Source organism: Chryseobacterium artocarpi (genome assembly GCF_001684975.1).
Lineage (GTDB): Bacteria > Bacteroidota > Bacteroidia > Flavobacteriales > Weeksellaceae > Chryseobacterium > Chryseobacterium artocarpi.
Genome location: NZ_MAYH01000001.1, coordinates 230,686 through 288,356, shown reverse-complemented (window position 1 = coordinate 288,356; position 57,671 = coordinate 230,686). Strand labels below are relative to the sequence as shown.

The following is a 57,671-nucleotide window of genomic DNA, read 5'->3' as shown; positions in this document are numbered from 1 at the left end:
ATTGCGAATATAAGTCACCCTTATCATCAGAATTTCTCTTTAAAAATTCTTTTTTAAAGTCTCTGATTACACTATCACCCCACTCACAAAAAGAATTAGATTTCTGTTCCAGATCATCATATTTATCATAAAATGACTTTACATAATAGAATCTGGCACGGTGCAAAAGATTTTTATTATAAGGATAAAACCCTCCTAAACTGAATTCCAACAAATAACTTCTAAGAATATCAAAATATTTTTTTCCATTATCTGTTGAAAGAACTTCAATTTTATCTAAGAATTGAGGTGCTGATAAATATACTTGAAATATTTCATCTTCTATAGTAGGTAGAGTTTTTGAAATAATAACTTCCCCTTTATCAGAAATATTTTGTTTGAGAATTACGATAATATTCTTTGTTAAAATCATCTCGTTAATTCTATTATGCTCGTCGGGAGTGATAAAAAAGTTCAATTGTTTTGATCCCATGTCTTTAATTCATAATTGTTTATTATAGCTACTTATGGCACACTTTGTATATTTTACACTGCTATAAAAAAAGACCAAATAAATTTACTTTATTTGGTCAATAATCAATTATAATGGTTTCTTCCAACCAAATCCGCCTCCACTTTTGACTGCATTATTGTTTTCTATCCATTCTATAGCAGATTGTGAATATAAGTCCTCCTTATCATTAGAATATTTCTTTAAAAACTCCTTTTTAAATCTTCTAATTATATTGTCACACCACTCGATATAGGAGTTAGATTTCTTTTCTAGGTCATCAAATTTATTATAAAATGATTTTACATAATAGAACCTTCCTCTATGAATAGTGTTTTGGTCATCAGTATCAAATCCTCCAGAGCTAAATTCCATTATTGAACTGCTCAGAATATCAAAATACTTTACACCATTTTTTGTTGACTTTATTTCGATTTCATTTAAGAACTTACTATCACATAAATATACAAGTGATTGCATATCTTTATCAGGTAATTGATTAAGTGCCTGGATCTCATAATTATCTGATATATTACTTTCTAAAAGTATTTTCACACTTTTACCTTTAAAAAAATCACTAATCAATTCAAGATCCCTATCGGTAATAAAGAAATTTAATTGTTTTGACGTCATACCTTTTATTCATAATGGTTTATTCTAGCTACTTATAGTACACTTTGTATATTTTATACTAGATAAAAAAGACCAAACATATTTACTATATTTATTTGGTCTATAGTCTATTATTACGGTTTCTTCCATCCTAATCCACCTGGCTTTTCAATTGCATTATTTTCTTCAATCCAATTAATAGCAGATTCTGAATAAAAAAAGTACTTTTCTTTAGAATACTTTCGAAGGATTTCATTTTTAAAATTCTTTATTATACCATCTGCCCAATCACAAAATAAATCTGATTTCTTTTCTAAATTACTTTCAGCATTGTAAAATGATTTCACATAATAAAATCTTGAACGTTGTAATATCGTCCTATCATATGGATAAAATCCTCCAAGATCAAATTCCAATAAATAACTTTCATCGATATCAAAATATCTAATTCCATTATTAGTTGATAAGATTTTAATTCGTTCTAAAAATCTTGAATCTGTAAAATAAACTTGAAAAATTTCTTCATCAATATTCGGCAGTTTATTTGTATATACTATATTATTATCAGCAAAAATTTTACTCTTACAAAGTACGATGATATCATTTTCTGAAATCATCGTATTTATTCTTTCATAATCGTTAGGTGTAATATAAAAATTTAATTGTTTTGAGGCCATAAATAATGTTTAATAATAATTCAATACTCTAATTCATCTTTCCTAATTTTAATCTTTGGCTGAACCTTATTATAGGGTACGAATTCGGGTCGTGTTCCTGTAGCTTGTTCTATATCATCTAGAGCTTTTCTTTCCCTGGATACTGGAGTTCCGTTTTTATTTTGCTTGCCTACTTGGACCTGCCTAACTTCTCCTGTTTTCGGATTTGTACCTTGGACATCTATAAATCTTTTACTCTTACTTCCATCTGGTGTAGGAACCTTGACCTCTTTCTCAATTTTAGTAAATCCTTCTGCTGTCAATTCAGTTTCAACATCTTTAATTTTTTGCTGGTGTAGCGGTCCCCCATTTTTACCATATGGATTCGGGACTTTACCTGCAGTCGTTTCCGCGATTCCTGCACTAGCTTCAGCACCGGTAAAAATCCCTTTAATAGCATTCCAGGCTCTTCCAAAAAAACCTACTCCTTGAGTTGCCCTAACCGTCAAAATAACTTCTTCAATTTCAAAGATGGGTGCAGAAATTATCAGTGTATTTATTTCCTGTATAAGATCCGCTTTTTGTCTTAAGACAGCCGCCTCTCCAACTCTACCTTGTTCCTCTAAAATATCAGCACTTTTTTGTCGGTGCTCATAAACCTTGCTAGCATTCATAGGTAAAGACTCAAGTCCTTCTATTTCTCTAGCATCAACAACTCTATTCTCTGAAAAGTTATAATGAGATTGATAAGCATATTTTTCGCTTAATGGATCTACATTAAAAAATCGCCCTATTGTAGGATCATAATTACGCCATTTGAAAGAGCTCCAGCCCGTATCTTCCTGCTTTTCCTGCTTCTGTGTCGTATACCTATAATTAGGAGATATAGAATTGTAAGGTACAATATTTTCATTAAACTCGAGTCCAAATGGATAATAATTTGTCACCCTATCAATGATAGGACTACCAGATGGTCCTTTATAGTAGGAAACCCTTACATTACCTACCTGATCGGCATATTGATAAACATATTTTTTTTGTACAAAATCATAATAGCCTTCTGCCGTAGGTACAAAACTCAGTACATTATCGGTATACTGAAATCCATCAATATAATCTGATACCTTAGTAGTTTCTAAATTTGATGGTCCAGAACCATAGGTATAAATTTTTCTTAATTTCTTGCCATCAGCTCCATATACATATTTGGTTACAGCCGGTTCAAGACCATTGGGATCGTTATGCGGCTGGTATAACTTATTAAATTTAACAGTATTTGGAAGATTAAGATAATTATATCCGATTTCCTTAATGCCTTTATCTTCATGAGATATCATATTCCCATTCTTATCATAAAGAATTTCAGTGCCTGCACTTTCAGGATATCCCATATAGTTATAGTTATTATCAACTATATTTGTAACCTGATTACCATTGTAAGTATAACTTAAAAAATCAATTTCCTGGACTCCAACATTTTGTACATAAGCATTCCTCTTTAAGGTTGTAATATTTCCGTTTAGATCATAAAATAATTCTTCATTGAAAGCTTTATTTGCTGGCATTGTTGAATTCGGTTCAGAATAATCACCAAGATGCAACCTATCAAGATTATCATAATGATAACTATAACGTCGTAATATTCCATCATCTGCGGTTTTCCAATCAATCTGAGAAATGTTACCATTATATTTTGGCTGAGCATCATAAGGCTTCTCATATTTTATCTTATATCCGAATAATTTTCCATTCAGATTTTCTGGATCATTGATCTGTGTTTGCCATCCCCTAATATTATAACCATAGTCAATAGTCTGCAGACCATTTCCTACAATTTTCCTTACTACCTGAGAGATTTCATTGTATTTATTCTCGGTAAGCAATTCAACAGGTTCTGAATTCACTTGGTGCCAGTGTTTACTTAACCTGTTCTGCTGATCATACTCAAAAGTCTCTGTAATAATATCAGGTGCTATATTCTTAGCCTTAGTATGTGAGGTAACAATCTTAACAGGTAAACCCGCAAAATTCAGTTTTTGTTCTTTTTTTGTAAGTCCTCTAAGAGAGCTTCCTGAGTAAGTAGCTATTTCCTTACCTCTGGTATCATAGATAATATTTGTCTCTGACCAGTCATCATTCTCTATATTTTTTACGAAAGTTGTCAATAACAAACCATTGGCCTTTTCCTGCTGATTAGTCACTAAAACTTTTTGGTCCATTATAAACGATGGAAAATCATTAAAACTATCATAATAAGGACGGCTATCGTAGTAATTTACTATTAGCAAATCAGCTATGTTAGTAGGAAATGCATCATTGGTATATTGAACACCGCGATTGGAAGCTTGGAAGTTACCGCCCCGCGTTTCACTTGTAGGACCTGAATAACCGTCAATAAAAGCCTGCATATCAATCCGGGATAATGTACTACTAGTTATCCCTGTATAAACAATCCTATCCCAAGTGTCGTATTTTGTAAACAACCACTGACCTTTTATTCTCAAATTAATATCTTGTTTTAGGATAAGACGGTCGTGCTTATCATACACCATATACTCTACGTCTTTACCCGGGAGTTTTTTCTCAACCTGTCTGCCCCTACCATCATATCGATATTCGTAAGCGAATTTATTCAGTTCCTCATCAGTGAATACCTGTCGTTCTGCAATTATAGGAGGAATTATCCATGCCAACTGTCCATAATCATTATAGAGATAATAAGTATCACTCTCAGTACTAGAAAAAGAGCCTTTTCTCGACAGAACCAACTGCCCCTTCCCATTTGTAAACTCTGTTGTACATGCCCCATCTTCATTACAGGTTTTCTTTTTATAAAGTTCACCTGCACTGTATTTAGTTTTGTCAGTAATTTTTGTTCTTATCGAATTATTGACAATACTGGTGTTCGTAAGAAAATTTTGTACATTATCTGCCAAGTCGTTTTGGCTTTCAAAATAATTAACACTTCTTCCCTGCCATTCCCAGCCTTCAGGAGCCTCCTTAAGAACCCTATTTAAAGGAGAATTTTCAAAAATTGTCTCACGATATACTTTTTCATTGTTATAAAAATTGGTCCCTACTGAAAGCGGATTAGAATATATGGAACCGTTCTGAGTTCCCTGTTGAGGAAGTGGAAGATATTTTTTTACCTCGCGTCCAAATTTATCATAATCCTGTAAACTAACTAAATCTTTCCCACTAGGAGTGGACCTAACATTCACAGTCTGCTTTGAACGCCCTAATCCATCAATATATTCAACAGTTTGGGCTACTTTAGGAGTTCCTAAAGTTGGATAATCCAGATAAGTCTTTTTTGAAATATAATTCTCAGTATTGGTAAGCTGTGCTTTAATATTGTTTATTGCAAATATCAGCCCCATGATATAGAATAATTGCTTCATGGTTTATTAGTTTTTAAAATGATAATTGTATTCGTTAATTACCCTCATAATTTTACCTTGGGATGTTTCTTCTTCCTGTTTTATATATTGGAGCTTGTGATCTGAATTATATTCATAATATACTCTTACACCTGATGGTTGCGTAATACTTCTAACTCCGACCAATGGATCATAAGTAAAGGTTGTCACTTGGACGTTTTCTAATGCACTATCTGCTCTCAAGTTATTTTGTAAGTCTATGAGATAATCTTCATTATTCCATGCTCCCTCTATTAGATCATTATCAGATGCTTTTTGTAAATCTTCGATTATAGATTGGTTTATGTCCTCAAACTTTATCCCTTGGAGTTTAGCAATCGGAAATGATCTGTTATAGCCCCAGATAATACTTATAGGCGTTCCATCCTTAATCGTATACTGTAAAAGATTTCCCTTTTCATCGTATTTATCGTAGCTGATCATTTTCTCCATCTGCTCGCTGACTACATTTAAACTAGATAGCTGGACAGGAAAAATTCCTCCGGGATTATCTGAATATTCGGTTTCTGTTTTACTCACGACTTTACCTATAGGAAGGATGCTACTTTTTTCAATCTGTTCAACCTTTAAAGGTATTCCAACCATATTGGCATTCAGGAGTATAGAATTATTTGTTTCGGTTGCATATTGATAGTTCAGAATGGTTGCTGTTTTATCCGCGTGGATCTCGGTCACCTGAGTCAGTAAATCATTTGAATTGTAAACACTCTCTGTGGAACTTTGACTTGCAATGGTATTGCCCCCCTCATGCGAATATTCAATTTCTTCTTTTTTAGTCGGCAAAACTATTCCATAAGTGGTATAATACTTAATTGGGGTAGCTAAGGAAAGATTGGGAAAATCGTGCGCAAAACCTTCATAATATTGATGCTTATAAAACTTTGGGAAAATATTATTAAAATAATTATCCTTTATTTTAATTCCTTCCAATTTTTGGGAAGCCAATGTTTTATAATCATTCCTGATTTCAGATACAATATTTCCTTCCCTATCATATTTTTTTTCAAAAAGTAGCTGACCTCTTAAATAATCGTGATTGTTAATAGGCATGATCGGCATGGTCAGAGAGATAACATCAGGATTCGGAAAATCCTGAGGAGACCTAAATTTATAAACAGTCCTTCCATTATCTATAATAGTATTGTTTGGCCCGTTAGCAATCTGTTTTACTGTCACATACTTATAGCCAACATCTGCACCTTGTGTTTTCTCGCTAGGGATAATATTAGTGTTAGTGGTTGTCGCAGTTTGACAACTATAGTTGACGAACCCCGGAGAGTATTCCTTCTGGTAAAAATAAGTTATACTTTCAGCATAGTTAAATACTGGCTCCGGAAATACCAAAGCACCGCTGCTCTTGCCTGCGCTGTCCAAATCATTATATTCGTACACATAGCTTTTCGCGGGTTCCGTTGCTATTGGTGTGTCAAAGTAGTTAATAGCATTGATTCTCAACCCACCTCCACTTTTCACCTGAAAATTACTAAAATAGTGTTCTTTGATTTTTATTGAAAGTTCATAAGAAATAGGTTTAACAGTAGGTCCATAGTTTCCGCGTAAAGTCACGAAATAGGTTCCCGGTTGCAAATCAAAAGGTTCACTGAATATTTCTGTTATTGGTTTTCCATCTGGTCCAAGACCACGTTCCTGACAATGAAAACTACCGGTACTTTCGCACGATTGCCAATCCAATCCAAAATTGAGTAAAACCGGAATATAGCTATTATCAGCATTTTTCTTATAAATCTCAAACCTGCCGTTTGAGTAAACAAGATTCATAAGTTTTAAATGAAATTTAACCTGCTGCTGAGAGCTATGTATTGTAAAAAATTCTCTTTTAACATTAGGATCAAATGCTTGAAGCTCATTGAAATTTGGTTCGTAATCAAGATCTACCCATTCACCTGTTATTGGTTCCATAGGTTGTGTAAATCCTGCCTTATGGCTGAAATCGTTCTGTCCAAAATCAAACATAACCTTACCTTTTGTTGGATATGTAATAGATTTAATAACGTCTTGCGTAATAAGACCGGAATAATAGCCCCATGGATCCTTTTTGAAAACTCCACTGCTAGAAAAATAGTCTATACTATGTGTCTCAGGTCCGCCAATCGTACTTTCTTTAGTAACTTTATACAGTAATAATTTTTTTAAGTTTTCGTCCGGATACGGTTCAGCAGAAATTTTAGAACTTGAATAGCCATAATCAAATGTATATTTTTCAACTATAAGATCTTGAAGCGGATGGGGAGACTGTAGTTGTATTGATTTCAATTTATAGAGATCTGCGGAATTCTGATAATTGGAATCTAGTCTACCTTTTTCATAGATCAATTTTACTGATCCCCTGTCAGTAATATTAATCCCAGTAAGCAGCTTGGTATTTGCTGTATTATATACATTCTGAACTTCCAGTGCTCCCGGCATCTGTGGGTCAGGATTAATGGGAGCACCATCATGGTGATATGAATAATTTACATTTCCAGCCAATCTGGAAATTCTCGATTCCGGATCTTTATACTCGACATTGGACGCTTGCTCATATGTAAAAGTAGCTAGAGACTTATCATTTTGATCCTTGATTTCTTCTAGGTGGTAGGCAGTAAAATAAAAACCATTGTTAGCGTTGGTTAGAATATCGCTGGTATTATTCAATAACCCAATCTTTACAGTATTTATATTCTTTGAGGAGGTTTCCATGCCTCTAAATTGATATTTTATACCCTTATCATCAGTGATGGTGGTCGCTTGTACTTCTCCGGTAGCATTTTGTGTTACTGTTATTTTCAGGTTATTGCGATCCAGCTTTTCAACAAAATAAGTTCCGTCAGATCTCTTTTTTACAATAAATCTGCCCACATATCCCATAAAATTGTATTGATATAAGTCATATTCTGTATCAAATTTCCCTGTTGCCACATAAAATGCATATTCATCCGGATTAAAATTGTTCAGCTGGTCCGAAACTATTTTATATGTTGTATTTGTATCATGCCAGTAAATTCCATACTTAGCTTTCGGAGGTGAAGACATGTAAGTGCTTTCAATTTTTCCGTCAGCAACACCCCCTCTCACAGTTCTGGTTATCGTTCCTCCTGCGTGTAAATTCCATCCCAGACCAACTTCAGATGCTCTATCATCTGGTTTTGCACTCAATGGATGATATTTAAGGCTTATATTAAGGTTCACCTCATCACTATTGGTAGCAACCTGCATTAAAGGAATACTTATATCGGGAATTCCAGTATAATAACTGACTGGAACTTCTTCAAATTTCATTAGATTATTAACAGTGGGCGCCGCTGGAAACAATTTATTGATATTGTCGACGCTTTTATTGAATTCATTTCCAACTTGGCCCGATAATGAATTAAAGACCGTGAAAAATAAATATATAGCTATTGATTCTTTTCTCATTGTTTATGTTTTATCAGTTTAGCGCTTGCTGCTTTGTTAGTATCTGTCTTTATATTCACGATATAAGCCCCTTGTATCAATGATTGTGTATTGATTTTGGTTACTCTATTTTTGGTTTTTAGGTTCTGAATAACTCTCCCACCCATATCATAAATTATAATATCCGCTTCCTTGAAATCAAAACCAATTTCTACATAGCAATAATCAGTTACAGGATTAGGATAGACTTTTATATCTTGTTTTTCAATTAGCTGATTGATCTGCTTATCACCTAATTTCACAATCTTCCAGTTTTCTTTCCCTATTTTATCAGTGCTTGTTCCAGCCAATAAAATTGAACCATCACGGTTTAATCTTACGTCGGCAAGCCGCTCTTCTTTCTTCTTAGATTCGCCAGCTACGTGCTTTCTCCATTTTTCGTTACCTTGAATATCCAGATAAAGAATCCAGAAAGTCTCATCATTTGATTCTTTCCTGCCCTCTGCTTGGGTAAAACCGCCTAGCAAAATTCCTTTAGAATCTTTGTCGTCCGCCGAATGAAGAATACTCATTCCTTTTAGGATATCACGATTACCAAAATTATAGGACTTTTGCCACAACTCATTCCCCTGATGATCAAGAGAGATAAGCCACAAATCCGTACCTTCTTCGATGCCAACTGTTTTATTTCCCGATCGGTCAGATCTGGATTCACCTCCAATAATATAACCAGTTGAAGTTAATGTCAATGTTCTTAGGTGGTCATCCCCTTTCCCTCCGTAACTTTTTTCCCATTCAATTTGTCCTAGCTTATCAAGCTTAACAATCCAGTAATCCCCCTCCCCATAGTTCTCTCCCGACTTAGAGTTGGACCTACCACTTCTCGAATAAACTCCCAGCAAAGCACCTCCGTCTTTTGTTGGAAGCATTTTTTCAACTTCATCATTACCTCGTCCACCAAAAATTAACTTAGAAACTTCCTTTCCATTTTGATCCAGTCTGATAATAATAATATTACCCTTACCATCTCCATCTCTACTGTTTTGTAAATTTCCGGCGACAAAAAAACCTTGATCAGTGGACTGTATAACGGCTTTAGCAACTTCATCAGATTTTCCACCAAGTGTTTTCTGCCATAATTCATCGCCATTTTCATTGATCCGAACCAGCCAGATATCTGAACCTCCCTTAGAATCATCTTTCTTATCAAATCCCTTTCCTGAAAATGATGTTCCCCCCAATAAAAATCCTCCGTCCTGCGTTGCGACAGTAGCGGATAAATAATCATGGTTACGCCCTCCAAAATATTTGTCCCAAACTTCTTCACCATGCTGATTGAGTTTAATACAATGAAAATCGTAGCCTCGATTTTGCTTCAGAGAAGGGCTATTCTCCTTGTTTAGTTTAATCGCACTCCCACTTATTAAGTACTGTTGATCTACGGTTGTTACAATTTGGCTAAGGAAATCTTGTGTGGGCGATTTGATATCCCTCTGCCACAATACATCTTGTGCAGATAATTCGGTCAAAATGGTCAATATGAATGCCGCGAGATAAATTTTTTTCATTATCACGATATTTAAATGTTATAGGTATAAAAGAATCTGAGTTTAGACTGGAAAATTCAGTCCTACTATTAATATGAATTTTTCATAAGAAACTAAAAGTATGTTGGTTATTGTTTTCAGTTCATAAAATTAAAGCTAAAAATGAATCTATCCCCCCGTAAAATCCCCATATTTAGATTAGGGTTTTTCCCATTTAAAAACAAAAAAGAATGACAACAAAATAGACTATTGGCTAGATTTATAACAATAAGACACCTTGATTCTTGGGAAAATCATCGATTAAATAAAATATACTTACTTTTGTGTAAATATCTCCTCTCAAAAACAAATCAATGCCATTCTTTTCTGGAAATAAAAGTCGTTCAGCGGAAGATATGTATAAAATTATCTACAATACATATCGGCATCGTGTATTCAGCTATATTTCTGTAAAAATTCAGGATAAAAATGATATTCGGGATATAATGCAGAATGTTTTTGTTCACTTATGGCAATACAGAAATTCCTTAGGTGGTTCCAATACTGAAAAAATTATCTTCAAAACCTGCAATCAGGAAACTGCCAATTTTTTCCAAAAACAAAAAAATCGCTTAAAACCACAGGAATATATTGATGATACCACAGATAATTCGGATACTCAAATTCAGTTATTGCAGGAAAAGGAGCAACAATTAGAAAGTGTAAAACAGTTAATTGAATTGCTACCGAACCGAACTAAAGAGATTTTTACCATGAATAAACTTGAAGGAATCAGTCAAAAACAGATTGCTTCTCAACTCAATATTTCTACTAAAGCTGTTGAAAAGCAAATTTCAAAAGCAATGCTGTTCCTAAAAAAAAATGTACAGAATTCTTAAAAAAACTAATAAAGTTAAAAAAAGTTAAAATATCATTTTTTTGGTAGGGATTTTCTTCAATCTCAGGTAATTGTAATAAAGGACTTTAGATTATGGAGAAAAAAAATCAAATTGAACCATTTACGGATCAGGAGTCCGAAGAAATGTGGGCAACGATTGTTTCCCGGATCAGAATTCAGGAACAACATAAAAGAAAAAGCAAAGTTCGCATACTTACCACTTGCCTATCCACTGCTGCAATACTTATTATTGCAGGTATAATTACATATAGAAACTATGTCATGCCGCAAACGTATTATGCAAATAGTACCGAAAAAATAATATTCTTAAAGGACAGTAGTCAGGTTACACTTTTACCGGGTGCAAAATTAACTGTAGAACGAAACTTTCCGTCTGAAACACGTGATGTTTATTTATATGGTAATGCAATTTTTAGAGTTTCGAAATCAAAAAAACATCCCTTTATTGTACATAGCTCCAACTACGAAACAAAAGTATTGGGAACAGTATTCAAAATTACTCAGAAAGGACAGGATTTTAATGTTGATCTATTTGAAGGTAAAGTAAAGATCAATAAAATTGGAAAACCAAAAGACTATTTCATCCTAAATCCAAAAGAAACGTTCGCCAATATGGGATCTGAAAAAGTCGGCACTGTAGTCTCCACTAGTAAAATGATAGCATCTAAAGTTACCCTGGCAACAATCGCATTCAATGACGTTTCTCTAAAAGATATAGCTGCAATATTGGAACGGACCTACGGGATAAAACTCATAATACCGAAAGATCACGAATATTCCAGAATCACTGCAGTTAAAGAAAAAGCTTCAGCAGAAGACTTTATAAAGCAGATTGCAATACAACTTAACCTAAATACAAAAAAAATTGATGATCGTACATTTCAACTGGAAGACTAGACTCTGGTCTCTCCATTGTAGGGCATTACTCCCCTATTCCTAATAAATCCTAAGTAAATCTTGAATATAAAAAAGACCAGCGGGTGCAACCGCCGGTCATGTATTCAATGAGCGAAAAAATCAGAAGTTATCAACTATTAAATACAATATGCAAAAATATGAAAAATCTTTGCACGGCCGCCCTTTTCTTTATACTCAGCGGTCATGGGATCAATGCCCAACAGAACCTTTCGACCATGAAGGTATCATTTGAAACAGGAAAAACCTCAGCAAACTACGCCATAAAGAGATTCCTGTCACTGCACGTTAAAGAATATGCCTATTCTTCAGAGGAACTAAAAAATTATTCCGTTCCACCTACAAAATGTATAAACGAACCTGTAATAGACTGTCTGAACAAGCTACTAAAAGAAATACCTGTTGAAGTCCTGATCTTTAATAACAGTGTTGTAATCCGACAGAAGAAATCTAAATCTATTTCTTCAACAATTACACCTCTTAAAACGTCCTTAATTGGAAAAGATACGCTACAGGACATCAATAAAATTGATGAAATTGTCGTCAATGCCGGATATTACAAAGTTAAGGACAAAGACAGAACTGGAAGTATAGCCAAGGTCTCAGCAAAAGACATCGAAAATCAGCCTATAACAAATGTACTCTCTGCTGCGCAGGGACGTATGGCCGGAGTAAATATTATACAAAACTCCGGCGTGCCGGGTGGTGGATTTGATATACAGATACGTGGACAAAATAGTTTGCGTACAGGTACATTTACTGCCCCAAATGGCAATATTCCCCTATATGTCGTAGACGGTGTCCCTTTGGCCGAAGTTGCCAGTTCTTACTCCCTGATCTCGTCTACAGTTATTCCTAATGGAAATATTAGTCCTTTAAATAGTATCAGTCCAAATGATATTGAAAGTATTGAAGTATTAAAAGATGCCGACGCCACCGCCATTTATGGTTCAAGGGGAGCTAACGGAGTTATTCTTATTACAACAAAAAAGGGTAAGACCGGAAAGCTCCGTATTAATCTTACTTCCAATTATAGTATCAGTGAACCCATTTCTAATCTCAAACTACTGAATAAAGAGCAATATGTCAAAATGCGCCGTACTGCATACGAAAATGATGGTATCAAAAATTATCCGATTGATGCCTACGACATTAATGGAACCTGGGACATCAATAATGAAACGGACTGGCTAAAGACTCTGCTTGGAAAAAAAGCAACACTAAGAAGTACCCAACTTTCAGCGAGCGGAGGAAGTGAAACAACAAACTTTATGCTAAGTCTCGGTCACAATGAACAAACAACCGTTTTCGGGCAAGGATTTAAATATAGTAACAGTACGTTGAACTCCAATATCTCACATCGTTCCAGTGACAATCGATTTCAGCTGGGTCTTTCCAATATGTTCACCCAGCAGAAAAACAACATGATCATGACTGATCTGACAAGAAATGCCTATATGCTTTCCCCTGTTTCACCAAAGTTATATAATGAAGATGGCAGCTTAAATTGGGCGGGTAATACATTTACAAATCCTCTTGCTTCATATAATGCCACATATGAAAATGACACCAAGCTGTTCCAGACAAACCTGAATACAGAATATGAAATTATCCCAAACCTAAAAATCAAAATGAATGCTGGTTTAAACTATACGATTATTAATGAACTGGCTTTAACGCCAAATACCACTTATAATCCCAATATCGGCGCGGGCTTATCCAGTGCAAATTCACAGGCAAGAAAAAAGAACCAAGAGATCTTTTCCTTAATTATAGAACCCCAGATAAGCTGGCAAAAAGTCTGGTGTAACCATCATCTTGAAACACTTATTGGTGGAAGCTTCCAAACAATTGTGCGGAATACAGACGAAAAACTGGGGTTTGGTTTTGAAAGTAATCAATTCATTACCAATTTAGGTGCCGCAAAAACCATCTTACCGCTCGAAGACTCCGATATCGAGTACCGTTATGCAGCCCTTTATGGAAGACTTAATTACCAGTTTAATGGTAAGTATATACTTAATCTTACCGGAAGAAGGGATGGCAGCAGCCGGTTCGGACCAAATAACCGTTTCGCCAACTTTGGTGCAGTGGGTGTGGCATGGCTATTTTCTAAAGAAGAGTTTTTAAAAAATCAGAAATGGCTCAGTTCCGGAAAATTGCGCGGAAGTTATGGTGCCACCGGTAATGACAATATCGGCGATTTTCAGTATCTCAATAACTACATTGTCTCTTCATCAATCTATAACAATACCACAGCTTTATTACCCTCCCGACTATATAATCCCGATTACAGTTGGGAAATTACCAAAAAGCTGGAAACAGCCATTGAACTCGGCTTCTTCAAAAACAGATTGAACGTAACAGCAGCATGGTATCGTAACCGATCTTCAAGTCAGCTAGTTGGTTATCAACTATCCGCAGTGACCGGATTTACGAGTGTAATTGCCAACTTAGACGCCAAAATAGAAAATACAGGTCTTGAATTTGAAGTATCCGGCAGACCTGTAATAGGGAAAAATTTTCAATGGGAATCGAGTTTTAACATCAGTTTTCCAAGAAATAAACTACTGTCATTTCCCGGTCTGGCAGGATCATCCTATGCAAATCAATATATAATCGGACAACCTACCAGTGTGATCAGACTTTATCAACTGGAGGGGATCGATCCAAAAACTGGATTATATAAATTTACTGATTTTAATGGCGACGGGAAGATCACAGCAACAGATGACAGACAGGCAATCAAAGATCTAGAATTTAAGTTCTTTGGTGGCTGGAACAATAGTTTCCGCTATAAAAACTGGGATTTATCCATGCTCATCCAGTTCGTAAAAAGAAATGGTCGCAACTATAACGGTATAATTAATATGCCGGGAACTATGAGCAACCAACCTGTAGAAGTACTGAACGTTTGGTCAGAACAAAACCAGACAGGTGTATATATGCCTTACAGTACCAAAAATTCAAGCAGTCATAATTTATTCAGATCCAGTACCGCAGCTTTTTCAGATGCATCTTTTATAAGATTAAAAAATGTACAGCTAACCTACAGGCTTCCTTTGCAAAACACTCCTTTTAAAGACGTAAAAATATATCTACAGGGACAGAATCTATTGACAATAACCAAATTTTTCGGAGTTGACCCAGAATCGCTGTCACAGGGCTTCCTACCTCCTATGAGGACATATTCACTGGGCGCAACCTTTAACTTTTAAATTCTGAAAACATGAAAAAAATACATTATATCATTCTTTTTATCGCAATGTTCTGCGCAGCAGGATGCGAAAAATTAATTGAAGTGGATATTCCAAATAACCAGATCGATAAGGAAACGGTATTTAAAGATGTCCAGACTGCCAATGCCGCATTAGCTGCATTATATGCAGAAGTTTACAAACGTTCTCCCATTGCAGGAGCAGATCTTGAGACTTATTTAAGTGCTTATACTGATGAACTTGAAGACTACACTTCTGTCGCATCAGACAGTCGTGATATTTTTCTAAACCAGCAAACTGACACCAACAGCATTGTTTATAATGTTTGGGCAGCAGCATATAAACATATCTATACAGCAAATTCTATTATGGAGGGTGTTACAGCATCAACCTCAATTGGGAATACCGATAAAAACCGTCTAAGAGGCGAAGCATTACTCATTAGAAGCATTATGTTTTTTTATTTAAACCAACTTTACGGCTCTATTCCCTATCCTGAAACGACTGATTATAACGTTAACAACACGATCAATAAGTCTCCATCCGCTCAGGTTCTTTCAAATATTGAACGTGATCTGATCCAGGTATCTGAACTTATCCTGACAGACTATCGCGATGTCGAAAGAATCTACCCGAATAAAATGGTCGCAAAATTACTCTTAGCAAAAGTATATATGGCAAGGCAGGACTGGAACAAAGCAGAGACTATTTTAATAGAAATCAAAGAGAGTCCATTATACCAACTGGAAACCGATATAAATAAAGTTTTTCAAAAAGCAGGAAAGCATGTCCTGTGGCAACTAAAACCACATAATAACGCATCTTTACAACAGGCTACGGCATATTACTTTACTTCATCTGCTCCCAACACGTATGCAATATCAGCACCGTTGATCAATTCATTTCAGCCAAACGACCTACGTCTGCAAAATTGGATAGCGCCCGTAACATTCAACGGAAAAACTTACTATAGGTTAGAAAAGTATAAAAATAGGAACAACACAAATACAAACGAATATGCGATAATCTTCAGGCTTGAAGAAGTCTATCTGCTATTGGCAGAAGTTCTCACACACGAAAATAAGATTGCGGAAGCATTACCCTATGTGAATGCGATAAAACAGAGAGCACAACTTACTCCGTTGGTATACCCTATTAATAAAGATAGTTTGTTGGATGAAATCCTGCTTGAAGACAAACGTGAATTCTTTGCTGAAGCCGGACACCGTTTTATTGACTTAAAAAGAAACGGAAAGCTAAATACGTTACTCTCAGTGAAGCCTAACTGGAAAAACTTTCACGATTTCTGGCCTGTTCCTCAAAAGGAAATTCTCCTCAATGCAAATCTTAAACCTCAAAATACAGGCTACTAATGATGATAAATGCATTAAAATTAATATTGCTACTGACAGGAATCCTTTTGACATCCGCTCAGCAGCATGTAGATACCGTAGATCATTGGCGGGCAAAATTTGATAATCTGTCAGATGTTGTATATCGATCCAAGAATGCCAACTGGCTCGGTATTAGAAAAGTGAGCAAACAGCATGGTGACAGTATTTTTGTGGTTAATACAAAAAACCATGGACAAACGGTATATAGAATAAAGAATTCGGAGCTTACATTTCTAAATGAAGAAGGTGTACTGGGAAAGCACGGACAAAAAGTAATATTTCTGAATCTTCTTACAGGAAAGACCTTCAACTTTGACAATGTAATTGGCATTTATACACTTGAACAGCAAAACAGCTATGGATTGTTATTTAACGACCATCATCTTAAGGTCTATGATACTTTTGGAAGACAGCTTTACGAAATAGCCAATGTTGATAATCTAACTGCTACCGATTCTAAAAACACAATATATTTAAGCAAACTATATAACGGAAAATCTGAAGTTGTAGAAACCACAGTTTCCCAAAAAGAGGTACTCTACAAAACGATAAATAAGATCAGGAAAATGTGGCTTTCGGATTCCGGAAAACAACTGCTAATTATAGAGGTAACGGAGGATACTGATAAGGACAGATTAGTTGTTTTCGAAACTGGAAATTACCCCAAAAAAACATTGGAGCTTAACATTCCAAAAAATGCTATGGTTAACTTTTCCTCAATACAGGATGGCACTTCGTACCTTATCAGTGCACGCGTTAATGTTGAGACAAAAGAAGAACCCCTTGTGGATGTATGGTATGGAAATGACCCCTATGTAAACCAACATTTTAAGATGTTTTCTAAACGGAATTTTTGGATATGGCATCCTAAAAGCAATAAATTACAGGTTATTCCAGTACCCAAAAACATTGAAGTCGGGTCGATCAACAATGACCGCTATTTCCTGACCTACTTTCCACGAAGAGGCCACAACTTCCTTACAAGTGAACCCGAACTCAATGCGGCCCAGATTTACGATCTGAAATCAAATTCATATACTGATATTGGGGACATTAAACTCACCAAGCGCATCGGCAAAGAATGGCCTCTACTGCTAAACCACTCCCTCTACACCTCTTCTGACGGAAAATGGTTTGTAGCAAGTCACGATGGAATAAAATGGACCCTATATCATTCCGATGGAAGCAAAGTGATGATTATAGAAAAAGTGGGATTGGAACAACCCGTATTTTCAGCGAAGTCAGACCATATCTATTTTGAAAGTAGCAATGGTCTCTGGGACTTTGATATTAAACTGAAGAAACTAACAGCTCTTGACATAGGAATAGGAAAAATGACTAAAATCAAGAATTATATACTTAAAACTGACGATTATATAGCAACTTCTTTTTTACCTACAGAAAAAGTTCTGACTGAAATATATGATAAGGATGAAAATGTTATCTCCTTTCAGCTCTTTCAATCCGGGAAAGGGTACGAGGCCATTCCGGCTACAAAAAATAGAGTCGATAAGCTGATTTATAATCCTGAAATGACATCATTTTATACACTTGAAGCGAATTTCAACCTTCCACCGACACTGTTTTCGTATGATAAAAAAAATCAAAGGTCTTTACTTTTTGATGGCAATATCAAAGACAGCGGAGCAAAAAAATTAAAACAGGAGATCTACAGGTATCATGCCGCAGGAAAGAACCTCAGTGGCATTCTGTTATATCCTATTGGCTTTGATCCAAAAAAGATATATCCCATGATAGTTCGCATTTATGACATGCAGAGACACCTTTCAAACTCTTATCTTTCGCCCAACAAGATATTTCCGGAAGGCATCCAGATCAGGACTTTACTGGAACGGGGATATTTTGTTTTTCTTCCCGACACAACAGTGGGCGAGAAAGGTCCGGGACTTTCCGCATTGGAATGTGTTCACAACGCGCTGGACGTAGTGCTGAACAATCCTTTTATTGACCGAAAAAAAATTGGCCTATGTGGACAGTCCTACGGCGGTTATAAAACCAATTTTATCGCCACCCATTCAGACCGTTTTGCTGCTTATTTATCCGGAGCAGGGATCAGTGATCTTATAAATAATTACTATTCCTATAGTATTAACTGGAATAAACCGCTGTATTTCGCATCTAACACATATTATCAGATGGGAACGGCCCCAGCAGATGATAAGGAGAGATATCTGAAAAACAACCCCATTCTCAGTGTTGAAAAAATAAATGCACCGATACTACTATGGGCAGGTAAAAAGGATGGAAATGTTCCTTATACACAGACGATGGAATTTTATATAGGACTCAGACGTTATAAAAAAGATGTAGTTGCCTTATTTTATCAAAATGGAGATCATTCATTTTCAGATGGTACACCAGAACAGATTGACCTGAGTAAAAAAGTGCTTGACTGGTTCGACTACTTTCTGCTGGACAAAGATGATATTGTCTGGATAGATAAACAAATGAAAAAGGATGCCGACTAGGCATCCTTCTTCATTAATTGATACTTCTGTGAAGTTGCTCCGAACAGGTAGTTTCATTCAGCTTGAATTTATACAGCTGGCTACCTTCAAATGTACAAAGTTCTCCTGGTTGTTCATCACACTCCTGTTGTACCTGAACACATTGGCTTCCTTCAATACGATAAGTCGGCATCGCTTTGGAAGCTAACTTACTGCTGGCATAAGCACCACCAAGTCCCATTACTACAATAAGACCGGGTAAAAGTAATTTTCTCATGGCATCATAATTTAAGAGGTTATTACCTACTCTGTTACAGGGTTTTCGGCTAATTCCCTTTTTGGTTCTCCATTATTGACAAGCTGCCCACTTAACAACTTGTTCCGCTGTGTGTCATTTTCAAAAGCACCGTTCCTTATCTTATAACGTTGCAGTTCATTATCTATCAGAACATAAAGGTGATGTCCATCAGAAATCATGGAAGACATCCCTTTATTATTTCGATTGCGTATATAAAAACTACCAATATATTGTTGGCCATCCGCCCGATAAACATCTATAATTGATGAATTTCTCCATGAGCCCGCTGGTTCATGTTTTCCTTTCAGATTTGAACGGTTAAAAATAAGATTGTCATTTAAGGCTGCAGATTTGTTTACACTATATGGAGGTGCATTCATCTTTGTTTTTCCATCAGATAACTTAGTCACTGATATTTGGGCAATGGTGGTTGTATCGATTGTATTAAGTCTGTGCAATATATTCATGTCATTATCCATCACCAGATACTGATTGCGATAGAAATAAGTATATATGATCTTATCTTTTTCAAGATCGGAAATCATCTGTCCATCAACATCAAAAACACCATCAATCTGTTTTTCAAGAATATCATCCTTTAGCTCTACTTTTGGTTTCCTATTAAGATCCAATAAAGCCATAGTGTATTGATTATCGGACCCGCGTTGCGTCCTCAATGCGAATTTCATAGAATCCAATACCACAAGCTGATTAAAAAAGACGTCTCGATAACTAAGTGTATGTGCTGTTGAGTCTCCAAGTTTTCCACGGAAAATAATTGGGACAGTTCCATCATATAGATAATAGTTTGGAAATTTAACCTGTAGCAAAACATTCCTGAATGGATGATCTGTGTTATCAAGTGCGATTTTCGTTTGGGAGAGTTTCAGAAGCCCCGTATCGACTTTTGTAATTAATAATGGTGCCGTTAAATTTCCAAGGTAAATAGATCCATTTGCCATACCAGCAAAATAATAGGAATTCACCCCTAAATCTAATTTTTCATCCTGCATAACCGGATGCTGAAGGAAACGTCTGGTAAAATTGTTTTCTTTTTTAATAATATGCTCAGAACTTTGGAAGAGCCCGATCACCGCAACACAGCTCAGAACTATAATTGCCCCCGCAAGCCCAAATTCTCTTAAAATGGCAGCTCCCTTTCCCTTGGCAAGTACATATAAAGCTATGACCGCTAATACTAAAAATGCGATATTAAAAATCAAATGCTCTGTCCATCCCAATTTCTCGAGAATACCACCGCAAGAGCAAGGTACAAAGTCACTGAAATTCAATATAAGGTAAATGTACAATGTAAAAGCCGACATCAACCCAATAGAGGCTAAAAGTCCCCATCTATTCCATTGAGGTAATAAAAGAAGAATAGCAACAGCAAATTCAACGATTAAAGTTGTATAGGAGATTACACCTGCATAAGCACTCAATAATGGTGACTGTGCTAACTGAACCTGAAAATTCTCAAAATCAAGCATTTTACTTGCAGCAGCGTAAATAAATAACAATGCCAGCAAAATACTTGTTATTTTTATAAAATGTTTCTTCAAAAATTGTACAGCCTTCATAATCACTGGTATTGATTATGACAAATTTCGCAAGAATAGGAATATTAAATATTTCTAATGGTAACATTATTATTTCAAATAGTACTATTTTTATTTCAATTAGTAATAAATATATTTCAATTAGTAATATTACTAACTATTAATAGGCAATACGAGGTATCATTGGAAGAGTAACCCCGTATTTTAAAAAGGTCTTATACATATTGGGATAGTCAATAAACTTATTTTTAAAAGCGATCTCTTTAAAACTCATCCGTGTAAAGATAATATCCACCACTGCATCCATAATTTTCCTCTTTAACAAAAAACTATAAAATGTATCTCCAAAATATACTTTACAGTCTTTTTGAAACTGATTATAAGAAAACCCTTTCCTTGCTACCAAATCGCGAAGAGATTGTTTATTATCAGGATCATAGGATTCCAAAATTTCTTTTACATAAGAGATGTCTTTAGACATAGTCTTTATGGAATTCTTTGGTATGTGAAGATCAACCAGATGCATAAAAACTATTTTTTTATTTTCCATCTTAACAACTCCTGCTATCAGATGCATTTCGTCATTATCTGCGTATCGCAAGTGGATAGGAGTTACATCATTGCCGATCGGATATTGCTCATTTACGAAGTTTAGTGCTTTTATAACTCGCATATCTGAATCATTAACATCTGCTGAATCAGTATTAAAGACATAATCCACCACAAAAACCCCAATAGAAAGAAAGTTTATCTGTTGTAGAAATCTGAAATAAAAATCAGCGACACTTTTCAACTGGACAGATAGTTGGTTTAGTTCAGATAGATAAACAGCAGATCTCACAAAATTCATCTTACAAAAAAGCGCAATATTACTCCCAACCAAAGCATCCAGATATGAAATAACATACAAATTCATTATTGATACATAAAATTAAAAAATCAGACCGAACAGTTATAGTTAGTGCACTTATACAATTATCCGGAGGATCATATATTGGTCTATTATCTAAATTAATATTTTTTCACTTTATAAAGAAATATTATTAATATAAAGAAAGCGAAAGGCTTTATAAAGCATAAAATCTAAAATTAATTGTAACAAAAAAAACGGGCAGTCCGAAGACTGCCCAGGGCATATTTTCATTACAGTAGTGTAGGTTATTTCTTATTGAAAAAATAGCAATTAATCAGTTATCTCAAAAACATCACGAATTGGCCCAAACTTCCTACTATTAAATTGCAAGGAAATCTGCTTCTCATTTCCGAAAGTATCAACTATCCATATATCAATACTTTGCGACACAGTTGATTCCGAAGTATAATATAACCTAAAATCTTTGTCAGGAATAGGATAAAAATCATTGGGTAAGAATTGTTTGCCACCTAGGGAAATAAAATTTTCAACCAATTGATTATCAATAAATTACATATTTTAGCGCAAATTATATAATATCCTGATTTAATGCAACTTATGTAATTTCACAATTTCCTAAGCTCAAATTTTTGCCCCTTTTATTGCCCCTTTAGCATAAAATCACAAAATTTGAGCATAGGAAAAATAGAATTGTTATAGAATTTCATTGTCTAACTTACACCAAATGGTATTAAGTAATTCTTAAAGACGACTATTGGATTCTATATACCCTTAATTTGGAGAAATTATGTTTTTAAACTCCATCGCTTGACTATTTTTAAAAATTATATTCAACTTAAAAATTTCCAATTTCATCTGGATTAACTAAAAACCAAATTTTAGAATATTTTTCACAGATTAACCTCTTCTTTGGGCTCAATTTTGTATCCATTTAATTGCATTGCCCTGAATAAAGGAGTATAATGACATCCCCAATGCCATTATTGAAGCCTATGGCCTGAATAAGTATTTTTTTGGACTTAAAAAATCTGATTATGAGCTCGAATATCAGAATTGAAAGAGTCTGCCAATATTGCGGTACAAAATTTATTGCCAAAACAACAGTTACCAGATACTGTTGCCATAGCTGTAATCGAAAAGCCTATAAACTTGAACAAAGAAATACAAAAATAAGCTATGCCAAGTATCAAATCCATCATACTGAAGAGCGGCAATATCATCCTGTGAACAGTCCGGTATACCTTACCGTAAAAGAAACTTCCACAATATTGAAATGCAGCACAAAAATGGTTTATTTCTTAATTAATAACGGCCGCTTAAAAGCCATCAACCTATCTGTAAGAAAAACGAGAATCAATGTACTAGATCTATCACTACTCTATTAGAATCAATCAAAACACATCTATACTACATAAAAGATTGATTTCATAATATTTTAGAAGACCTCAATAACTTTTGTTGCGGGTCAATTTGACAACATTCAATTGTATTCTATCCCTTAATACAGAAATCATGACCAAAGTAACCTTACGTCATAAACCGATAGGTAAAGGACGAAAAAGTTTGTATTTAGAAATTTATCCACCTATACAAAGTGAAACAACCGGAAAGCTGCTGAGAAAACTTTATCTTAAAATGTTTACTTACAACAGGCCAAGATCTGAGGTTGAAAGACATCATAATAAAGAAACGGTTTCTTTAGCAGAGCATATGCGTGCCCAACGTCAAATTGATGTGCATAATGCTGACTATGGATTTTTAAACAAAACCAAATTTAACTCTGATTTCATAGATTTTTTTCAAACAGAAGCCAATAAAAGACCTGGATCAGTGCATTGGAGTATGGCAGTTGCTTATTTTAAAAAGTTTGTGGGTAAAACATTTCTATTCAAACACCTTAATGAAACACTTTGCGAGGCGTACAAGAATTATCTGTTGTCTTCCCCTTCTCTTGGACGATCAAAAAGAACAATTAAAAAAAATACCGCTGCCACTTATTTTTCAAGATTTAAATCCGTTCTTAAAAAAGCCTACAGAAACAAATATATTTCAGCAGATCTGGGAAATTCTATTTATAACATTAAAATAGATGATACCCATAGACCTTATCTTTTTAAAGATGAATTACAAAAAATGGCTGATTCTGAATGTAAATCCTCTATTGTAAAGAAAGCAGGCATATTTTCAGCATTAACCGGACTTCGTTTTTGTGATATTGAAAATCTAAAATGGGGAAATATACAGGGAACATCCGGGAATTATTATATATTGTATAAGCAGAATAAAACCGGAAAGGCAGAATATTATCCAGTGTCTAATGACACCCTTTCACTATTAGGATCTCGTGGAGGAGATGAAGTAAAAATTTTCGAAGGCCTGAAATACGATCTTGTAATAAAATATCTTCCAGAGTGGCTTAAAAATGCGGGAATCAAGAAACATTTTACATTCCATGGTTTTCGCCATACATTCGCTACATTACAGTTGACATCCGGCACAGATATCTACACGGTATCAAAATTATTAGGCCATAAGGATGTTAAAACTACTGAAGTTTATGTAAGAATTGTAGATGAATTGACCAAAAAGGCTTCAGAAAAAATTAAATTAGATTTGAATGCAAAAACTTATTAAACTAAAATAAGCAGATCCCTCGATAAGATTAATTTTTAATTATTTCATTTATTATCATTTTTAATACAATAAATATCAGCAAGTTGCTATTACATATACTTAAATGCACCAGCTCTCTTAAATCTTAATAATTGCACTACATTTAATAATAGTCCTATTAAAAATCTGTTTTAAAAAGTTCTGTTGCATTTAGGTATATCCTTATCTTAATTCATTTTCAGCTACAACTTAGCTCCAACATATCTATTGCACCATCTCCGTTGTTCTCTTCAAAAACTCTTCCGTATTCATCTGCTGGGTCATTCTGCCACGGATGATGTAGAGATGTTGTACAAAGGTGCCGCCGTTCTTTTCAATAATTGCTTTAAAATCATCAATATAATTCTGTTCAAACTTACTGTTCATGGAGTTGAAGAGAATGACTTTCTTTCCTGTAAAGTTGTTGTTACGGGCAAATTCAAAGATTTGAGGAGCTGGGCTGTACAGCCAGATTGGAGAACCGATATAGATGGTGTCATACTTCGATAGATCAATTTTGCCGGGAGTAATCTCAGAAGCTGTATTTCTTGCGTCCTGTAATGCTTCAATCCATCCGGTGAATCCGATATGATCTCTGTCTGATTGGATAGGTATTACTGCTGCATGCTTTATTTCAGCAATCTTTCGGGCCATTAATTCTGTGTTTCCTGAACGTGAAAAGAAGACAACCAGATTCTTATGATGATCTCCATTTTGGCTCAGCGACTTAATGATATTTTTATTTCGGTGATATTGGTAGCTGTCAATGCTCACAATGGTTATGGAAAATATAAAAACACCTGTGATGATGGCTCCTAAAGCTATCCAAAACATTTTTTTAAGATTTTGTTTTTTCATCCATTACTTTCCTTTATTACTGAAAAAAGACCTGCAAAATACCACAGGCCTTTCAAAAAAACACTTATACAATTACCTCAGCAATCTGAAATGTTTCTTCCAGATATTCCGGATAGTTTTCCAGATCGGATTCTATTTTCTGATCTCTGAAAATATCAAATGTTCCATAATCCGGCATAATTTCGTAGCCTACAAAACGGTAGGAACTGGTTAGGTTTAAGAATAAATCAGCAGTCGTCTTTCCCTGCATTAAAACCTGATCCGGATTACCAAATGCTTCCCTCGGAGCATTCCATGTTGCAGACACCATAAATTTTTTGCCATACATCTTTCCTCCTGTACCATATTGTTTGCCTGGATCTTCTTCGCTTCTGCCGTCTGCTTCCTGAAATTTCTTTGAAAATAAACCTGCATTGAATACTTCATCTACATATTTCTTATAGATCCATGGCGCCCCAAACCAATTGACAGGGGTTTGTAGAATAACGATCTCAGCGGCAAGATGTTTTTCAACTTCTTCAGTGGGATCATAGCCATTTTCAATGTATGTTTCTAGTACCTGGTAGCCATTGGAAATAAAAAATTCTTTTGCTTTATCCTGAAATGCTCTATTCAGTCCTCCTTCAGACCAGTTAGGGTAAGTTAGATGGGTATTGACTAAAAGCACTGTTTTTTGATTGTTCATTTTTTCTTTTTTTTCTTACATGTTAAATATTGAAATCAATAAAAGATGGTTTATCATCATACACTCCCGGTTTATTCACGCCCACACTTGCTTTTACATCTTTTCCTGACTCAATAATATCTCTGATGTAAGCGGCAACCGCTTTTCTGGAAACTTCTGTTCCGATAAATGATTCTCCTTTCTGCGTTGTTTCAAAATCCATCTCATCATTATCCGTTAACCAGCTTGGGCGTACAACCGTGTAGTCGAGGTCTGAAGCTTCAATGATATCAGCCGCTTCTCTATAGCGAACGAGATCCTGACCAATGATTGCCTCATTCCATTCTCCGAACTTACCAGGAATTTCTTTGTAGATTCCAAGGGACGTTGTGAAGATTAATCGTTTTACATTATTCTTGTTCATTGATGTTACGATCAGATCCGCAAACTTATTCATAGGCCCATCAACATTGACAAATACAATGTCCTGACCTTTAATAGCTCTATCTAGTTGTTCACTATCCAATGCATCTCCCTGAATGATATTTGCGTCAGGCGCTTGTTCTGCCACTTCTTTTGTGTGTCTTGAAAACAAAGTCAGTTGGTATGTTTCATTCTCTTTTAGGAAGTCGATTAAATGCCTGGAAATTCTTCCGTTAGCACCAATGATTATAATTTTCTTTTTCATTTTTATTGATATTTTAATTTTAATAGAAAGATGGTTTATCGCCTTGTGATCCTGGTTTTTGAACTCCAACGCTGGCATGATTATCTTTTTCCTGATTTTTCAGAAGGCTCACAATATATGCTGCCACTGCCTTACGGGATACTTCTGTACCGGTAAATGGTTCTCCCTTCTGGGTAGTCTCGAAATCTGTTTCATTTTTATCGGTAAGCCATGATGGACGAATTACCGTATAATTTAATGCCGATCCTTCAATGATATCTGCCGCATGACGGTAACGCACCAGGTCTGCGCCAATCATCCTGTCATTCCACTGTCCGAATTTTCCGGGAATTTCATGATAGATTCCAAGAGAGGTAATGAAGATTAACCGTTGAACTTTTTCTGCTTCCATTGTTTTTACAATTTCACCGGCCATTTTATCTACCTGACCTATAAGATTGGCATAAACAATATCCTGCCCTTTTACAGCTTCCTGTAAATCTTCCTTGTTCAATACATCTCCTTTAATAATTACAGCATTGGGAGCCTGTTCCTGCAGACCATTGATATTTCTTGCAAACAGAGTAAGTGCAATATTCTTATCATCTTTAAGATCTTCTATAACGTGCTGTGCAATTGCTCCACTTGCACCCAGCACTAAAATTTTTGCTGCCATTGTTTTCAATTTTATACTACAAATTTACGCCATGTCTCTACCGTCAATGGGAAACAGATTACCTAATTAAGGATACTTTTTACGGTTTTCTTTCTTATAGTCCTTGCATCTGTTCCTTCATAAAAAGTAAAAACCCCTCCACAGCGTGAAGAGATTCTTACCATCAACTTAAATTATATTTAAAATAAAATACTTAATACATATAGGCTCCATTATCTACCGTAAGAACCCTTCCGGTTACCGCTTTACTCATATCACTTACCAGATATAAAATTGCGTTGGCTTGATCTTCAGGCTGTGTTGGTGGCACTTCGGTATTTACGTACAGAGAGTTATATCTCAACATTTTATCTCCTCCTGCTAAATCTCCTGCCGCCCATGCTCTTGCCATAGGAGTGTCCGTATGACCGGGAGCCACTGCATTACAACGGATTCCTGTTCCTGAAAAACGAATCGCTATATTTTTTGTCATGATATTAACGGCTCCTTTGGTAGAAGTATAAGCTACTCCACAAACAGGAAGTGAACCGTTAACGGATGTTACATTAACAATCACCCCTTCATTTCTTGGCATAAAATGCTGCACTGCTTCACGGCAATATCTGAAAATCCCAAAGTAATTGATCTGGGCCACCATTTCGAAATGCTCATCGGTGGTTTCTTCAATGGAATACATATCTCCATATCCTGCATTATTGACCAATATATCTACCTGCCCAAAGGTTTCTATTGCCTTCGTGAAAACTTCTTTAGGTGCTTTTGGATCTGCTGAATCAGCCACCAACCCGATTGCCTTCCCTCCTGCTCCTGTTATCTCACCCACTACTTTATCAAGTTCTTCTTTGTTGATACTTGTCAATACCAAATTGGCTCCTTCCTGAGCGAATAGTTTTGCGGTTGCCAAACCTATCCCGCTGCTTCCTCCTGTAATGACAGCTGTTTTATTTTCCAGTAATAATTTCATTTTTATTTCATTTTTACATTAGAATACTACTTAAATTAAGCTCCCATGTAGGCTCCGTTGTCTACTACAAGAACACGTCCTGTTACTGCTTTACTTAAGTCACTAGCAAAATACAGGATTGCATTCGCCTGATCTATCGGCTGGGTATAAGGTAATTCCTGATCAGCATATTTTGCAGCGAACTCCACCATTTTCATACCTCCTGAAAGTTCACCCGCTGCCCAGGCCTTTGCCATAGGTGTTTCTGTATTTCCGGGAGCTACAGCATTACAACGGATACCTGTTCCAGAGAAACGGATTGCTATATTTTTAGACATCATATTTACCGCTCCTTTTGTAGAGGTATAAGCGACTCCTCCTACAGGAAGAGACCCGTTGATGGATGTTACATTGACAATCACACCTTCATTTCTTGGCATAAAATGCTGTACTGCTTCTCTGCAGAAACGGAATACCCCAAAATAATTAATCTGTGCTACCATCTCGAAATGCTCATCGGTGCATTCATCAATGGCTACCATATCACCATATCCCGCATTGTTGACCAGTATTTCTACTTGTCCGTACTTTTCAATGGCTTTTGAAAATACTTCTTTTGGAGCTTTCGGATCATCTGAATCTGCCAGAATGCCAATCGCATTTCCACCCAGATCAGTGATACTTTTTACAGCTTCGTTTAATTCATTTTCATTACGTGCAGTAAGGATTACATTGGCTCCTTCCTGTGCAAACAACTGTGCCGTAGCCAAACCGATTCCTTTGCTTGCTCCGGTAACAATTGCCGTTTTATTTTCTAATAATAATTTCATTTTGATATTGAATATTTTAATTGGTTTTTATTTATTCTGAACTCTATTTCAACAACTCTACTTTAATGGCTGCCGTCTTATTGCTACTCATTGCAGATACATCATCTTCGGTTTTTCCGATATAACACAGCTCATTATCAGCAAAAGTTCCATCTGCAAAGAATATCCCTAACCCCTTATATTCTGCGGAATATACAAGATGTCCTTTTTTAGCCTCCTTGACAGGTTTTAAACCATTGGTCGTAATTGCTTTTGTGGTAGGTAGATAATAATGATTATCATGATAAATGCCAGCGGAACCTTCAAACGGTAATGTTTTCAGCAGTTCTTCTGTTGTTTTATTGTTTTCCAGCGTAAATACATAAGATTTACCATCCACACTAATCTTTATGACAGGGGCTTCTTTTTTGGCAGGCTTTGACAGCTCCGGTTTTAAGATCCCTTTGTTCTCTGTTGTGGTATTGCTGCATGAAATGATTGCAGTTCCTACAACAATTGGGATTACAGAAAAAAAATTGTTCATATCAGTATTCTTTTATTTTGATTAATCTGGGCTGGATTGAAGAGTTTAAGTATAAGGGGCTGGAAGTTACTTTTAGTTATAAGCTATAAATAGCCACCTGCCTAAGTGTGGAACTTATTCTTTCTTATTCTGAGTCGTATACTTTTATAAAGTCTACCATAAAATCATCAAGCTTAGTCTCGCTCAATACAGGTTTATTTAAATAATACTCGCTATAGATTGTTCCATCAGCCCTGCCTTTATTCATTTCTAAAAATAATTTTGCTGTTTGCTGGGACATTCCATTTTGTAAAAGGGAGACTGCTAACTGTCCGTCCGTAATCTCGAGCCAGTTCAATCCGGGATTTTGTATGGCACTCCCTATCGTTTGTACCAGATCATTTCCACTGAGTTCTTCACTAACTACATAGCGAACTTTTTTACCATCAGAAACACCTGTCAACTCTTCTGCTATAACAGCCGCAATATCTTTCGGGGCCACCCATGGCTCAACTACTTCTGCACCATAATTGGAAAAAATGCTATTTTGGGACTTTATGGTGGGAATGAATCCATAAATATTACTGAAGAAACTCGGTGGACGAACAAAGGTAACTGCAACATCATCCGGTAATGTTCTTATGATATTTTCAGCAATGTGGTGTGATGTCAACAGCCCAGCTCCGCTTTCCAGATGGGCACCCATACTACTGAGATGAACAACCTTCTTTACTCCCGATTTTAGTATAGCTTCTGTATATATTGCTGCTATTTTCCTATAAAAATCAAGAACATCATTTTCCGGATCAAAAAAATTAACAGAGGGTATCATTAAGTACACTGCATCTGCTCCTCTAAATGTTTCTGTCAGAAAATTAACATCTTCTACGGATCCTATAGCAGGCTTTGCTCCAATGGCTTCAATACTTGCTTTATTCTGCTCACTGCGGCTAACAACCGTTACTGTATTTTCGTTCACCAATTGTTTTGCCAATGGCAATCCAATATTTCCAAGAGAGCCTGTTATTACAATATTCATTGTCTGTGATTGTTTTAAATTAACCCGGAAATTTTTTACTTTTCCTGAATTTCATGATTAAATGCTCTCAGATAATCTATATACCCTTGTCTACCAAGCTTTAGATAATGTTCATAATGCTTTTGTGCATCTTCACCGGCAACGTAATTCAACTGCTTTTTACTGTCTGTAATAGCTTCATAAACAATTTCGGCCATTTCCTCTGATGTGGAAGAATAGGTATCAAAAGCCATTGCCTGCATCCCTCTTTGAAATACAGAGGTATATTCTTCCTTCATCCCTATCTTCACGTTATCGATGAATGCTGATTTAATAACTCCCGGTGAAACTGTTTTAGTAACGATGTTGAAGGCATCCAATTCAAATGCAAGAGTTTCGTAAAATGCTTCCACTCCTGTTTTGGCGGTATTATAGATAGAATTTACAGGAACCGGAATCAAACCAGCCAATGAAGTAACGGCAACGAATAAACCTTCATTCTTTTCTCTGAAATAGGGAATAAACGCATTGGTTACCCTGATCACTCCTAAAAGATTGGTATTAAGCTGTTCTACAATCTGTTCATCTGTAAGACTTTCCGCCGGACCAGCTAAACCATAACCAGCGTTGTTCAGAATGACATCAACTCCCGTATCCGCAATGACTTCTGCTGCGACCTGGTTAATCTGCTGTGGATCTGTGACATCGAGTTCCAACACTTTTATGTTTTCCAACGCTGCCAGATCTTTCCCTTTTTCCATATTACGCATAGTAGCCAACACTCTCCATCCTTTGGATTGAAATAATAATGCGGCTGCTCTTCCCAGGCCGGTTGATGCGCCTGTAATTAATATTGTTTTCATTATTTTTTATTCTTTTTATATGAATCAAATTTAGATAGAAACCTTACAAGCATTAGGAAACAGATTACGTTTAAAAGGATACATTTTACGGTTTCTTCAGGCGTATCCTTTGGTATATAAAAAAGACCATCTCAAAAATATGAGAATGGTCTTTTTTCTAACCTGTTTAATAATTTATACCTGAATCAGAACCTTGTTTTTCACTACATAACAGGATTTTTATTTCCCGTTATAATCTTCATCTGAAACCGGATCCATCCAGTTCACCAGTCCTTTTTCGGCATTGATTCCAATCGCTGTATGGATCATTACGCTATCAGGAGAAGCTCCGTGCCAATGCTTAATTCCAGGCAGAATGTTTACAAAGCCCCCTGCTTCTATTTGTTGTACAGGACCTCCTTCTTCCTGATAATAACAAACTCCTTCCCGAATCAAAAGAATCTGATTACTGCCGTGTGTATGCCAGTTGTTGCGCGTCCCCGGCGCAAACATCACTTCTCCTACGTAAGCATCTGTTTCAGCATCCGGAAACACATAATTTTTCACCCATGCTTTTCCTGTAAAATATTCGTCAGGTGCAGGCAAAAATCCCATGATTTCAATTTCTTGGTCTGAATACATAATTCTATTTTTTGACTTTAATAAAACTGTTCTTGCCCAAAATATACAAGAACAATTAAAACTTTATTTTATTTTTATGCCAGATTTTCTTTAAAGAAAGGGATTGCTTTTTCCAACGCTTGTCTTACGGGTTCCGGCTGATCGTATAAATCATAATGGGAATATCCTTTTACCACAACCAGTTCTTTCTTTTCAGAGGCTGCACGGCGAACAATTTCATACCCGTCTCTGAATGCTCCGAAACCTCCCGGCTTATCTCCGATCACCACAAGAATAGGTTGTGTTAACAGAGTTTCAGCAAGGTAGAAAGCATCCCAACCCATTCCAACGCCCATACGGGAATATACTGCACTAGTGGCCCCTCCTACGGTTTGACCTCTTGAAGTCTTATAATAATCTGTTGCTTCCAATACATCAATATCTTCAATGCCTGCAGATTTACCTGCTTCAACAGATTCAGGAAGCATATTGATGGTTAGCAGATCTCCGCCCTTTGCTTCGGCGCTTCTCTGTGCTGCCACCTGGTTTAATACTTCCATTGGGCTTCCGCCGGCAAATCCGTCTCTTAATAATCGTCCAAAGTTTACTCCGGTAATAGAAACGACTGCTTTGATACGTCGCTCCGTCATGGCAATATTCAATGAATAGGCACCGCCACCACATACACCAAGGATTCCAATTTTATTAGCATCTACGTAAGGTAATGTTTCCAGATAGTCGATGGCATAACGTACATCATCGGTACGTTGGTAAGGGTTTTCAATATACCTTGGGGTACCTCCACTTTCTCCCTGGAAAGAGGCATCAAAGGAAAGTACAACAAAACCTGCTTCTGCCAATGCTTTACCATAAACATTTCCCGCAGTTTGTTCTTTACAGCTCCCAATTGGGTGCATGGTTACAACGGTCGGATATTTTTTATTTCCATCAAAATCATTTGGAAATTGCAGAATACCGGCATTATCCCATGCTACGTTTTTGAATGTTATTTTTTGTGAGTTCATTTTGTTCTTTTTTAAATTTTAATTTTATGAATAATTACTGTTTGAAAATCCCGTTATAGGTTTCCTCAACTTGTTTTTCTCTTCCGATTTCATCTCTTCTTGATGCCAAATACTGTGCTGTTGCTCCCACTACATAACGTAACTGATTTTTGCTATCAGTAGCGGCCTCATAAACAACCTCTGCTACTTCTTCGGGTTTGTTGTAAGAGCTTTCATCGAATATTGCATTGAATTTCTGCAATGCTTCAGCATAGTTTTCATCTCTTACAAAATCAACGGAACGTCCGGCAAAATCGGTTTTTATTCCTCCCGGAGCAATTGTTTTAATTTGAATATTATTGAGTCCCAACTCGTATGACATGCTCTCCGACCAACCTTCAATTCCCCACTTAGCAGCGTGATAAATGGAACTGAAAGGAAAAGTAACGACTCCGCCGATGGATGTTGTACTTAGAAACAATCCGCCTTTCTTTTCTCTGAAATAAGGGATAAATGCTTTAGTTACCAATATTACTCCCAAAAGATTTGTATTAAGTTGTCGTATAATCTGTTCATCGGAATAGCTTTCCAGAGGACCCATAAGACCATATCCTGCATTATTATAAACGACATCTACGTCTCCCAGTTCAAGTACTTTTTTAATGGTCTCTTTGATCTGATTTTCATTGGTGACATCCATTTTCTAAAGATGACAGCTCTGTTTCTTTTTCAGGAGTACGCATGGTAGCGATAACATTCCATCCTTTTGAATGAAATAATTTAGCGGTTGCTTTTCCTAATCCGGAAGATGCTCCTGTGATGAATATTGTCTTCATATTTCTTATTTTGTTGAATCAAAATTACTTCATATCAAGCTCTTAAACAGGATACATATTACTGTAAAAGAGATACATTTTACGGTAATTTTCACTGAGAGTAAGAGAAATCATATATCCCTTTCTGGATTTACTGATTTTGCTCCCATTATACTTTTTAATAAAACTCCCTCATCAAGCGGCTGTTGTGAGGGAGTGAATTTTTTAAGCTAATTTTTCTTTAAAGAAAGGAACTAATTGTGAAACCGCTTCGTTTACATAGTTTTCTCTGTCATATAAAGACATGTGGTTGGCTCCTTCTACGATGTATTTCTTTTTATCCGTAGTGGCTGCGATATTCAACAGGTCATCACTCATCCATGCGCTTCCTGCTACGCTTCCTACAATGGCAAGAAGTGGTTGAGTAAAGAAGGCTTCCGCTTTGTTATAGGCATCATAAGAGATAATCTGAGTTAAGCTTCTTGCTGTAGCAAACCCTGGAGCTGTAGGATACTGGCAACGATCAGTGTGGTAGTATTCCCATGCTTCTCTTAGTTCTTCGTTAGGAGCATCTTCTTCTTTCATTGGTGCTAAAGGAAGTGTCTGGGTTCCTTCTTTTGCATCGGCGGTTCTTGCGTTTGATCCAGCGATTAAATAAGGAAATGCATCTGCATCTTTTACATTATTCTCCCATCCGTTACGGAACATTGATCCGATATTGACAGCACTCACCATTCCCACCGCTTTGATTCTATGATCGTTGATGGCTGCATTGGCAGTGTAACCAGCTCCTGCGCAGATCCCCATTGCACCGATATTTTCTGTATCTATATAAGGAAGTGTTGTTAAATAATCAATCACTGCACTTACATCTTCTGTTCTTATATAAGGGTTTTCCAACTGACGCGGCTCTCCTGTACTTTCTCCCTGATAAGAAGCATCATACGCAATCGTAATCAATCCGTTTTCAGATAGCTTTTTTGCATATAACCCTGCAGTCTGTTCTTTTACTCCTCCACCCGGGTGAGATACTACTACTGATGGGTACTTTTTGTTTTGGTCAAATCCTTCAGGAAAATATATTACTGCTGATAGGGTAATTCCTTGACCGTTTCCGTTTTTAATACTGATTTTTTCTTGTGACATGATTTTAAATTTATATTTGTTAATTATTATTTTTCCTTTTTGATAGATCAAAGTTACGAACATGTATTGTTCTGGAACGGAGACATTTTACTCAATAAAAGATACATTTTACTGATTGAAGATTTTTAGTACTGATATTATCTTTAAATGAATTCTGATTCTTCAAGCCATACTTTAATCTTGGGTAATGCTGATGCTATTTCACCTTCACTTATGGACAATACTTCTAAGACTTTCGCTCCTTCCGCAAACTCTCTGATTTCATTTACACTTTTCCCGGTACCATACCCTTTGTGTGTATTAAAGGGAGCTATTGTAATCCCACGAAAGTCATTTTCTCTGAGAAAGGATCTGACTACGGGAGGAAGACGACTATCCCAAACCGGGTAACCCAAAAAGACAGTATCATAACTTTGGATATCTAATTTAACCTTTTTGAAATCAGGAAGTACCTTTCCTTTATTCTGTCTTGACATTTCTTCTATCGCTGCCTGAAATCCTTTTGGATAAGGCACAACCGCTTCTATATTCACAACCTCAGCAGCTATATATTCATTCACCATCTCTGCAATCTTCTCTGTATTTCCTGAGTGTGAAAAAAGAATGATTAAGTTTTTATCTGTTTTCATTGATATCGGATTGATTTCTGAATGTTTTAGGTGATAAACCTGTTTTCTTACGGAAAAAACGGGCAAAATAATTAGGATAATCGAACCCTAAACTATAGGATATTTCACTTATGGATAAGTCTGTATTTTTCAACCTATCTTTTGCCTGTACCACAACATAATCGTGAATATGATCAATGGGAGCTTTTCCTGTAAAGTGCTTAATCAGGTCTCCAAAGTAATTGGGAGAAAGAAAGCTTTTCTGAGCAAAAAAGGCTACAGAAGGTAATCCTTTGAGACTTTCGTTCTCAACAAAATACTCCGTCAAATTTTTATGAAACTCGTCGATTACTTTGTGATAAATATCTTTTCTTGTGTCAAACTGCCGGTCATAAAAATGTCTAACATAGGTCATGATCAGACTTACATAGGAAATAATGATGTTTTTCGAGTAATATTTCTTTTGAAACTCAACATCAGCCTTTTTAAACAGGTCCCATAAGATGGCAACTTCGTCTTCTGTAAGGAATAAGGCTTCGTGGTTGTTGTAATGTACAAAATTATAATCCTTTGAAAATTTCTCCAGATAACTGGCGCTTATCATGATGGCATATCCACCCATCGGAGACTTTATATCCCATTCCAACGAATTCTGTGGACAGTCTACGTACATGTAAGCAGAGTCTGACATATCCTCCAAATGCGGATTGTTTGCTCTTACCGCATCACTTAAATGAGGTTTAATAGACAGCAGGTAGAAATCAATCGCTACTGTTTCAGATTTCAGTCTTATATTTTCTTTACCTTCAAAATTGACAATATGAAGATCGTCGCTTTTCAGATCCCCGACATTGAGGTATTCATTAAATTCTTTGATCCCAAATATTTTCATTGCTCCTTTGTATTTCTTTTTCTGAAACAAAATTATAAACAAAGGGTTTCACAGACCGGATACAAAATACTTTAATATGGATACATTTTACTGATGTGAAAAAATAGGCTTAATCTCCTATCCAAATTGGATGAATTATGATTCATTATGTGGCCCCTTTCTTCGGCTGGCAATCAGATTTCGTCCTTGAATAACTCTCAGATACCGTTTGTAGGAGATAAATTTTTCTTTACCGAAACCATGCTGCAGCACATAAATAAGACTTCCAAAGCCTATTATGTAGTTGTTTCTATTTATATAGTCTTGGGGAATTCTTTAATGAATTTTCTGACGGTGAAACAAGACAAAATCTAATTTAAGTTTTGACTAGCATCCCATCATTAATACCAAAAACAGTAAACTTTTAATATGATTTTTTGAATTTATATTTAACCCTTTGTGGTTGGAATTGGTTAGTTTTCAAAATATTTGTAACTTTGATATAGTTATTATTGGTTAGAAAGTTCTCAAACCCTATTTACCCCTCAATGTACAATAACCCATTGATAATCAAATTAATTCAGATTCTGTATCGGGAAATAGACCCTGTTTTAGATTATATGTAGATTTCAATTACAATAATAAAAAACCCTTTAAATGTAGAATTTAAAGGGTTTTTTATTTGTATATGGCTTTATTTCAAAAAATATTTTTCAATATTTGTATATGGCTTTATTTATAAATCTGGATAACGTTTATCAATTATATAATATTGATCCGTCAAAAAAGACAGATGGAATAATTCTATTCCATCAATTACCCGATTCAAGTAAGGGATATAATGAGCATAGCCGTTTATTTGACGGGTTATTACTTGGCTTCATGATTAAAGGATCCATGAAAATGCAGATTCATTTCCTGGATTACGAAATAAACGCAGGTGATATAGCGGTTTTACCGCCACAGTTATTAATGGATACAAAATACCTGAGTGAAGACGCAGAAATAGTAACCATTGGTATCTCCTTAGATTTCATGTCAGCATTTCCTATACTCCGTGAATTTGTAATGAATAATCAGATACGATGGAAACCTGTAATCAGGCTTCGAGAGGATGAAATCATGCTACAAAATGAATTAATAACCTTGATAAAAAATTTTTACAATAAAAAATCAAGCCCAAATAAAGCTGAAATTCTTCGACATCTTGTCATGGTAATGATCAATATGATTTCCGAAATATACACCGAGCTGCCCAATTCTCAGAGTTCGCCCAAAAGTAGAACGCACGAAATTATAGACGACTTTTATCAATTAATTTTAAAATATACCAAAGAACAGAGAAATGTTAATTTTTATGCAGATAAGCTTCATTTAACACCTCAGTACCTTTCCACCTTTCTAAAAGAAAAAACGGGTAGATCTGTATCACAATGGATTGATCATACTTTGATATTGGAAGCCAAAACACTCCTTAAATCAACCAATTTGTCAATCAAGGAAATCAGCAATGAATTAAACTTTGGGGAGACAAGCATCTTTTGTAGGTATTTTAAAAGAACAACCGGAGTATCCCCAAAATCATACAGAAATCAAAAGACAATAACCGGGCTTCCATAGGTAATTCACCAATCACTTTACAAATTGAACGTAAAATCCATTAACGTGTCAATGTCTGATTTTTGGACTCTGTCTACTTTTATGACATGAAAAAAACAGATAAAAAAGCAGCAGTTGGATTTATATTTATCACTTTGCTGATTGATATTACAGGTTGGGGAATTATACTTCCTGTTGTCCCTAAACTTATTGGAGAGCTTATTGATAGTGATATTACTGAAGCCGCTACATACGGTGGTTGGCTGGGTTTTGCTTATGCTTTCACTCAGTTTATATTTTCACCAATAGTCGGTAATCTTAGTGACCAATACGGAAGGCGTCCTATTCTATTGATTTCTCTTCTGGGATTTGCATTAGACTACCTGTTACTTGCAATAGCCCCTTCTATTGGATGGCTATTTGCAGGACGAATCATTGCGGGGCTCACCGGAGCCAGTATCTCAACGGCAAGTGCCTATATTGCCGATGTATCTACCGACGAAACCAGAACTAAGAATTTTGGATTAATTGGTGCTGCATTTGGTTTGGGATTTATCATAGGACCAGTACTTGGAGGGCTGTTGGGACATTATGGCGCCAGAATTCCTTTTTACGTTGCTTCGGTTCTATGTTTATTGAACTTTCTCTATGGTTATTTTATTCTTCCTGAGAGTCTGGATATAAACCAACGGCGACCATTTGATTGGAGACAGGCAAATCCCATTGGATCTCTTAAGTTTTTAGCAAAGCATCCAAAAATTTCAAGTTCGGTGATTGCTTTAATTTTAGTATATATTGGGCTTCAAGCTGTACAGAGCAACTGGCATTTCTTTACAATGTATCAATTTAATTGGTCTGAAAGAGCCGTAGGTTTATCGTTAGGAATATTAGGGCTTCTGCTTGGATTAGTTCAAGGTGTTTTAATAAGATGGACAGCTCCTAAATTAGGTGAGCAAAAAAGTATATATTTTGGCTTGATCTTTTACGCACTAGGTCTATTACTATTTTCTTTTGCAAGTGAAGGCTGGATGATGCTGATGTTTCTTATACCTTATTCATTAGGAGGTATCTGTGGACCTTCACTTCAGTCGATGATCAGTAAAAGTATTTCTTCAAATCAACAAGGTGAGCTTCAGGGAGCATTAACAAGTCTGGTAAGTGCAACTTCGATTATCGGACCGCCTATTATGACCCATCTTTTTTACTATTTTACTCATGATGAGGCTCCGTTTAAATTTTCAGGAGCTCCATTTCTCCTTGCTTCGGTTTTGATGATTATAAGTGCTATTATCATATATTATACAAGCAAAAAGACAAATCTTCAAATAAAATATAATGAGAAATATAAAACAAAAGATTAAAGGAAACCAGACAAACGCACATAAAGCAAGTTAAATAAAAACTTGATTAAATAATTAAAATATACTATTACAAACTCTCTTAAATATTAAATCTAAGGGAGTTTTTACTTTCTATAAAACTAACGACCTACAACTTCGGTACAATATCATAGATCAATCCATTTGTTTTTTCCTAAATTGTACACTACAAAATGAGACCAGACAAACTCACATATGGTAACTATAAAATTCCTATTCCCAAGGAGTTTGAAGAGGTATTCTCTCATTTCTATTTTGCTGAAAATAATTCTGAAATCCCAATAACTAAAACCCTGCTCCCCTCTTTCCAAACGATCATGGTTTTTAACTTCGGAACCCAAGCCTTTTTGATTTCCAAACAAAAAATAAAAATCAAAGTCGACAAATGTATTGTTTTGGGACCTATTAAATCCTCATTTGAATACTGTCTTCCGCCAGGCTCCAGCATATTGGTTGTAAATTTCAAGGATGATGCATTTTACCGTTTCTTTGGTAAAGCATGTTTATCAGATCATTTTCCTGTTCATCCTGACGAAGCCATGGAAGAAAATTGTTTTACCCACTTGAGGCTACAGCTAAATAACATTGCTAAAGTAGAAGAAAAAGTAAATCATATTCTCAATTTCTGTAAACCCTACCTCAACCAGCAAGATACCACCTCCAGCTTATTGGCTAACTTCCAATCGAATGCTATCAATCCCATTAAATCAATTGCTGAAAAGGTGAAACAAAGTGAAAGAAACATTCAATTAATACATAAAAAACACTTTGGCTTCAGTGCAAAAGAAATCAACAGGTACCATCGCTTTTTAAAAGCTATTGAACTGATTCAACAGATAGATTTTACTGAAGAAAAAATAAACTGGTTTGACATTATCAATCATTGTGGATATTACGATCAAAGCCAACTTATTCATGATTTTAGGCATTTCATCAATCTTTCTCCTAAAAACTATATAAAATTCCAACAGGATATCTGTCAGGCTACCAGTAAATAACCAATTTCGTTTTCTTACAATTTTTCACGTGCCTCCTATTCTACTTTTGTACTGTTCAATCAATTAAAAGTAACAATATGAAACACCTTATTATCTATGCCCATCCAAACCAGGATAGCCTGAATGCGCAGGTTAAGCAATGTATAGAAGAGATCCTAAAACAGTATGAACATGAAGTAGCTGTAAGAGATTTATATCAACTTGAATTTGATCCTATATTATCTATAGAAGATATGAAAGGACAACGAAATGGTATTGTAAACAAGCTTATAGAAAAAGAACAGGAATATATTTCATGGGCAGATGTGGTTACTTTTATTTATCCTATCTGGTGGACAGGGATGCCAGCCATTATGAAAGGATATATAGACAGAGTTTTCAGTTATGGTTTTGCCTATCGTTATGATCAGGGAATACAAAAGGGATTATTAACAGGGAAACAGGCAATAATTCTCAACACGCATGGAAAATCTCATGAAGAATATTCCGCAATCGGTATGGATAAAGCGTTATTGCTGACTTCTGATAAAGGAATCTATACTTATTGTGGCTTTCAGATCAAGGAACATTTCTTTTTTGATAAGGCTGACAGGGCAACTCCTGAGGCTGTGGCAGCCTGGTTATCTAAAATCAGGAATCTCTATACAATACATTGATGAGAAAAAGAAGCAGTTAGAAGTCTGCTATGAAGTAGGATTTGAAAACCTTCACTTAAATACAATAAACAAAAAATCCCGTATCAACGGGATTTTTTGTTTTATATTCAAATTTATTTGATCTCTACAGGCACTGAAATTTTATCCCAATCCATTGTAAATCCATTATTGTTTATTTTATAAACTAAGGTTTCCTGTGTTGCTGGTAAAGCTTTTGTTTTTACATCTACACGTAAAGCATCTTTAGCTTGTTCGTATTTATAAGCACCCCATTGTTTTGGTTCTTTGTTAAAAATAGCAGTCCAGGTTCCACTTTGTTTAGGGATCAGGAAAAAGCTGTATTTACCCGCAGGCAGCTTTTTACCCTGAACAGTAATGTCTTTATCCGTTTCAAAAGTAGTTGCTTCATTGGCACCTGCACGCCAGACTTTATCATAACCTTCTAAACCACCCCAGATGGTACGTCCTTTAACAGAAGGACTGCTATAGGCAATAGTAATGGTTGCATCTTTAATTTTTCCCGTTGCAGTAGCTGGAGGGCTGGCAGGTTTTTTAGTGTCCTGTGCAAAGGCATTCATGGAGACTGTCATTGTCGCAGCAAGAATAGCTACAGATTTAATAATAGTTTTCATAATATTTTTGATTGTTTGTATGTTTACTGTTATTCGATTACGAATTTACTACTTTCTGTTTATAAAAAAGCAACCCGATTGCCGAAAATATAATGACCGCTACTGCCCCTATTACATTAAGCCAAAGGAAAGAAACAATATCGAACTGATAAACGGCAATCACCACAATTTCAGATAATATGGCGCCCATAAATACATTTGAACCGTTGATTTTTTTATAATAAAATGCAACCAAAAATATCCCCAATATCGGACCGTAGAAAAGAGAACCCAATACATTCACAGCTTCAATAAGGGAACCCATTTGAGTAGCAAACATAGCAACTCCGATTGAGAAAATTCCCCAGGCTAAAGTATGCAGGCGACTGTATTTCAATTCGGTTGCATCATCAGGAATATCTTTTTTAAATATCAAATGAACATCTTTTAACGAACATGCCGCAAGAGAATTCAATGCGGCTGAAATTGAACCCCAGCTGGCGAGGAAGATTACAGCAAACAGTAAACCTATCATCCCTACCGGCAAGGTATTTTTTACAAAATACAGGAAAATGTAATTCGTATCCGTTTTCTCCGCATTATAATTTGAACTGTTGATAGCTTCCTCTACCCTTCCATGCAATGCTTTTACCTCGGTTTGTGTGTTTTTAAAATCCTGAATTGTTTTATTAAGCTCAGGAGAATTATTCTCTTTTAACTTTAAAATTTCTTTCGATTCTGCATTAAATTTCATTTGCAAATCCTGATGTTCTTTTTCAAAAACCGCAGCCTGTTCAGGTTTTGTTTCTTTTAAATATTGATAAGAACGTTCGTTAAAATAAATAGGAGCCGGTTTCAAGGAAAAGAAAGCAAAAAGCAAGGCGCCAATCAGGAGAATAGCAAATTGCATCGGAATTTTAACCAATCCGTTCAACAGCAAACCCATTTTTGCATTGGTATTGTCTTTGGCTGTAATATATCTTCCTACCTGACTCTGATCCGTACCGAAGTAAGAAAGTGCAAGAAAAAAACCTCCAATTAAGCCACTCCAAATATTGTATTTATCTTTCCAATCAAATTCTGTGGTTATTACATTGAGTTTTCCTGATTTTCCAGCAAGATACAGTGCATCGTTAAAACCAATTCCATTCGGCATATTCTGAATGAGTAAATATCCTGCAAAAGCCATTGTTCCCAGAATAATGAGAAACTGTAACTTTTGGGTATGGGCAATCGCTTTTGCACCACCAACATAAGTATAAATCAACAGAATACCACCTGTTAAAACATTGGTTAAATAAATATTCCAATTTAAAACACTTGACAAGATGATACTTGGAGCATAAATACTGATTCCCGTTGATAAACCTCTGGAAAAAAGAAAAAGCAGTGAAGTAAGCACCCTTGTTTTTTTATCAAACCGGTTTTCTAAATATTCATAAGCAGTATAAACATTTAAGCGCTGAAAAATCGGGATGAAAGTAATACAGATCACAATCATCGCCAAAGGTAAACCAAAATAATACTGAACGAAACGCATCCCGTCCGTATAAGCCTGTCCCGGCGCTGAAAGAAATGTAATGGCACTTGCCTGCGTAGCCATAATCCCTATCAACACAATATACCAAGGCATTTTATTATCTGCTTTAAGGTATGATTCGTTGCTTTTTTGCCCACGACCGATGAATACGCCGTAAACCACCACTGCAACAAGTGTAACAATGAGAACTGTCCAATCTATATTACTCATGCCCAGAATTTAGTAAACCAATAATAAAATACGATCTGCAATACTAATGCAACTGCTAATAATATGTACCAGACATTCCAATTTTTAAGTTGTTTGTTCATCAGTTTTTTTGTGCAGATAAAAAGTTAAAAAATAAACGCGCCGCACCCACATTTCCCGCAGGAAGCTGTCTGAAAAATGCCAATGGTGTATAAATAAAATTCCCCTTCCCATATTGGGCATATAAAGTGGATCCCTTCAATGACTCTTCATCTGTATCGTGCATTTCAAAAAGCGGTTCATATTCTGCATCCCATTGAGCAGGGAAATAAGCTCCACGTTCCTGCACCCAGCCTTTAAAATCATTCGCAGTAATTTTATTCGGAAAATTCAGTAATTTATGATTGGGATTTAAAAATGTAACGGCTGCATTTTCTTCGGTAACTCGTTTATTGGCAATACTGAAATTGTACATTCCCAATTGGTCAACGGTTGTATCCTGGTTGGTATTATACTGCATCACCAGATTACCTCCTCTTTTTACATAAGACCATAAAAAAGGCATCCAGCGTCCCAGCTTTTTCTCTGTGTTATTGGCACGAACACCCAATACGATGGCATCATACTGTGATAGCTTGTTTTGATTACTATTTCCAGCAGATTCATCTATGTTTCCATAAAAGTCTTCATCCTTCAAAACATCCACCTGAATACCTGAAATACGCAGGAAATCAGGAATAAAATCGCCGGCACCTTCTACATATCCAACTTTTTTAATTTTTGATTGAATATCGCCTTTCATTACGATGGCAGTAGCTGGCGCAAAATATTGTAAGGAAGATAAATGCGGGTACTGAATTAATATTTGTTTTTTATTATAAGTGATTCCCTCTGCAATAAAATTGGCATCCAATTGCAAACGAGATGAATTGATTGAGGCAAGCTTAGTTTTGGGAATAACATAATCGACAGTAAAGTCTTTCTCATTAAGTGAACTTAAATCAGCACCACCTAATCGTTCTTCGTTATACATCAGATTTACTTTACCATTACTGAACTTTTTGCTGGAATTAACCTTAACATTTAAACTCAAATGCAGATCTTCATTTTCTCTTGCCACATAAACGGGTTGTGTAAATTTCAGCTCCAATGCAGGAACAATGCGCAATCCTTCTACAACATCACCCCGCACAGGATCTAATTTTTTGAAAGATAAAGGAAGTTTAACCTGAAATTTTTCTGACCCGATTTTTAAACCAAGTAAAACATTCAGTGGTGATTCTGCCTCAGGCAAACCGACTAAAGTATCATTCGGAACAGAGAAAGTGGCTGCATTTACAGGAGGTTTTGCTAACCAGTAAGGTTCTGTAAGTGCTGCATCTGCAGGAATCTGAATATCGTGTTGAATGGTAATTAAAGAATCTTTTGATAATTTTCTATTGAAGCTTTCTGATTGACTTAACCATTTTACATCTTCTAAAACAACAGAATTTGCTGCTCTTGAAATCAGATTTAGCCTGAAATTATAATGATCTCCGGCAACAGCCTCAGCCTGATTAGTAACCATCTCCCCCATAAATCCGGCACAGCTTAAAATGATACGGTCAAGAGATTTAATTTTGTCCCTTTTCAGATCTTCATCTTTTAACTCCATGACCTTTTTTCGCAAAGCTAGCAAAGCAGGTAAGCTAAGGTCAGGATTATTGAAATTAAAAGTAGAAATAATTTTATCTAATGACTGGTCAATATCTGCATTTCCTTGTGAAGTCCAAGTTTTAGCTACTCCGTCAAAAAGTGTTGTTTTTGCAGGTTCGCCAATAACATGGGCAAAATATTCAGTTCTGATTCCGGCTACAGATTGCGTTCCTGCTCCCTGGCTTTTATGCAAACTTCTGCTTAATCCCGCCAGTTCTCCGTAGCCCATTCCCAATTGTGGATCATATTGCCCAACGGTAACTTTCAGTTGATTTTCATTGGTTGTATTCACTCCACCAAAGCGGAAAGTATTCCACAACACTCGTTTTGGCTGCCATACATTAACGTATTTCAGTTGATCCGGAAAAGCCTTTTTATCGCCTGCCAGCTTAAAAGCTTTTTCTGCAACTACAGCCGAAGCAGCATGTTGTCCATGCCCCGCCGCTGCAGTAGGAGGAAAACGACAAATGATAACATCAGGACGGAATTTACGAATTACCCAAACTACATCTGCTGTAATACTGTCTGCATCCCATTGTTTAAAGGTATCTGTAGTATTTTTAGAGAACCCAAAATCAATCGCACGGGTAAAAAACTGCTGGGCACCGTCTAACTTTCTTGCCTCTAAAAGCTCATGCGTTCTGATTAAACCCAATGCAGCGCCTTGCTCTGTACCTAATAAATTCTGACCGCCATCACCTCTGGTTAAAGACAAATAGCCCGTTTCTACATTTTGGTCGTTGATTAACCATGACAGCAATCCCGTATTTTCATCATCGGGATGAGCCGCAAGATATAAAACTTTAGGCAGCTGTTTAAGGGTTTTTATTTCGCGGTAAATTTCAGATGATTTGGAAGGTCGGACCTGCTGAGCCGAACAAAAAACCGTATAAAATCCAAGGATAAATACAGTACTTACTTTTTTGAACATTTAATTTTACTTTGCAGAGCAAATATAAGTAAATCATCTTTCTTTCAATAGTAAAAGAAGTAAACTGTGAATTTCATAGAAAAACTATTCATTTTTTATTAAACCACAAAAGTTACAAAAGTTTTTGAACACTAAAGTTTTTCAAGTTTATAAACGTTGCGCTTAGAAAGTACACTTAAGGTATGTTGAAAATCAAAGATTTTCATATCATATAAACTTCGTTATGGGATATTTCCTTCAACTTTCTAAAGGTTGTCAAGGCGTTAAAAATATAAAAACTTTTGTAGTTAATATTTTTCCCAGATAACACAGCTATGCACAGATGATTGTGAATAATTTTTTACTCACCCATCAACATTCAAACAAAAAATATTTGATTTTTTTTAACTTAAGTACTCTTCTCAACATCTAGCTTGTCACTAAAATAAACTAAGGTGTCTAAAATCTTTTGTAACTTTTGTGGTTAAGTTTAAACAGATTTCATGTATGAATCAGGGTTGTAAAGAAAATAAAAACTACTTATGGTTTTCTAATTATATTCCTCGTAAGATAAATATAATTAAACATGCAAAATGTAGCTACCGCCCCAAAAGTATGCCATAAAAAGTGTGTCCCGAAGCTGAACCATTCCCATTGATCAACGATGCGGAAAGTGAGCGCAAGAACAAAAGACAATAAAGCAAAACCTACCCATTTTCCAGCTTTCCATTTGGTATAGATTAAATAACTTAATACCGAAAAAAGCACAAATGAAGCCATAATTGCATAATTTACATTGATAAAGAGAGATGTATTATCTATCAAAATCCAATTTCTTAAACCCAACATGAGTACTATATAAGCGAGAATCATTACAACAGCATAGTACCATCTGATGCTCTGAGCTAAAAAATAAAATCCCGCAGACAAACAGAGCAACATGATAGGCATCCAATCCATCATAATAAATACCGACCATTGTCTGAATGAATGATAAACAGTTCCTCCTATGGCACCAATATATAATAGAATTAAACAATAGGTTAAAAAAGGATATTTTTTAAAATTCCCCTTCATTTTAACAGTCCAAAAAATAGCTATGGCTAAAAATAACAGGGCAGTTATGGCATTGAATGGTTCAGGAAAAAACTGAGCCATATCTGTTTCTTTATATAACATGCCTCCGTCCGGAGGTATTGGGTTTATCGGCATTGTCTTTTTTTATATCATATTTATAAGCATGCTTTAGAGTGCAAAACACAAGAACAAAGTACTTTCCTAAACATTTGTAAACGTGTATATTAATAGGCTTCTAAATATAGACAAAATTATGGCAAGATATACCTTCATGTACCCGATTATATTTTACAAAAATGTTAATTCTACTCTCACTACTCAATAGATCGTATTTGAAATTACTTTTTGATTAAAAAGATGAACGTAAAAATTTATCATGAATGAAGAGAGAAAAATATCCACAAGATCTATGCAATTGGTAGGAACCAATAATCCAAGCAAATTTCTTGGGCATTATCTATTTATTAACGCAAAGTTTTTTATTTTAATACTGCTTATTTCAAAGGGCAAAGAACAGAATCAACGTTGTTGATTCGATGAAGCCAATATTTTAGTAGTATGCTTATTCACCAACGAAATTGTAGGGCTTTACTTATTTTGATAAATCAACCATTTCCTTTTCTCATCAACCAATTAAAGAAAATTAAAACAAAAAATCCTAACTTTCGTCAGGATTTTTCAAGTAAAATAAACTACAATTCTCTACTATTGTAGGATTTACATTATTTTTTCACAAGCTCTACTCTACGGTTTTGCGCTTTTCCTTCTTCAGAACTATTATCTGCAATCGGCGTTTTGCTGCCGAAGCCTTCTGCTGATAGTCGTGCTTTATCGATACCTGAAGTAGTGATCGCATTCAATACTGCTGTAGCACGGTCTTTTGAGAGTTGGAGATTATGGGCATCATTTCCGCTGTTATCCGTATATCCGTTAATAGCAAGTTTCAGGTTGTTGTCGTTTTTCAGGACTTTTGTTATTTCATCTACGGCTATTTTACCATCAGATTTTAAGCTCGCTTTATCTGTATCAAAATTAATATGTAATATCGCCTTGCCTGTTGCATCTAATGCTTTTTTTATTTCATCAGATTTTAATATTGAAATTGTCTGCTCAAATGGTGCTTTCTGAAGAATTTGTATTGCTCCTGTCGCCGTATTTCCATAAAGCTGAATATAAATATCATCGCCATTTTGCCTTCTTATAACATATACTTTTACGGGTTCATTCCAATAATCTATAGAGCCTTCTTCGCCAAAATACCTGGCTTCTTCTTTTATTCTGTCAAGTTCTTGCTGAGAAACTTTGCCATCAAATATTTTTACACCGCCCACTTTTGTAATAGCATCATCATAGCTTTTCAAAAAATAGGGCAACGACCATTCTTCTTTATTGCTTTTTTCGTTTACTACATAGGTTTTCCATACCTTTCCTTCTATTGGTGTCATTACGCCTTTAAGAGGAAAAAACAGCATATCATAACTTCTTTGTACTGGTTTGTTTTGAAAGTTTAGTCCTTTGGGGAAACTGAAAAAGGGTAATTCACCAACTTCAGCAGTGGAAACCGGTACGGAGTTGATATCAAAATTGCCTGTTCCGTCCGAAGGTTTTTCTGTAGCGGCAGTATTTCCTATGGTGACAGTATCCTTTGGTGCATCTGTTTTCTGTTCAGCCTTTTTGTTACAGGCAACAAGCAAAGCGCCTATTGATGAAATGATCAGTGTCTTCTTCATTTTAATAAATTTAGCTTTTGGGTGTATAATTTTTTTAAATAGTGAGGAATAAAATAGTACGAATCCCTATTCATTAATACCTACATTAAAATCGTCCGATATTTTTTATACTTAACTATTTTTATGACACTAACTTACAAATAAAATACGAATGTAAAACTCTAAGCTTCAATAGAATCAACTAAAGATCATTTATCCATTGAAAATATTTAATTATTTCATGAAAACATAATGATTTTCCAGCCACTTTTTGCTCTCATTGAGAAACATTTTTTAAAAGACAATAGATTTTTAACACTTAAGATTATTTCAAGTTACAGACTTTATGGATGAGAAGTACCTTAAGTTTTTGAAGATGTTTGATTTTCTTAAATTTTCTAGAAAGATTTAAAAACACAATGCAAGCTAATATCAACGAAATTACAATATACACACCTTATAAACCTAAATATTTTAAAACATATGATTATTCTATTCATCAATTCCCAAAATTCACAAAATGTGGTACCTCCGTTGCAAAATTGTTCATTGGAAGAAGATTATTTCGGTTACTGTTAAAATCAAACATTGAATTATTATCAAAAGGAACACGAGGATAATACATGAAAGAAACCTGAATCCTGTTGAATACCAAAAACGGATTATTAATGAGCACTCCAACACCTATTTTAGTATTTGCATGGGTACTCAATAGTTTTTCATCCGGCATACCCAACCAGCCTACTGCCATCGTTAAATAAGGGCTAAAATGGAAATTTTTCCAGGTTTTATTTACAAACATCTGAAGTTGGTATCTCAACACCATTTTTTTAGTCCCTATATAATCAGCATTATAAACAGGAAATTCATCTGATGAAGAAAGGTTAATTCTATCTTTATAAGAATAATTATGCTGTGGATTTCCCAAAGCTAAAGTAGGAGAAAAGAAGTGTCTAACTTTAGCAAATTTCCAATCCATAAGATTTGTGAAATATGTGCCATCTATGCGGAAAGATTCTCTGTTTTGACTGTCTTCATTAAAAAACCTTCCAAACTGAGCTTTCAAAGTAAAATATCCTAACTTTGTAAAACGACCATAAGACGCTGAAACTCCTACATAGGGATTCATCTCTTTATTTCTTGATAAACCTCCAGCAATAAAATTCAAAGAATTTCCATAGGCAATATCCTCAGGCAAATCATATTGAAAAATATTCTTCTGAACAGAAAAACGTCTGTTAATAAGCCCTAAAGACATCAGAAAGCTATTGTAAGAACTGAAATACTTATATTGATCAATTCCGGGGCTATCTTTATATTGATAATTCTGAAACCTTCCTATAATGGCAATATTGCTGGAAACTTTTTCACTGGGATCAGATGAAACCGGTATTTGATAACCACCCCATATATCCTGACTATACACTTTAATCCTAGTTTCCGGAAATGTGGTCTCAGTTTCTATTGGAAGTAAAACATTCCGCATAAAGTATTCAAAAGTAAAACCACCCGCCCATTTTGTTAAAGGGGAAAAAAAGTCTCTTCTTACATTGAAATTAATTCGCTCATTTCTTGAAAAATCTCTTTCCCCAAGGATTTGAGCACTCATATAAGTTCCAAAAAGATTATAAGTGGTATAGCTTCCTAAGACATAATCTTGTTTTTCTTTGGAGTCGTTTCTATAAAGGAAATCTAATGTATGTCCTAATCCTAATACATTTTCTTCAGTAACTCCTAATCCAATTTTACTTCCCGAATAACTAATTCTAGGTTTTAAACTCCAGGAATCAAGAACTTTTACGACAACATCAATAGAATCTTTGTCTGAAGTATCCTCAGAAACACTTATGTTTACTCTATTTATAAAAGGCATCGTTCTAAGTAAACGTTCAGATTCATAGAGTTTCTGAGCATTATATTCTTCTCCTTCTTTAAAAAGCAAATAATTATTAACTGTAGAAGTTCTTGTAGTAGCATGAAGGTGATCCGCAAACCAATCGTACCATTTCAGTTTTTCTTTCTGATCTTTAGAGTCATATCCAAAAGGGTCGATAGTTTCTATCTTAATATTTCGGATATATTTTTTATTATAAGCTTCCTGTGGTAATTTTTCAGTTCTTGATTTAACAGAAGTTGAATCTGCTTCTCTACGGAATATAAAACGATGAAGAAACTTAGTAACTTTTCTTTTATCAGAAAATTCTTCTATTTTATAATAGAGCGAGTCTTTCTTTTCCTGTGCATTTAAAAAGAAGAAACCACTTAAAAAGAAAATTAGAATTACAATCGATCTAATCATTAATCATCAAAATTCAATACAGTTTGTAACATTAATTTTACAAGTCAATAGACCGTAAATAAGAATAATATCTTTTAAAGATACTTCTTTTCGATAAAAAAACAACTATAATAAAGAGTATTATATGATCAAAATAACTTAGCAGATCAAAAGCAGACGATATTCACCATCATTTTCAACTGGAGCTCTGTGCACACAAGGTAAAACCTTTTGCTCCGGATGATCTACCGCCAGTCGCCAAAGAGATCCTAATCCTAAATTTATGGGTTCAGCACCAGATTTAGCCTGATAATGCAGATCGAAGAAACAGTCTTTCAGAAAATCTTCGAACTCTTCCTCAGACCCATCATGTAATTCCATTAGCTTTTCTCTTATCTCAGGAATGAGCACCTTTTGTACAGCTTGCTCGTTCGGTAATATATCACTTGAAGTACCGTAATATGTACATAAAAAAGTATCTGTTCCAACAGGTGAACGATCCACGTGATAGGAATAAACATCTGTTGATATAAAATCAAATTCCTCGTCACGTTCATAGTTTTTTAGCAGATTAAGTGAAGGTGATGCTCCAAAATCAGTCAGTAGCTGTAAATCATCTAGTACCCTTTCTCTTGCAATATTTCCTTTTTCTGACAATTCTAATTGTAAAAGATCTTCCACGGAAACTTCAGTAATATTATCCTTCAAACAAAGTTTGGATACAATTTCTTTAAAATCTCCTTCTAAATTTCTGTTCCAGCAAATTGCATTCATTTCTCCCTGGAAATCAGTATTTATAAGTTCCGAGAAATCAGAAGCCATTCCAATCTGTTTATTGTCAGAAAACACATTATTCATATGTATAGTTGTTTTTACTACTTAATCCTTTGCAAAAGTAAGAATTAACTAAGATAACAGATATTTAAACATGATGTTTCATGTCATAATATAGTCTTTAATCATTATTAATTTAAATTTTGAATGTAAGCCTGTAAGTCGTCCTCCCTAGCCAATCCAATCTTTTGCTTTAATCGATATTTAGTAACACGTACTGTATTGGCATCTACTTTTAAAACATTTGCTATCTGCTGATTACTCATATTAAGATATAAATAAGAGGCATATTTAAAATCCATATTGGAAAGCTTACTTTTTGACACTTCTTTTAAGCGTTTATGGAAATCAGGATGAATATCTTCTATCAATCTTTCCATTTCTGAAAAATCATTATCATTTAACTGATCTTCTTTCAGAATTTGCTGTAGTTTGACATCTGGCTTCTCGTTAATTTTTGTCTTAAGATCTTTAATAAAACTTGTCTTATAATTCAAGCGCATTGAAGTAGACAGAGCTATTTTTTTCAATTTTTCCTGATTGGCTACGAGTAAATCCTGTTCTGCTTTTATCCGGGCTTTTTCTTCTCTTTCCAGTTGTAATATAAGCTGGGTTTCCTGTTTTTCAGCTTCCAATAATTCATTTTTTTGCATACTTAATTTTTGTCTGAATTTTGTTAAACGGATCAGGAATATCAGTGCAACAATAGAAATTAACATTACTCCAAGATAAAGCAGGTTCTCTCTGACTAAAGATTTTTTCTCTTTTTCTAATTGGTTGATTAATTGGTTTTTTCTTTCCGTACGGTAAAATACATCGAGTGCTCTTGTGCTGTTTGTCAATTTTTCAATGCTCATCTCTGTTTCCTTTCTTGCACGTCTTTCAAGATGAAATGCCTTTCCGTACTGCCCCACACGTTGATACAATCTTGAAAGATTATCAAAAACAGCAATCTTGTTAGTCAGTCCAAGATTATTAGAAGTAATAGCTATATCATAAGCCTTTAAATAATACTTTTCTGATAATTTATAATCCCCCATTGCTTCATATAAATACCCCATATCATTATAAGCTCCACAGGTAAAATCGATAAGCTGAGTATCTCCCAAACTCAATTTCAACACATTATTATACATATCCAGGCACTTCTGCTTATCAAGAGGAGTTATAGCAAGAAGTAAACTGCTATAGTTTGAAAAATAAGTAACTAAAGCTTTTTTTTGGGCGATCGGATCAATAACTTTCTTGGCAAATTCATATGATTTCTGATAATATATATCTGCAGAATCGAGAAGTTTTGTTCTTTCATCAGAAGTCTTTGTCTTATTTTCATAAAATTTTTTATGATAGTAATAAGCAAGAATATTATAGCTATGATTGATCAGAAGTGCATTTCCAGACTTCTTTGCATATTTATTTGTCTGAATAATATCCGATTGAACATATTCATTTTCAACATTAATATAATTTCGATTTATAAAACGATATTTTATAAAGTACAATATAGAAAGCATAAAGTTTTCGTCAGAATATTTGCTAAAAATATTAATACTTCTATTAACCGACTTTACAAACGGATCGTTAAGCTCCAGGTTTTCATAATATAAAGCATTCCCAAATTCTACATAAGCATCATCGAGCTCTTCTTTGGAAGCCTTAGCAAGTTTTTTGGCTTTTTCCAGTGCTTCAATTTTTTTGATTTCATTATCCTTTGAAAAAGAATAATAATTAACTAGATACGCGTAACCTATTACTTTCCTGGAATTATCATCAGAACGGAGAAATTTATCTTCTATTATTTTTTTTGCCTGAGGATATTGTTTTGCATAAAGCAATGTATATAGGGTTTGCTGATCTTCATCCTTATCACTCTGCGCGTATAATACACCAGATCCCAGCAATAATATTGCTATCAAAAAAAGAATATTTCTTTTCATCAATTCGGTTTGTGTTTTTGTTAAGGAATTACACATAAAGCATAATTACCTTGTCAAAATTATAATAAATATTTCAACTTTTGTACAGAATCCTACTAATGCAGCATCAAGGAAACCATAATCAAAAAAAATAAACAACATACTGAAAATGAACAACATATAAAACATATAAAACAGTTATGTATATACTTTATATACATAACAATTAGTAACATTTTCATTGTATAGCAATGAATGAAACAAATAGAGGCTCTAATAACATTAATTATTCAAATAAAAAAAACATCATATCATTACACAAACACATGGTCATATGTATTTTATGGATTATTCCAATTTATAAAATACATATGATACTTCCCTTTTAGCCAATCAATTTTTAAGACAATAAAAAACATTCAAAAAATTTTAAAGAGTAAAATTAAATTTGACAACATTTTTTCAAGATTATTCAATGCAATTCATCAAAAGCACTCCAAAAACTCAATATAAAACTAAGCTATAAAACGATTATAGCAACAATTTACTCCTCACAACGATAAATTTTATTTTATATTCAAAAAGCAATTGTAATAGTCACAAATTAAAAAACAATAAACATTTGAATATCAATAAAATACACAAAAATATACATAGATTGTATATTAAATAAATCACCATTGTACATGAAATTTAATGACAACATCCAAGCCCTAATCGAGTTCTCACATTAACTTCGCATTACAAAATGATGACTTAAAAACAAAAATTATGAAAAAAAATTACGATCCCATTCCAGATCTTATCACCTCGTATTCAGTATCCTATTTTGCATTAATACTTCCAATATGCAATTTTCTGTAAATCATTTAAACCAAGTTTAAAGAACGTCACTTCTCATCCTCTGAATTGAGTAAATAATTTTTCTATTTCCTTAATTCAGCTAAATAATTAATTCTAATTATCAGGTATCATTCTTTAGGAACGTATCCAATAATTTAGGATAATGATATTTAAAGGTTGGGCTAGAAATATTGATCAGAATGTTATAAATAGGACATTCTGCCAACACAGATTCAAATCAGATTACTATTAAACAAAAAACTTCAAGTAGCAAATTGATTCAGAACACCCAAATAGCAATCTAATCCTAGAATACTTATAAACCGTTTAATCAGAATTCATCAAACAATAAATAACTTACATATATCCCTCTGTTCTTCAACAAAATAAATATAAAACACACAATTTGCTTTTTAAAAACAACTTTTAAACATATTTAATTATGAAAAAAAATATATTTACAATCGCAATTCTTGCATTAGGATTCTCTAATGCTCATGCACAAAAAGGTGTTGGTATCAATACAACAACTCCAACCGAAACACTTCATGTAAAAGGTACTTTCAGATTAGAAAATGCTGATGCAGGTAACGGTAAGATACTGGTTTCTGATGCAGATGGTAAAGGTACGTGGACAACAATTACCACAAACCCAGGAACTGTTACTAATTTTTCAGCAGGAGACCTCGCTCCATTGTTTACAACAACTGAAAATACAACAACAACAACACCGGAATTGAACTTTACTCTGACCAATGCAGGTGCTAATACTATTCTAGGTAACAATACGGCAACAGCAGCAGCTCCCTCTTATTTTTCCGCTGCTAATTTACCATTAGCAGGAAACGTTACTGGAACTCTTGGTGCAACTGTGGTAAGTACTATTCCTGCAACTGCAGATACCAGTGACTGGAAATTAACAGGAAATACCACAACTTCAGGAGCAGGAACATTAGGAACAGTTTCTACAAACTTCATCGGAACTAAAGATGCTAAAACACTAGCATTTGCTACTAATAATATCACCAGAGCAATTCTAGGAACAGACGGTTCTTTGAACGGTGGTGGTGGAACATTGAATTCCTTTTCATGGGGAACAAATAATACAGCAAGCGGAACAGCATCTGTTGCCTTAGGTACAGGTAATAATGCCATCGGCAATAATTCTATAGCGATAGGAAGTAATAACAGTTCATCATCTACGAACTCCATAGCAATTGGATATGATGCTGCTGGGACAAACAATACTAACTCCGGATCATATTCAATGGCTCTTGGATATGGAAATACCGTATCAGGGCAGAAAAACTTTGTATTAGGTCTTAGAAATGTAATATCCTCTTCTAATACAGGTATATCATTTCAAGGAGGAACCTTTGTTTTAGGAAATGACAATAGTGTGCCAAGTGTAAACACAACTGTTATTGGTGGCAGTAACTTCACTAATCAATCAGGAATGGTGATAGGTGACAGGAACGGAACGTTATCGAATCCTATTGGTAGTGGATATACAGTTGGAACCAATAATACTTCTAATAGTGGAGGTTATATTTTTGGTTCGCAGAATGGTATCATAGGAGCAGCTTCAGGAAGTATGGTTCTTGGTAACAATGGAACTATCTCCGGAAAATCATTCAATACTGTTTACAGCAATGATGTTCACTATTTCAAAAGTACAGCTACCAACACAAAAACGATAGTTGGTATTAACGTAGATCCTTCAACATTTGGAGCTCTTACAAGTGCTATTCAAAGTGATTTAACTGTGAATACTTCAATTCGTATTGTTCCTCAGACCCCTAACTCTAGTTGCGATTCTACCAGTGAAGGTGCTATACGCTATAATGCAACTATAAAAAAACACCAAGGATGTGATGGTTCTACCTGGCAAAATTTATACTAATTCAGAATTGCTCATGCAATTCTTTAAATATTAACTTTTTAAATACAATGGAATGAAAAAAAACTTTTTTACAAGTTTAATGATCTTGGTGCTGACCGTGTTTTCTATGAAGGCATTTGCACAGGGATACACTCCTATTCGTGGAATAGGTATTGATGCAAATCCAGTGGGTCAAGCTGGAATTTGTCTGGGATGCTACAATGGCAGTTTAAATCCTTTAATTGATTCGGATCTTACCAACAAAGTAAGTATGGGTAGTTTTGCTAATCTGGTAAGTGGAACTGGTATTTCAGTAAAAAACACAAATATTGTTTACCCTGCAGGCTATATAACAGGTTTTAAAGTAGATACAGGAAGCAGCTTAATCACCGCGGAACTGTTAAGTTCTTTACGTGTAGCTACATATCTTAATGGACAACTTCAAGAGGTATCAATCAATGGTTCGTTAATATCCATTCCTGCATTTGGAGGATTGAATAATACTAATTTTTTACATTTAAGAACTACTAAACCTTTTAATGAAGTAAGATTATATCAAACTACTTTAGTATCATTATTCAGCTCGATGAATGTTTATTATGCGTTTGCTTTCGATCCGAATAAAGTACCTGTAGAAGATAATAATATTTGTGATGATATTATTGGCGGATCTGGTACAGATACAATTATTGACAGCAAAGGTTCTCTTGTCGCTCCTTTCTCTTATGTTTTTGATCATCAAAACATTGGAGATGGTGATAAAAACTCTGCCGCAAAAATTTTCTTGCCTCTAGGTCTTTTAGGATCTTATTCTGTGGGAGTTCTTGACAAAGATCAGGTATATCCGGCTGGCGTAAAAGCAGGATGGGTAATTGAACCTGATGATCAGGGTAAAATTTTATCTGCCGAATTTTTAAAGAATATGGTGATTGAAACTTATCTCCATGGTAAATTACAGGATTCTAAAACAATTTTAGATGGAGGTGGTCTTATCAATATAAAGGCTTTAAGCTTCGGGAGCTTTAAACAAAAAATATCCTTAACTACAACAAAACCATTCAATGAAATCCGTT

Annotated in this window: 47 protein-coding genes (2 of these 47 only partly in view); 13 read left to right on the top strand and 34 right to left on the bottom strand. The window is 35.1% G+C overall.

What is annotated here, in order from left to right; translation table 11 throughout:
• The 6 genes from BBI01_RS01190 to BBI01_RS01165 all read right to left on the bottom strand — a co-directional run.
• Nucleotides 1-472, bottom strand: partial view of a hypothetical protein gene (locus BBI01_RS01190; RefSeq protein WP_123862041.1) — the 5' portion only. Its footprint begins 71 nt before the window's first position; only the first 472 of its 543 coding nucleotides appear in the window; the start codon lies at nt 470-472; the stop codon falls past the left edge of the window.
• A 108-nt stretch (nt 473-580) separates the two neighbouring features.
• Nucleotides 581-1,123 (bottom strand): hypothetical protein, encoded by a 543-nt coding sequence (locus BBI01_RS01185; RefSeq protein WP_065392859.1) that lies wholly within the window; start codon nt 1,121-1,123, stop codon nt 581-583.
• 113 nt (nt 1,124-1,236) lie between these two features.
• Nucleotides 1,237-1,779, bottom strand: a complete 543-nt coding sequence (locus BBI01_RS01180; protein ID WP_065392858.1) for a hypothetical protein — start codon at nt 1,777-1,779, stop codon at nt 1,237-1,239.
• A gap of 20 nt (nt 1,780-1,799) precedes the next feature.
• The gene (locus BBI01_RS01175; protein WP_065392857.1) at nt 1,800-5,159 is read right to left on the bottom strand and encodes a DUF6443 domain-containing protein; all 3,360 of its coding nucleotides are present in this window, start codon (nt 5,157-5,159) and stop codon (nt 1,800-1,802) included.
• 6 nt (nt 5,160-5,165) lie between these two features.
• A complete protein-coding gene (locus BBI01_RS01170) occupies nt 5,166-8,477 on the bottom strand; it encodes a hypothetical protein (protein ID WP_065392856.1) in 3,312 nt (1,103 codons plus the stop codon).
• Between the two features lie 134 nt (nt 8,478-8,611).
• Entirely contained in the window at nt 8,612-10,162 is a 1,551-nt protein-coding gene (locus tag BBI01_RS01165) for a T9SS type A sorting domain-containing protein (RefSeq protein ID WP_065392855.1), read from the bottom strand.
• Between the two features lie 332 nt (nt 10,163-10,494).
• Between BBI01_RS01165 and BBI01_RS01160 the strand changes: the two genes are divergently transcribed.
• The 5 genes from BBI01_RS01160 (at nt 10,495) to BBI01_RS01140 (ending at nt 19,055) form a co-directional block, all read left to right on the top strand.
• Nucleotides 10,495-11,019 carry an RNA polymerase sigma factor gene (locus tag BBI01_RS01160; RefSeq protein WP_065392854.1) on the top strand — a complete coding sequence of 175 codons (525 nt, stop codon included), beginning with the start codon at nt 10,495-10,497 and terminating at the stop codon, nt 11,017-11,019.
• 92 nt (nt 11,020-11,111) lie between these two features.
• Entirely contained in the window at nt 11,112-11,936 is an 825-nt protein-coding gene (locus BBI01_RS01155; RefSeq protein WP_065392853.1) for a FecR family protein, read from the top strand.
• Nucleotides 11,937-12,094: 158 nt separating this feature from the next.
• Entirely contained in the window at nt 12,095-15,172 is a 3,078-nt protein-coding gene (locus BBI01_RS01150; RefSeq protein ID WP_065393324.1) for a SusC/RagA family TonB-linked outer membrane protein, read from the top strand.
• A gap of 11 nt (nt 15,173-15,183) precedes the next feature.
• Nucleotides 15,184-16,545: a RagB/SusD family nutrient uptake outer membrane protein gene (locus BBI01_RS01145; RefSeq protein ID WP_065392852.1), complete on the top strand. Its 1,362-nt coding sequence runs from the start codon at nt 15,184-15,186 to the stop codon at nt 16,543-16,545.
• The gene (locus tag BBI01_RS01140) at nt 16,545-19,055 is read left to right on the top strand and encodes an alpha/beta hydrolase family protein (RefSeq protein WP_065392851.1); all 2,511 of its coding nucleotides are present in this window, start codon (nt 16,545-16,547) and stop codon (nt 19,053-19,055) included. The genes BBI01_RS01145 and BBI01_RS01140 overlap by 1 nt, the downstream gene beginning before the upstream one ends.
• Nucleotides 19,056-19,068: 13 nt before the next feature.
• Here BBI01_RS01140 and BBI01_RS01135 read toward each other — a convergent pair whose 3' ends face one another.
• The 4 genes from BBI01_RS01135 to BBI01_RS01120 all read right to left on the bottom strand — a co-directional run bounded on the left by BBI01_RS01135 (nt 19,069) and on the right by BBI01_RS01120 (nt 22,299).
• Entirely contained in the window at nt 19,069-19,311 is a 243-nt protein-coding gene (locus BBI01_RS01135) for a DUF6520 family protein (protein ID WP_123862040.1), read from the bottom strand.
• A gap of 26 nt (nt 19,312-19,337) precedes the next feature.
• A complete protein-coding gene (locus BBI01_RS01130; RefSeq protein WP_065392849.1) occupies nt 19,338-20,912 on the bottom strand; it encodes a DoxX family protein in 1,575 nt (524 codons plus the stop codon).
• A gap of 139 nt (nt 20,913-21,051) precedes the next feature.
• The gene (locus tag BBI01_RS01125; protein ID WP_065392848.1) at nt 21,052-21,807 is read right to left on the bottom strand and encodes a helix-turn-helix transcriptional regulator; all 756 of its coding nucleotides are present in this window, start codon (nt 21,805-21,807) and stop codon (nt 21,052-21,054) included.
• Between the two features lie 267 nt (nt 21,808-22,074).
• Nucleotides 22,075-22,299 (bottom strand): TraQ conjugal transfer family protein, encoded by a 225-nt coding sequence (locus BBI01_RS01120; protein ID WP_065392847.1) that lies wholly within the window; start codon nt 22,297-22,299, stop codon nt 22,075-22,077.
• Between the two features lie 500 nt (nt 22,300-22,799).
• Between BBI01_RS01120 and BBI01_RS22290 the strand changes: the two genes are divergently transcribed.
• On the top strand, nt 22,800-23,150 hold the full coding sequence (locus BBI01_RS22290) for a helix-turn-helix domain-containing protein (protein ID WP_083189980.1): 351 nt from the start codon (nt 22,800-22,802) through the stop codon (nt 23,148-23,150).
• A gap of 127 nt (nt 23,151-23,277) precedes the next feature.
• The gene (locus BBI01_RS01115) at nt 23,278-24,399 is read left to right on the top strand and encodes a site-specific integrase (RefSeq protein ID WP_065392846.1); all 1,122 of its coding nucleotides are present in this window, start codon (nt 23,278-23,280) and stop codon (nt 24,397-24,399) included.
• A 243-nt stretch (nt 24,400-24,642) separates the two neighbouring features.
• On the opposite strand, the gene BBI01_RS01110 is transcribed toward BBI01_RS01115, so the two are convergent.
• From BBI01_RS01110 to BBI01_RS01040, 16 genes are all read right to left on the bottom strand, one after another.
• Nucleotides 24,643-25,251: a flavodoxin family protein gene (locus tag BBI01_RS01110; protein WP_065393323.1), complete on the bottom strand. Its 609-nt coding sequence runs from the start codon at nt 25,249-25,251 to the stop codon at nt 24,643-24,645.
• A gap of 88 nt (nt 25,252-25,339) precedes the next feature.
• Nucleotides 25,340-25,960 (bottom strand): NAD(P)H-dependent oxidoreductase, encoded by a 621-nt coding sequence (locus tag BBI01_RS01105; RefSeq protein WP_065392845.1) that lies wholly within the window; start codon nt 25,958-25,960, stop codon nt 25,340-25,342.
• Between the two features lie 22 nt (nt 25,961-25,982).
• A complete protein-coding gene (locus BBI01_RS01100) occupies nt 25,983-26,627 on the bottom strand; it encodes an NAD(P)H-binding protein (RefSeq protein WP_065392844.1) in 645 nt (214 codons plus the stop codon).
• A 19-nt stretch (nt 26,628-26,646) separates the two neighbouring features.
• On the bottom strand, nt 26,647-27,282 hold the full coding sequence (locus BBI01_RS01095; protein WP_065392843.1) for an NAD(P)H-binding protein: 636 nt from the start codon (nt 27,280-27,282) through the stop codon (nt 26,647-26,649).
• 193 nt (nt 27,283-27,475) lie between these two features.
• Entirely contained in the window at nt 27,476-28,246 is a 771-nt protein-coding gene (locus BBI01_RS01090) for an SDR family NAD(P)-dependent oxidoreductase (RefSeq protein ID WP_065392842.1), read from the bottom strand.
• A 35-nt stretch (nt 28,247-28,281) separates the two neighbouring features.
• The gene (locus tag BBI01_RS01085; protein WP_065392841.1) at nt 28,282-29,055 is read right to left on the bottom strand and encodes an SDR family NAD(P)-dependent oxidoreductase; all 774 of its coding nucleotides are present in this window, start codon (nt 29,053-29,055) and stop codon (nt 28,282-28,284) included.
• A 43-nt stretch (nt 29,056-29,098) separates the two neighbouring features.
• Nucleotides 29,099-29,578 carry a cyclophilin-like fold protein gene (locus tag BBI01_RS01080; RefSeq protein WP_065392840.1) on the bottom strand — a complete coding sequence of 160 codons (480 nt, stop codon included), beginning with the start codon at nt 29,576-29,578 and terminating at the stop codon, nt 29,099-29,101.
• Between the two features lie 124 nt (nt 29,579-29,702).
• Nucleotides 29,703-30,596, bottom strand: a complete 894-nt coding sequence (locus tag BBI01_RS01075; protein ID WP_065392839.1) for an NAD(P)H-binding protein — start codon at nt 30,594-30,596, stop codon at nt 29,703-29,705.
• A gap of 35 nt (nt 30,597-30,631) precedes the next feature.
• Nucleotides 30,632-31,438, bottom strand: a complete 807-nt coding sequence (locus BBI01_RS01070; RefSeq protein WP_065392838.1) for an SDR family oxidoreductase — start codon at nt 31,436-31,438, stop codon at nt 30,632-30,634.
• A gap of 219 nt (nt 31,439-31,657) precedes the next feature.
• Nucleotides 31,658-32,059: a cupin domain-containing protein gene (locus BBI01_RS01065; RefSeq protein WP_062674818.1), complete on the bottom strand. Its 402-nt coding sequence runs from the start codon at nt 32,057-32,059 to the stop codon at nt 31,658-31,660.
• Nucleotides 32,060-32,133: 74 nt separating this feature from the next.
• The gene (locus BBI01_RS01060) at nt 32,134-33,063 is read right to left on the bottom strand and encodes an alpha/beta hydrolase (RefSeq protein ID WP_065392837.1); all 930 of its coding nucleotides are present in this window, start codon (nt 33,061-33,063) and stop codon (nt 32,134-32,136) included.
• Nucleotides 33,064-33,097: 34 nt separating this feature from the next.
• Nucleotides 33,098-33,742 carry an SDR family NAD(P)-dependent oxidoreductase gene (locus tag BBI01_RS01055; protein ID WP_317040712.1) on the bottom strand — a complete coding sequence of 215 codons (645 nt, stop codon included), beginning with the start codon at nt 33,740-33,742 and terminating at the stop codon, nt 33,098-33,100.
• Nucleotides 33,726-33,878, bottom strand: coding sequence for an SDR family NAD(P)-dependent oxidoreductase (locus BBI01_RS23165; protein WP_317040711.1), 153 nt, complete (start codon nt 33,876-33,878; stop codon nt 33,726-33,728). Before BBI01_RS23165 ends, BBI01_RS01055 begins: the two co-directional genes overlap by 17 nt.
• A gap of 204 nt (nt 33,879-34,082) precedes the next feature.
• Complete coding sequence (locus tag BBI01_RS01050; protein ID WP_065393322.1) at nt 34,083-35,003, bottom strand: alpha/beta hydrolase; 921 nt, start codon at nt 35,001-35,003, stop codon at nt 34,083-34,085.
• Nucleotides 35,004-35,146: 143 nt separating this feature from the next.
• Nucleotides 35,147-35,632, bottom strand: coding sequence for a flavodoxin family protein (locus BBI01_RS01045; RefSeq protein ID WP_065392836.1), 486 nt, complete (start codon nt 35,630-35,632; stop codon nt 35,147-35,149).
• A complete protein-coding gene (locus tag BBI01_RS01040; RefSeq protein WP_061085624.1) occupies nt 35,619-36,503 on the bottom strand; it encodes a helix-turn-helix domain-containing protein in 885 nt (294 codons plus the stop codon). Before BBI01_RS01040 ends, BBI01_RS01045 begins: the two co-directional genes overlap by 14 nt.
• Before the next feature lie 705 nt (nt 36,504-37,208).
• On the opposite strand from BBI01_RS01040, the gene BBI01_RS01030 reads away from it, so the two are divergent.
• From BBI01_RS01030 to BBI01_RS01015, 4 genes are all read left to right on the top strand, one after another.
• Nucleotides 37,209-38,102, top strand: coding sequence for a helix-turn-helix domain-containing protein (locus tag BBI01_RS01030; protein WP_065392834.1), 894 nt, complete (start codon nt 37,209-37,211; stop codon nt 38,100-38,102).
• Nucleotides 38,103-38,188: 86 nt separating this feature from the next.
• Nucleotides 38,189-39,442 carry a TCR/Tet family MFS transporter gene (locus BBI01_RS01025; protein WP_065392833.1) on the top strand — a complete coding sequence of 418 codons (1,254 nt, stop codon included), beginning with the start codon at nt 38,189-38,191 and terminating at the stop codon, nt 39,440-39,442.
• A 191-nt stretch (nt 39,443-39,633) separates the two neighbouring features.
• Nucleotides 39,634-40,458: a helix-turn-helix domain-containing protein gene (locus BBI01_RS01020; protein WP_065392832.1), complete on the top strand. Its 825-nt coding sequence runs from the start codon at nt 39,634-39,636 to the stop codon at nt 40,456-40,458.
• A gap of 77 nt (nt 40,459-40,535) precedes the next feature.
• The gene (locus BBI01_RS01015; protein WP_065392831.1) at nt 40,536-41,114 is read left to right on the top strand and encodes an NAD(P)H-dependent oxidoreductase; all 579 of its coding nucleotides are present in this window, start codon (nt 40,536-40,538) and stop codon (nt 41,112-41,114) included.
• Nucleotides 41,115-41,227: 113 nt separating this feature from the next.
• Here the strand turns inward: BBI01_RS01015 and BBI01_RS01010 are convergent, their stop codons facing one another.
• The 8 genes from BBI01_RS01010 to BBI01_RS00975 form a co-directional block, all read right to left on the bottom strand.
• Entirely contained in the window at nt 41,228-41,746 is a 519-nt protein-coding gene (locus BBI01_RS01010; RefSeq protein WP_065392830.1) for a DUF2911 domain-containing protein, read from the bottom strand.
• 37 nt (nt 41,747-41,783) lie between these two features.
• A complete protein-coding gene (locus BBI01_RS01005) occupies nt 41,784-43,475 on the bottom strand; it encodes a sodium:solute symporter family protein (RefSeq protein ID WP_065392829.1) in 1,692 nt (563 codons plus the stop codon).
• Nucleotides 43,476-43,575: 100 nt separating this feature from the next.
• The gene (locus BBI01_RS01000) at nt 43,576-46,080 is read right to left on the bottom strand and encodes a PIG-L family deacetylase (RefSeq protein WP_065392828.1); all 2,505 of its coding nucleotides are present in this window, start codon (nt 46,078-46,080) and stop codon (nt 43,576-43,578) included.
• Between the two features lie 519 nt (nt 46,081-46,599).
• Nucleotides 46,600-47,271: a hypothetical protein gene (locus tag BBI01_RS00995; RefSeq protein WP_065392827.1), complete on the bottom strand. Its 672-nt coding sequence runs from the start codon at nt 47,269-47,271 to the stop codon at nt 46,600-46,602.
• Between the two features lie 587 nt (nt 47,272-47,858).
• On the bottom strand, nt 47,859-48,866 hold the full coding sequence (locus tag BBI01_RS00990) for an OmpA family protein (RefSeq protein WP_065392826.1): 1,008 nt from the start codon (nt 48,864-48,866) through the stop codon (nt 47,859-47,861).
• A 478-nt stretch (nt 48,867-49,344) separates the two neighbouring features.
• On the bottom strand, nt 49,345-51,144 hold the full coding sequence (locus tag BBI01_RS00985; protein WP_065392825.1) for a POTRA domain-containing protein: 1,800 nt from the start codon (nt 51,142-51,144) through the stop codon (nt 49,345-49,347).
• Nucleotides 51,145-51,282: 138 nt separating this feature from the next.
• Nucleotides 51,283-51,981, bottom strand: a complete 699-nt coding sequence (locus BBI01_RS00980; protein ID WP_065392824.1) for a DUF1826 domain-containing protein — start codon at nt 51,979-51,981, stop codon at nt 51,283-51,285.
• A gap of 107 nt (nt 51,982-52,088) precedes the next feature.
• Complete coding sequence (locus BBI01_RS00975) at nt 52,089-53,894, bottom strand: tetratricopeptide repeat protein (RefSeq protein ID WP_065393321.1); 1,806 nt, start codon at nt 53,892-53,894, stop codon at nt 52,089-52,091.
• 1,264 nt (nt 53,895-55,158) lie between these two features.
• Here BBI01_RS00975 and BBI01_RS00970 point away from each other — a divergent pair.
• Both BBI01_RS00970 and BBI01_RS00965 read left to right on the top strand, forming a co-directional pair.
• Nucleotides 55,159-56,619, top strand: coding sequence for a hypothetical protein (locus BBI01_RS00970; RefSeq protein ID WP_065392823.1), 1,461 nt, complete (start codon nt 55,159-55,161; stop codon nt 56,617-56,619).
• A 52-nt stretch (nt 56,620-56,671) separates the two neighbouring features.
• A protein-coding gene (locus BBI01_RS00965; protein WP_065392822.1) for a T9SS type A sorting domain-containing protein crosses the window boundary here: on the top strand, nt 56,672-57,671 show its beginning. It continues 1,631 nt past the right edge of the window; the window shows 1,000 of its 2,631 coding nt (coding positions 1-1,000); it begins with the start codon at nt 56,672-56,674; its stop codon lies beyond the right edge, outside the window.

Bases quoted from the DNA above. Each gene is read 5' to 3' on its own strand.
- BBI01_RS01185 (WP_065392859.1), bottom strand. From the start codon at position 1,123: ATGACGTCAAAACAATTAAATTTCTTTATTACCGATAGGGATCTTGAA.
- BBI01_RS01180 (WP_065392858.1), bottom strand. From the start codon at position 1,779: ATGGCCTCAAAACAATTAAATTTTTATATTACACCTAACGATTATGAA.
- BBI01_RS01175 (WP_065392857.1), bottom strand. From the start codon at position 5,159: ATGAAGCAATTATTCTATATCATGGGGCTGATATTTGCAATAAACAAT.
- BBI01_RS01170 (WP_065392856.1), bottom strand. From the start codon at position 8,477: ATGAAATTTGAAGAAGTTCCAGTCAGTTATTATACTGGAATTCCCGAT.
- BBI01_RS01165 (WP_065392855.1), bottom strand. From the start codon at position 10,162: ATGAAAAAAATTTATCTCGCGGCATTCATATTGACCATTTTGACCGAA.
- BBI01_RS01160 (WP_065392854.1), top strand. From the start codon at position 10,495: ATGCCATTCTTTTCTGGAAATAAAAGTCGTTCAGCGGAAGATATGTAT.
- BBI01_RS01155 (WP_065392853.1), top strand. From the start codon at position 11,112: ATGGAGAAAAAAAATCAAATTGAACCATTTACGGATCAGGAGTCCGAA.
- BBI01_RS01150 (WP_065393324.1), top strand. From the start codon at position 12,095: ATGAAAAATCTTTGCACGGCCGCCCTTTTCTTTATACTCAGCGGTCAT.
- BBI01_RS01145 (WP_065392852.1), top strand. From the start codon at position 15,184: ATGAAAAAAATACATTATATCATTCTTTTTATCGCAATGTTCTGCGCA.
- BBI01_RS01140 (WP_065392851.1), top strand. From the start codon at position 16,545: ATGATGATAAATGCATTAAAATTAATATTGCTACTGACAGGAATCCTT.
- BBI01_RS01135 (WP_123862040.1), bottom strand. From the start codon at position 19,311: ATGAGAAAATTACTTTTACCCGGTCTTATTGTAGTAATGGGACTTGGT.
- BBI01_RS01130 (WP_065392849.1), bottom strand. From the start codon at position 20,912: ATGAAGGCTGTACAATTTTTGAAGAAACATTTTATAAAAATAACAAGT.
- BBI01_RS01125 (WP_065392848.1), bottom strand. From the start codon at position 21,807: ATGAATTTGTATGTTATTTCATATCTGGATGCTTTGGTTGGGAGTAAT.
- BBI01_RS22290 (WP_083189980.1), top strand. From the start codon at position 22,800: ATGAGCTCGAATATCAGAATTGAAAGAGTCTGCCAATATTGCGGTACA.
- BBI01_RS01115 (WP_065392846.1), top strand. From the start codon at position 23,278: ATGACCAAAGTAACCTTACGTCATAAACCGATAGGTAAAGGACGAAAA.
- BBI01_RS01110 (WP_065393323.1), bottom strand. From the start codon at position 25,251: ATGTTTTGGATAGCTTTAGGAGCCATCATCACAGGTGTTTTTATATTT.
- BBI01_RS01105 (WP_065392845.1), bottom strand. From the start codon at position 25,960: ATGAACAATCAAAAAACAGTGCTTTTAGTCAATACCCATCTAACTTAC.
- BBI01_RS01100 (WP_065392844.1), bottom strand. From the start codon at position 26,627: ATGAAAAAGAAAATTATAATCATTGGTGCTAACGGAAGAATTTCCAGG.
- BBI01_RS01095 (WP_065392843.1), bottom strand. From the start codon at position 27,282: ATGGCAGCAAAAATTTTAGTGCTGGGTGCAAGTGGAGCAATTGCACAG.
- BBI01_RS01090 (WP_065392842.1), bottom strand. From the start codon at position 28,246: ATGAAATTATTACTGGAAAATAAAACAGCTGTCATTACAGGAGGAAGC.
- BBI01_RS01085 (WP_065392841.1), bottom strand. From the start codon at position 29,055: ATGAAATTATTATTAGAAAATAAAACGGCAATTGTTACCGGAGCAAGC.
- BBI01_RS01080 (WP_065392840.1), bottom strand. From the start codon at position 29,578: ATGAACAATTTTTTTTCTGTAATCCCAATTGTTGTAGGAACTGCAATC.
- BBI01_RS01075 (WP_065392839.1), bottom strand. From the start codon at position 30,596: ATGAATATTGTAATAACAGGCTCTCTTGGAAATATTGGATTGCCATTG.
- BBI01_RS01070 (WP_065392838.1), bottom strand. From the start codon at position 31,438: ATGAAAACAATATTAATTACAGGCGCATCAACCGGCCTGGGAAGAGCA.
- BBI01_RS01065 (WP_062674818.1), bottom strand. From the start codon at position 32,059: ATGTATTCAGACCAAGAAATTGAAATCATGGGATTTTTGCCTGCACCT.
- BBI01_RS01060 (WP_065392837.1), bottom strand. From the start codon at position 33,063: ATGAACTCACAAAAAATAACATTCAAAAACGTAGCATGGGATAATGCC.
- BBI01_RS01055 (WP_317040712.1), bottom strand. From the start codon at position 33,742: ATGGATGTCACCAATGAAAATCAGATCAAAGAGACCATTAAAAAAGTA.
- BBI01_RS23165 (WP_317040711.1), bottom strand. From the start codon at position 33,878: ATGAAGACAATATTCATCACAGGAGCATCTTCCGGATTAGGAAAAGCA.
- BBI01_RS01050 (WP_065393322.1), bottom strand. From the start codon at position 35,003: ATGTCACAAGAAAAAATCAGTATTAAAAACGGAAACGGTCAAGGAATT.
- BBI01_RS01045 (WP_065392836.1), bottom strand. From the start codon at position 35,632: ATGAAAACAGATAAAAACTTAATCATTCTTTTTTCACACTCAGGAAAT.
- BBI01_RS01040 (WP_061085624.1), bottom strand. From the start codon at position 36,503: ATGAAAATATTTGGGATCAAAGAATTTAATGAATACCTCAATGTCGGG.
- BBI01_RS01030 (WP_065392834.1), top strand. From the start codon at position 37,209: ATGGCTTTATTTATAAATCTGGATAACGTTTATCAATTATATAATATT.
- BBI01_RS01025 (WP_065392833.1), top strand. From the start codon at position 38,189: ATGAAAAAAACAGATAAAAAAGCAGCAGTTGGATTTATATTTATCACT.
- BBI01_RS01020 (WP_065392832.1), top strand. From the start codon at position 39,634: ATGAGACCAGACAAACTCACATATGGTAACTATAAAATTCCTATTCCC.
- BBI01_RS01015 (WP_065392831.1), top strand. From the start codon at position 40,536: ATGAAACACCTTATTATCTATGCCCATCCAAACCAGGATAGCCTGAAT.
- BBI01_RS01010 (WP_065392830.1), bottom strand. From the start codon at position 41,746: ATGAAAACTATTATTAAATCTGTAGCTATTCTTGCTGCGACAATGACA.
- BBI01_RS01005 (WP_065392829.1), bottom strand. From the start codon at position 43,475: ATGAGTAATATAGATTGGACAGTTCTCATTGTTACACTTGTTGCAGTG.
- BBI01_RS01000 (WP_065392828.1), bottom strand. From the start codon at position 46,080: ATGTTCAAAAAAGTAAGTACTGTATTTATCCTTGGATTTTATACGGTT.
- BBI01_RS00995 (WP_065392827.1), bottom strand. From the start codon at position 47,271: ATGCCGATAAACCCAATACCTCCGGACGGAGGCATGTTATATAAAGAA.
- BBI01_RS00990 (WP_065392826.1), bottom strand. From the start codon at position 48,866: ATGAAGAAGACACTGATCATTTCATCAATAGGCGCTTTGCTTGTTGCC.
- BBI01_RS00985 (WP_065392825.1), bottom strand. From the start codon at position 51,144: ATGATTAGATCGATTGTAATTCTAATTTTCTTTTTAAGTGGTTTCTTC.
- BBI01_RS00980 (WP_065392824.1), bottom strand. From the start codon at position 51,981: ATGAATAATGTGTTTTCTGACAATAAACAGATTGGAATGGCTTCTGAT.
- BBI01_RS00975 (WP_065393321.1), bottom strand. From the start codon at position 53,894: ATGAAAAGAAATATTCTTTTTTTGATAGCAATATTATTGCTGGGATCT.
- BBI01_RS00970 (WP_065392823.1), top strand. From the start codon at position 55,159: ATGAAAAAAAATATATTTACAATCGCAATTCTTGCATTAGGATTCTCT.